Annotated in this window: 55 protein-coding genes, 1 tRNA gene and 1 pseudogene (1 of these 57 running past the window's edge); 48 read left to right on the top strand and 9 right to left on the bottom strand. The window is 43.7% G+C overall.

Annotated elements, in window-relative coordinates:
* Together BGI33_RS05165 and tagK are read right to left on the bottom strand one after the other, a co-directional pair.
* On the bottom strand, positions 1 to 277 hold the 5' end (the start) of the coding sequence (locus BGI33_RS05165; protein WP_218965138.1) for a type VI secretion system accessory protein TagJ. 566 nt of this gene lie to the left of the window's left edge; only the first 277 of its 843 coding nucleotides appear in the window; it begins with the start codon at positions 275 to 277; the stop codon falls past the left edge of the window.
* On the bottom strand, positions 255 to 1,223 hold the full coding sequence (tagK, locus tag BGI33_RS05160) for a type VI secretion system-associated protein TagK (protein WP_100090240.1): 969 nt from the start codon (positions 1,221 to 1,223) through the stop codon (positions 255 to 257). Before tagK ends, BGI33_RS05165 begins: the two co-directional genes overlap by 23 nt.
* 353 nt (positions 1,224 to 1,576) lie before the next feature.
* On the opposite strand from tagK, the gene tssH reads away from it, so the two are divergent.
* The 20 genes from tssH to BGI33_RS05060 all read left to right on the top strand — a co-directional run bounded on the left by tssH (position 1,577) and on the right by BGI33_RS05060 (position 21,040).
* Positions 1,577 to 4,255: a type VI secretion system ATPase TssH gene (gene tssH, locus BGI33_RS05155; protein WP_100090239.1), complete on the top strand. Its 2,679-nt coding sequence runs from the start codon at positions 1,577 to 1,579 to the stop codon at positions 4,253 to 4,255.
* A gap of 47 nt (positions 4,256 to 4,302) precedes the next feature.
* On the top strand, positions 4,303 to 4,854 hold the full coding sequence (gene tssB / locus BGI33_RS05150) for a type VI secretion system contractile sheath small subunit (protein ID WP_100090238.1): 552 nt from the start codon (positions 4,303 to 4,305) through the stop codon (positions 4,852 to 4,854).
* Between the two features lie 45 nt (positions 4,855 to 4,899).
* The gene (tssC, locus tag BGI33_RS05145; RefSeq protein ID WP_100090237.1) at positions 4,900 to 6,411 is read left to right on the top strand and encodes a type VI secretion system contractile sheath large subunit; all 1,512 of its coding nucleotides are present in this window, start codon (positions 4,900 to 4,902) and stop codon (positions 6,409 to 6,411) included.
* A gap of 63 nt (positions 6,412 to 6,474) precedes the next feature.
* A complete protein-coding gene (locus BGI33_RS05140; protein WP_100090236.1) occupies positions 6,475 to 6,873 on the top strand; it encodes a BPSL0067 family protein in 399 nt (132 codons plus the stop codon).
* Positions 6,874 to 6,877: 4 nt separating this feature from the next.
* Entirely contained in the window at positions 6,878 to 7,327 is a 450-nt protein-coding gene (locus BGI33_RS05135; protein WP_100090235.1) for an STY0301 family protein, read from the top strand.
* A gap of 39 nt (positions 7,328 to 7,366) precedes the next feature.
* Positions 7,367 to 7,822, top strand: coding sequence for an STY0301 family protein (locus tag BGI33_RS05130; protein ID WP_100090234.1), 456 nt, complete (start codon positions 7,367 to 7,369; stop codon positions 7,820 to 7,822).
* 96 nt (positions 7,823 to 7,918) lie between these two features.
* Positions 7,919 to 8,404 (top strand): Hcp family type VI secretion system effector, encoded by a 486-nt coding sequence (locus BGI33_RS05125; protein WP_100090233.1) that lies wholly within the window; start codon positions 7,919 to 7,921, stop codon positions 8,402 to 8,404.
* Positions 8,405 to 8,556: 152 nt separating this feature from the next.
* On the top strand, positions 8,557 to 9,093 hold the full coding sequence (tssJ, locus tag BGI33_RS05120) for a type VI secretion system lipoprotein TssJ (protein WP_143557135.1): 537 nt from the start codon (positions 8,557 to 8,559) through the stop codon (positions 9,091 to 9,093).
* A 19-nt stretch (positions 9,094 to 9,112) separates the two neighbouring features.
* Positions 9,113 to 10,459 (top strand): type VI secretion system baseplate subunit TssK, encoded by a 1,347-nt coding sequence (tssK, locus tag BGI33_RS05115; RefSeq protein WP_100090231.1) that lies wholly within the window; start codon positions 9,113 to 9,115, stop codon positions 10,457 to 10,459.
* Positions 10,456 to 11,802, top strand: a complete 1,347-nt coding sequence (gene tssL / locus BGI33_RS05110; protein WP_218965137.1) for a type VI secretion system protein TssL, long form — start codon at positions 10,456 to 10,458, stop codon at positions 11,800 to 11,802. Before tssK ends, tssL begins: the two co-directional genes overlap by 4 nt.
* 122 nt (positions 11,803 to 11,924) lie before the next feature.
* A complete protein-coding gene (locus tag BGI33_RS05105) occupies positions 11,925 to 12,449 on the top strand; it encodes a hypothetical protein (RefSeq protein WP_100090230.1) in 525 nt (174 codons plus the stop codon).
* Between the two features lie 125 nt (positions 12,450 to 12,574).
* Positions 12,575 to 16,504 carry a type VI secretion system membrane subunit TssM gene (tssM, locus tag BGI33_RS05100; RefSeq protein ID WP_100090229.1) on the top strand — a complete coding sequence of 1,310 codons (3,930 nt, stop codon included), beginning with the start codon at positions 12,575 to 12,577 and terminating at the stop codon, positions 16,502 to 16,504.
* The gene (gene tagF / locus BGI33_RS05095) at positions 16,501 to 17,259 is read left to right on the top strand and encodes a type VI secretion system-associated protein TagF (RefSeq protein ID WP_100090228.1); all 759 of its coding nucleotides are present in this window, start codon (positions 16,501 to 16,503) and stop codon (positions 17,257 to 17,259) included. Before tssM ends, tagF begins: the two co-directional genes overlap by 4 nt.
* Positions 17,252 to 17,929: a hypothetical protein gene (locus BGI33_RS05090; protein ID WP_100090227.1), complete on the top strand. Its 678-nt coding sequence runs from the start codon at positions 17,252 to 17,254 to the stop codon at positions 17,927 to 17,929. The genes tagF and BGI33_RS05090 overlap by 8 nt, the downstream gene beginning before the upstream one ends.
* Positions 17,926 to 18,216, top strand: a complete 291-nt coding sequence (locus tag BGI33_RS05085) for a hypothetical protein (protein ID WP_100090226.1) — start codon at positions 17,926 to 17,928, stop codon at positions 18,214 to 18,216. The genes BGI33_RS05090 and BGI33_RS05085 overlap by 4 nt, the downstream gene beginning before the upstream one ends.
* A 321-nt stretch (positions 18,217 to 18,537) precedes the next feature.
* Positions 18,538 to 19,104: a hypothetical protein gene (locus BGI33_RS05080; RefSeq protein WP_143557134.1), complete on the top strand. Its 567-nt coding sequence runs from the start codon at positions 18,538 to 18,540 to the stop codon at positions 19,102 to 19,104.
* Positions 19,101 to 19,562 (top strand): putative T6SS immunity periplasmic lipoprotein, encoded by a 462-nt coding sequence (locus tag BGI33_RS05075; protein ID WP_100090224.1) that lies wholly within the window; start codon positions 19,101 to 19,103, stop codon positions 19,560 to 19,562. The genes BGI33_RS05080 and BGI33_RS05075 overlap by 4 nt, the downstream gene beginning before the upstream one ends.
* A gap of 19 nt (positions 19,563 to 19,581) precedes the next feature.
* Entirely contained in the window at positions 19,582 to 20,043 is a 462-nt protein-coding gene (locus tag BGI33_RS05070) for a putative T6SS immunity periplasmic lipoprotein (protein ID WP_100090223.1), read from the top strand.
* Between the two features lie 19 nt (positions 20,044 to 20,062).
* Positions 20,063 to 20,542, top strand: coding sequence for a putative T6SS immunity periplasmic lipoprotein (locus tag BGI33_RS05065; protein ID WP_100090222.1), 480 nt, complete (start codon positions 20,063 to 20,065; stop codon positions 20,540 to 20,542).
* 18 nt (positions 20,543 to 20,560) lie between these two features.
* The gene (locus BGI33_RS05060; RefSeq protein WP_100090221.1) at positions 20,561 to 21,040 is read left to right on the top strand and encodes a putative T6SS immunity periplasmic lipoprotein; all 480 of its coding nucleotides are present in this window, start codon (positions 20,561 to 20,563) and stop codon (positions 21,038 to 21,040) included.
* Between the two features lie 294 nt (positions 21,041 to 21,334).
* Here the strand turns inward: BGI33_RS05060 and BGI33_RS05050 are convergent, their stop codons facing one another.
* Complete coding sequence (locus tag BGI33_RS05050) at positions 21,335 to 21,676, bottom strand: winged helix-turn-helix transcriptional regulator (protein ID WP_100090219.1); 342 nt, start codon at positions 21,674 to 21,676, stop codon at positions 21,335 to 21,337.
* A gap of 133 nt (positions 21,677 to 21,809) precedes the next feature.
* On the opposite strand from BGI33_RS05050, the gene BGI33_RS13410 reads away from it, so the two are divergent.
* The 3 genes from BGI33_RS13410 (at position 21,810) to BGI33_RS05040 (ending at position 25,159) form a co-directional block, all read left to right on the top strand.
* Positions 21,810 to 21,947: a hypothetical protein gene (locus BGI33_RS13410; protein ID WP_218965136.1), complete on the top strand. Its 138-nt coding sequence runs from the start codon at positions 21,810 to 21,812 to the stop codon at positions 21,945 to 21,947.
* A gap of 143 nt (positions 21,948 to 22,090) precedes the next feature.
* Complete coding sequence (locus tag BGI33_RS14160) at positions 22,091 to 22,273, top strand: SDR family oxidoreductase (protein WP_218965139.1); 183 nt, start codon at positions 22,091 to 22,093, stop codon at positions 22,271 to 22,273.
* Positions 22,274 to 22,609: 336 nt separating this feature from the next.
* Positions 22,610 to 25,159 carry an autotransporter outer membrane beta-barrel domain-containing protein gene (locus tag BGI33_RS05040; protein ID WP_100090218.1) on the top strand — a complete coding sequence of 850 codons (2,550 nt, stop codon included), beginning with the start codon at positions 22,610 to 22,612 and terminating at the stop codon, positions 25,157 to 25,159.
* A 547-nt stretch (positions 25,160 to 25,706) separates the two neighbouring features.
* Here the strand turns inward: BGI33_RS05040 and thrB are convergent.
* Positions 25,707 to 26,627: a homoserine kinase gene (gene thrB, locus BGI33_RS05035; protein WP_100090217.1), complete on the bottom strand. Its 921-nt coding sequence runs from the start codon at positions 26,625 to 26,627 to the stop codon at positions 25,707 to 25,709.
* Between the two features lie 274 nt (positions 26,628 to 26,901).
* Here thrB and BGI33_RS05030 point away from each other — a divergent pair, with 274 nt between their 5' ends.
* Positions 26,902 to 28,290 carry an L-cystine transporter gene (locus BGI33_RS05030; protein ID WP_100090246.1) on the top strand — a complete coding sequence of 463 codons (1,389 nt, stop codon included), beginning with the start codon at positions 26,902 to 26,904 and terminating at the stop codon, positions 28,288 to 28,290.
* A gap of 213 nt (positions 28,291 to 28,503) precedes the next feature.
* On the opposite strand, the gene asd is transcribed toward BGI33_RS05030, so the two are convergent.
* Entirely contained in the window at positions 28,504 to 29,619 is a 1,116-nt protein-coding gene (gene asd, locus BGI33_RS05025) for an aspartate-semialdehyde dehydrogenase (RefSeq protein WP_100090216.1), read from the bottom strand.
* 239 nt (positions 29,620 to 29,858) lie between these two features.
* On the opposite strand from asd, the gene murJ reads away from it, so the two are divergent.
* Positions 29,859 to 31,397, top strand: coding sequence for a murein biosynthesis integral membrane protein MurJ (gene murJ / locus BGI33_RS05020; RefSeq protein ID WP_100090215.1), 1,539 nt, complete (start codon positions 29,859 to 29,861; stop codon positions 31,395 to 31,397).
* Between the two features lie 40 nt (positions 31,398 to 31,437).
* On the opposite strand, the gene BGI33_RS05015 is transcribed toward murJ, so the two are convergent.
* The gene (locus tag BGI33_RS05015; RefSeq protein WP_100090214.1) at positions 31,438 to 31,746 is read right to left on the bottom strand and encodes a chorismate mutase; all 309 of its coding nucleotides are present in this window, start codon (positions 31,744 to 31,746) and stop codon (positions 31,438 to 31,440) included.
* Positions 31,747 to 32,173: 427 nt separating this feature from the next.
* Here BGI33_RS05015 and BGI33_RS05010 point away from each other — a divergent pair, with 427 nt between their 5' ends.
* The 15 genes from BGI33_RS05010 (at position 32,174) to proB (ending at position 47,714) form a co-directional block, all read left to right on the top strand.
* The gene (locus BGI33_RS05010; protein ID WP_100090213.1) at positions 32,174 to 32,530 is read left to right on the top strand and encodes an NADH-quinone oxidoreductase subunit A; all 357 of its coding nucleotides are present in this window, start codon (positions 32,174 to 32,176) and stop codon (positions 32,528 to 32,530) included.
* Positions 32,521 to 33,000: a NuoB/complex I 20 kDa subunit family protein gene (locus BGI33_RS05005; protein WP_037407271.1), complete on the top strand. Its 480-nt coding sequence runs from the start codon at positions 32,521 to 32,523 to the stop codon at positions 32,998 to 33,000. The genes BGI33_RS05010 and BGI33_RS05005 overlap by 10 nt, the downstream gene beginning before the upstream one ends.
* A gap of 13 nt (positions 33,001 to 33,013) precedes the next feature.
* On the top strand, positions 33,014 to 33,601 hold the full coding sequence (locus BGI33_RS05000; protein WP_100090245.1) for an NADH-quinone oxidoreductase subunit C: 588 nt from the start codon (positions 33,014 to 33,016) through the stop codon (positions 33,599 to 33,601).
* The gene (locus tag BGI33_RS04995; protein ID WP_100090212.1) at positions 33,594 to 34,847 is read left to right on the top strand and encodes an NADH-quinone oxidoreductase subunit D; all 1,254 of its coding nucleotides are present in this window, start codon (positions 33,594 to 33,596) and stop codon (positions 34,845 to 34,847) included. The genes BGI33_RS05000 and BGI33_RS04995 overlap by 8 nt, the downstream gene beginning before the upstream one ends.
* A complete protein-coding gene (nuoE, locus tag BGI33_RS04990) occupies positions 34,847 to 35,320 on the top strand; it encodes an NADH-quinone oxidoreductase subunit NuoE (protein ID WP_100090211.1) in 474 nt (157 codons plus the stop codon). Before BGI33_RS04995 ends, nuoE begins: the two co-directional genes overlap by 1 nt.
* Entirely contained in the window at positions 35,320 to 36,615 is a 1,296-nt protein-coding gene (nuoF, locus tag BGI33_RS04985) for an NADH-quinone oxidoreductase subunit NuoF (protein ID WP_100090210.1), read from the top strand. Before nuoE ends, nuoF begins: the two co-directional genes overlap by 1 nt.
* 32 nt (positions 36,616 to 36,647) lie before the next feature.
* Positions 36,648 to 38,900 (top strand): NADH-quinone oxidoreductase subunit NuoG, encoded by a 2,253-nt coding sequence (gene nuoG / locus BGI33_RS04980; protein ID WP_100090209.1) that lies wholly within the window; start codon positions 36,648 to 36,650, stop codon positions 38,898 to 38,900.
* A 2-nt stretch (positions 38,901 to 38,902) separates the two neighbouring features.
* Entirely contained in the window at positions 38,903 to 39,952 is a 1,050-nt protein-coding gene (nuoH, locus tag BGI33_RS04975) for an NADH-quinone oxidoreductase subunit NuoH (protein WP_037407263.1), read from the top strand.
* Between the two features lie 18 nt (positions 39,953 to 39,970).
* Positions 39,971 to 40,450: an NADH-quinone oxidoreductase subunit NuoI gene (gene nuoI / locus BGI33_RS04970; RefSeq protein ID WP_100090208.1), complete on the top strand. Its 480-nt coding sequence runs from the start codon at positions 39,971 to 39,973 to the stop codon at positions 40,448 to 40,450.
* Positions 40,451 to 40,459: 9 nt separating this feature from the next.
* Positions 40,460 to 41,113 (top strand): NADH-quinone oxidoreductase subunit J, encoded by a 654-nt coding sequence (locus tag BGI33_RS04965; RefSeq protein ID WP_100090207.1) that lies wholly within the window; start codon positions 40,460 to 40,462, stop codon positions 41,111 to 41,113.
* On the top strand, positions 41,110 to 41,415 hold the full coding sequence (gene nuoK / locus BGI33_RS04960; RefSeq protein ID WP_100090206.1) for an NADH-quinone oxidoreductase subunit NuoK: 306 nt from the start codon (positions 41,110 to 41,112) through the stop codon (positions 41,413 to 41,415). The genes BGI33_RS04965 and nuoK overlap by 4 nt, the downstream gene beginning before the upstream one ends.
* A 25-nt stretch (positions 41,416 to 41,440) precedes the next feature.
* Positions 41,441 to 43,465: an NADH-quinone oxidoreductase subunit L gene (gene nuoL, locus BGI33_RS04955; protein ID WP_100090205.1), complete on the top strand. Its 2,025-nt coding sequence runs from the start codon at positions 41,441 to 41,443 to the stop codon at positions 43,463 to 43,465.
* Positions 43,466 to 43,502: 37 nt separating this feature from the next.
* Complete coding sequence (locus tag BGI33_RS04950) at positions 43,503 to 44,996, top strand: NADH-quinone oxidoreductase subunit M (protein WP_100090204.1); 1,494 nt, start codon at positions 43,503 to 43,505, stop codon at positions 44,994 to 44,996.
* A gap of 10 nt (positions 44,997 to 45,006) precedes the next feature.
* On the top strand, positions 45,007 to 46,449 hold the full coding sequence (gene nuoN / locus BGI33_RS04945; RefSeq protein ID WP_100090203.1) for an NADH-quinone oxidoreductase subunit NuoN: 1,443 nt from the start codon (positions 45,007 to 45,009) through the stop codon (positions 46,447 to 46,449).
* Positions 46,450 to 46,580: 131 nt separating this feature from the next.
* Positions 46,581 to 47,714 (top strand): glutamate 5-kinase, encoded by a 1,134-nt coding sequence (proB, locus tag BGI33_RS04940; protein ID WP_100090202.1) that lies wholly within the window; start codon positions 46,581 to 46,583, stop codon positions 47,712 to 47,714.
* Between the two features lie 290 nt (positions 47,715 to 48,004).
* Here the strand turns inward: proB and BGI33_RS13720 are convergent.
* A pseudogene (locus BGI33_RS13720) lies at positions 48,005 to 48,161 on the bottom strand (transposase); the annotation flags it as partial.
* A gap of 1,099 nt (positions 48,162 to 49,260) precedes the next feature.
* On the opposite strand from BGI33_RS13720, the gene phoB reads away from it, so the two are divergent.
* From phoB to BGI33_RS04910, 8 genes are all read left to right on the top strand, one after another.
* Positions 49,261 to 49,947 carry a phosphate regulon transcriptional regulator PhoB gene (phoB, locus tag BGI33_RS04930; RefSeq protein WP_100090244.1) on the top strand — a complete coding sequence of 229 codons (687 nt, stop codon included), beginning with the start codon at positions 49,261 to 49,263 and terminating at the stop codon, positions 49,945 to 49,947.
* Positions 49,948 to 49,993: 46 nt separating this feature from the next.
* Positions 49,994 to 51,349, top strand: coding sequence for a phosphate regulon sensor histidine kinase PhoR (gene phoR / locus BGI33_RS04925; RefSeq protein ID WP_100090201.1), 1,356 nt, complete (start codon positions 49,994 to 49,996; stop codon positions 51,347 to 51,349).
* Between the two features lie 13 nt (positions 51,350 to 51,362).
* Positions 51,363 to 51,438: transfer RNA gene (locus BGI33_RS04920), tRNA-Lys, on the top strand.
* Positions 51,439 to 51,758: 320 nt separating this feature from the next.
* Positions 51,759 to 51,977: a transposase gene (locus BGI33_RS14155; RefSeq protein WP_373885218.1), complete on the top strand. Its 219-nt coding sequence runs from the start codon at positions 51,759 to 51,761 to the stop codon at positions 51,975 to 51,977.
* 67 nt (positions 51,978 to 52,044) lie between these two features.
* Positions 52,045 to 52,386 (top strand): IS3 family transposase, encoded by a 342-nt coding sequence (locus BGI33_RS14150; protein WP_373885216.1) that lies wholly within the window; start codon positions 52,045 to 52,047, stop codon positions 52,384 to 52,386.
* Positions 52,383 to 52,541: a hypothetical protein gene (locus BGI33_RS14145; RefSeq protein ID WP_373885215.1), complete on the top strand. Its 159-nt coding sequence runs from the start codon at positions 52,383 to 52,385 to the stop codon at positions 52,539 to 52,541. Before BGI33_RS14150 ends, BGI33_RS14145 begins: the two co-directional genes overlap by 4 nt.
* A gap of 8 nt (positions 52,542 to 52,549) precedes the next feature.
* A complete protein-coding gene (locus tag BGI33_RS14140; RefSeq protein ID WP_100113218.1) occupies positions 52,550 to 52,837 on the top strand; it encodes an integrase core domain-containing protein in 288 nt (95 codons plus the stop codon).
* A gap of 171 nt (positions 52,838 to 53,008) precedes the next feature.
* Positions 53,009 to 55,495, top strand: a complete 2,487-nt coding sequence (locus tag BGI33_RS04910; RefSeq protein ID WP_100090200.1) for an autotransporter outer membrane beta-barrel domain-containing protein — start codon at positions 53,009 to 53,011, stop codon at positions 55,493 to 55,495.
* Positions 55,496 to 55,541: 46 nt separating this feature from the next.
* Here BGI33_RS04910 and pgl read toward each other — a convergent pair whose 3' ends face one another.
* Entirely contained in the window at positions 55,542 to 56,237 is a 696-nt protein-coding gene (gene pgl / locus BGI33_RS04905; protein WP_100090199.1) for a 6-phosphogluconolactonase, read from the bottom strand.
* Between the two features lie 282 nt (positions 56,238 to 56,519).
* Positions 56,520 to 57,671: autotransporter outer membrane beta-barrel domain-containing protein (locus tag BGI33_RS04900; protein ID WP_144235366.1), on the bottom strand; the 1,152-nt coding region annotated here is incomplete at its 5' end.

Genomic DNA, 57,671 nt, shown 5'->3' with positions numbered 1-57,671 from the left:
CCTGTCGATACAACTCGCAGGTAATCAAACCCCTATAGGCATGTGCCTGTTGTTCAAATCCGGATTGCATCTGTGCACATGTCTGTAATTGTTTCAGTGCTCGCTGCCAGTCTCCCTGCAAGCACAGCAATTGAAACAATAACCAGCGTTGGGCAGGATCTGTTGGAGTAAGTTTAATTTGTTGCTCAGTTTCCTGCATGACAGCAGTTAGTGATCGATTGGCCATCCATTGTTGAAGCGTTAATGAGTGTTCATCACTGCGATTGGGAATTATCATCAGCAGAATCCTTTTGGTGAATATTGGGAGATTGTGACATGCGGTAATGACTGTCTACACTAACGGCATGATGTTCTTTTCTGGTTAGCGTGGGCGGCATATGAGTATGACTGTTTTGCTGTTGCCAGCCCGGCGCAAACAAATGCAAGATTTCTGGAGGTTCTTCAGTATGGAATAGTTCTGCTTCTCTCAGGCTATCCAATCCATTAAAAATATCATCAATATGTAATGGTCCAGAGACCATGTCCTGTAATGTCATCAGTGGATCAATATTGCCAGAAAGATCGGCAAGACTGACAGGGGAAGCAGAGTTGGATATATCATTTTGCAGTAGTCTTTTCTGCCAGACATGGTCATTGCCAGATAGTTGTGGCGTGTCCAGTGCCTGACGATATTCCTGTAATAACTCCAGAAAAATTGCGTCGGCTGGAGACTCTTCCATTAATGAAGCTGTTGTTTTTGGCTCAGTTCTTTCCAGCATTTCATATAGTAGGCTGGGCATGACCAGATCAAAGGGATTTTCTTCTTGCTGCACTGATTGCATATTCGGATCAAACCAGGTCAGTTCCAATGGGGTTATCTCTTCAAAATCCTTGAAATTTTTGACTGTTTCTGATGGATATTCTGAAGCAGCCTGTTCTCTGGGGTTAACTTGCCAGATCGATAATCCCCATTCAAGAATATCGCCTTCATGCAGATGACACCAGTGATTTGATGCAAGTGTGACACCATTCACTCTGCAAAGTACGTCCGCGGACTGGTTGAGTAGTTGCCAACCCTGTGCTGAGGGTTGAATGCACAGTGCCAAACCTTCTGTGGGAGGCGTTTCTATATGGATGTTATAAATTGCAGTTTTCAAAAAAAATGCAAAGTCATTCAATTCATAAATTTTGCCAACCTTGATTCCTCGGCAGTAGTCGAGGCGTAATAGCAGCGTACTGTTCATAACGCTTTCCGAGCAATTTCATTTTTACCCCTGCTTTTGCCAGAGGTTATGGGTTCACTTTTCATTACATTAACAATTAAAATAAATAGATTTAGAAAATTTTTATATTAATTGTTTGTAATTACGCGTTGTTTATGTGTAAATACGTTAAATATAGCACACACACTATTGACATATATACATTAATTATCATTGTTTTGAGGTTTTTAATCAAGAATTATTCTTGCATCCTAAATTTAAGCATGATAAATTTTAAAAGAATTTAATATTTTTTTAAAAATGTTTATAATGTAAACAAAATTTATTTTGAGTTGTTAGATTCATAAATAACCAAAGAATGCTGGAAAACTGGTATGGATATTTCTCGCCAAACACTGTTTGGTAAACTGAATACAACACTTTTTCGCTCTATCGAGTCAGCTACAACTTTCTGCAAACTGCGTGGAAATCCCTATGTTGAGCTAGTGCATTGGGTGCATCAGCTTTTGCAATTAAATGATGGGGATGTAATGCGTGTAATACGGCATTTTGACGTTGACCTCGCACAGGTTGAGCAGGATATCTCTCGTAATTTGCTCCTACTACCAGCAGGAGCAAGTTCAATTAGTGACTTTTCCCACCATATTGATCAGGTCATTGAACGTGCTTGGATTCATGCCACACTGACATTCAATGACTGCAAAATCCGTGGAGCATGGCTACTTGCAGCTTTGGTTATGACACCGGATTTGCGTCGTGTACTGACTGGTATTTCTGCTGCGTTTGCCAAAATTCCTCAGGAAAACCTGGCTGAATTGTTACCGGAACTGATTTCCGGGTCGCCAGAGTCGCAAGATGGTCCCTATGATAATTCAGGCTATGCACCGGCAACGCCGGGTGAAGCGAGTCAGTCGCTTGTTGTTAATGGGCAAGATAGTAAATCTGCTCTGGCGCGGTATTGTACTGACCTGACGGAACAGGCAAAACAGGGGCGGATCGACCCAGTGATCGGTCGTGAGCATGAAATACGAACCATGACTGATATTTTGCTGCGCCGCCGGCAGAACAACCCTTTGCTGACTGGCGAAGCAGGGGTTGGTAAAACTGCTGTCGTAGAAGGATTTGCACTGGCAATTGCACAGGGTGAAGTGCCACCTAGTCTGGCTGAAGTTCGCCTGCTGGCTTTAGATGTCGGTGCATTATTGGCTGGTGCCAGTATGAAGGGTGAATTTGAGTCACGACTAAAATCAGTGCTGGAGGAAGCAACACACTCAGCCCAACCGGTTATTCTGTTTGTTGATGAAGTCCACACTTTGGTGGGAGCTGGTGGTGCCTCTGGTACTGGTGATGCAGCCAATTTGCTGAAGCCCGCTCTGGCTAGGGGTACATTGCGTACTATCGGTGCTACTACCTGGAGCGAATACAAACGGCACATTGAAAAAGACCCAGCATTGACTCGTCGTTTTCAGGTACTTCAGGTTGCCGAGCCAGAAGAGGCAGCAGCCATTAACATGGTACGTGGTCTGGTTTCAACGTTTGAAACTCATCATGGTGTAATCGTACTGGATGAAGCAGTACGTGCTGCGGTTAAACTGTCTCATCGTTATATTCCTTCCCGCCAGCTACCCGACAAGGCCATTAGCCTGTTGGATACCGCCTGTGCCCGGGTTGGTCTGTCTCTGCATACACCACCCAACGGTGTGCAATATCTGCGACAGCAGTTAAAAGCAGCACAGACAGAACTGGAGCTGTTAAGTAAACAGCAACGTATTGGCGTGTATGCGGGGGATCTAAATAGCGTTGAGATACGCATCGCTGCATTATCTGCCGAACTGGAAACAGAAGAAGCACGCTGGCAACAGGAACTTGAAGCAGTTGAGAAATTGATTGCTGCTCGGGCGCGCTGTCAAAACAGCGACGATATGGATGCTGTGGCACACCTATCTGAACTTGAGTCAGCTTTGCGCATGTTACAAGGCGATGTGCCTGTGGTTTTTCCAGAGGTTAGCGATAGCGTGGTAGCGGCTATTGTATCGGACTGGACTGGTATTCCAGTTGGCCGAATGGTCAAAGACGAGGTGGGAGCAGTTCTGAATCTGTCAAATAATCTGGCGCAACGGGTGATTGGTCAGGATAAGGCACTGATCCAGATTGGAGAACGCATCCAGACAGCACGTTGTGGATTAACTGATCCTAATAAACCTGTTGGTGTTTTTTTACTCGTGGGACCTTCAGGTGTTGGCAAAACAGAAACTGCGCTGGCACTGGCTGAAGCCATGTATGGTGGCGAGCAGAATCTGATTACGATCAACATGAGTGAATTTCAGGAAGCACACACCGTGTCTACCTTAAAAGGAGCGCCCCCTGGTTATGTTGGCTATGGCGAAGGTGGTGTTCTGACCGAGGCTGTGCGTCGTCGACCCTACAGCGTGGTATTGCTGGACGAGATTGAAAAAGCGCATCACGATGTCCATGAAATTTTCTATCAGGTCTTTGACAAAGGAATGATGGAAGACGGTGAAGGTTTGAATATTGACTTTAAGAACACCGTTATCCTGATGACCAGTAATGTGGGTTCGGATCTGGTTTCCCAACTATATGATGATCCGGCTCTTGCTCCTGACTGGTCTACTCTGAAAGAGGTACTGACACCAGAGTTACGCAAGCATTTTCCAGCTGCTTTTATTGGAAGGTTGACGGTTATTCCCTACATTCCATTGGCAGATGAAGCACTGAGCAGTATTGCACGCCTGCATCTGGATCGTATTGTGCAACGAATGCAGGAGCAGCACGGTATTGCATTGCACTACGACGAAGCACTGGTAAATCACATCGTTCAGCACTGTCCGATGCATGAAACTGGCGCTCGTTTACTGATTGGCTATATCGATCAGCACATCTTGCCAGCGCTGTCGCGTTATTGGTTGCAGGCATTAACCGAAAAAAGTGCTTTGGAATGCATCGATATCAGTCTTGACCCAACCCGTACTGAAGATCCCATTGTTTTTCAGATGCGATTAGCTGACGAAACATCAACAACGCAGCAGACTTAATGGCCGGTTCAGCCCGGTATTGATTGACAATAGTAAAGGAAGTAGACATGGCGGTATTTAACAACAGCGCCCAGAAATTTATTCAGCGCAATCGCGCGCCAAGGGTGCAAATCGAGTACGACGTTGAAATCTATGGTTCCGAGAAAAAAATTGAGCTGCCATTTGTAATGGCTGTACTGGCAGACTTGTCCGGTAAACCGGCAGAAGACCTGCCACCAGTTGCTGAGCGCAAATTCTTAACCATTGATATTGACAATTTTGATGAGCGGATGAAAGCCATCCAGCCACGCGTAGCATTCGCTGTACCAAACACCCTGTCGGGTGAAGGGCAGCTTATGGTGGATATCACATTTGAAAGTATGGAAGATTTCTCACCGGCACGAGTGGCACAAAAAGTTGATGCGCTTAAACAATTGCTGGATGCACGAACACAACTGGCCAACCTGCAAACTTATATGGATGGTAAATCCGGTGCCGAGAATCTGGTTAACCGGTTATTGCAGGATCCAAGTTTGCTACAGGCTCTGGCTAAAGCACCCAAGCCTCAGCCTACGGTTGAAGATGACACCGCAGCATCTACATCAACTGATACCGAATAATAACCCGCGTTCAAAGTATTTGTACGTATTGATTGAGGAGTATTCATGGCTACACAGTCCCAACAACAATCAGATGTCGCACTGGCAGAACGCCCGGTGGCACAATCCGAATTCAGCAATTTGCTAACCAAAGAATTCAAACCCAAGACTGATCAGGCTGCCAAAGCTGTTGAACAGGCAGTCAAGACATTAGCCGAGCAGGCACTATCGCATTCAGTGACCATCAGTGATGATGCTTACAAGAGTATTGAGGCCATCATCGCCGAGATTGATCACAAACTGTCAGAACAGATTAATCTGATTCTGCATCATGAGTCTTTCCAGCAACTGGAATCATCATGGCGTGGTTTATTTCATCTGGTGTCCAATACCGAAGTAGATGAGCATTTGAAAATCCGTTTCATGAATCTGTCTAAAAATGATTTACGGCGCAGCATGAAGCGCTTCAAAGGTATAGCATGGGATCAAAGCCCATTGTTTAAGCAGATTTATGAAGAAGAATACGGTCAGCTTGGTGGCGAACCCTATGGCTGTATGATTGCCGATTACTATTTTGACCATACCCCACCAGATGTTGATTTGCTTGGTTCCGTTGCTAAAGTAGCAGCTGCTTCGCACATGCCCTTTATTGCGGGCGCATCGCCATCAGTGCTACAAATGGATTCATGGCAGGAATTGGCCAATCCGCGCGACCTAACCAAAATCGTCACCCAGAATCTGGAATATGCACCATGGAATTCTTTGCGTGCCAGCGAAGATTCCCGTTACCTTGGTCTGGCCATGCCGCGATTCCTTGCTCGCTTACCGTATGGCATTAAGACCAATCCGGTAGATGAATTTGATTTTGAGGAAGATACTGACGGTTCCGATCACCGCAAATATGTGTGGAGCAATGCCGCATACGCAATGGGTGTCAACATTAATCGTTCATTCAAATCTTTTGGTTGGTGCACCATGATCCGTGGTGTTGAATCCGGCGGTGCTGTTGATAACCTCCCATGTCATACATTCCCGACTGATGATGGTGGTGTGGACATGAAATGCCCGACAGAAATCGCCATTTCAGACCGTCGAGAAGCAGAACTGTCAAAGAATGGTTTTATTCCGCTGATTCATCGCAAGAATACTGATTACGCTGCCTTTATCGGCGCGCAATCACTGCAAAAACCGCAGGAATACTACGATCCAGATGCCACCGCCAATGCCAACCTGTCTGCCCGATTGCCATACCTGTTTGCGTGCTCACGCTTTGCCCATTTCCTGAAGTGCATCGTGCGCGACAAAATCGGCTCGTTCAAAGAGCGCGAGGATATGCAGCGTTGGTTGAATGAGTGGATCATGAATTATGTTGATGCTGATCCAGTGAATTCCTCACAGGAAACCAAAGCACGTCGTCCACTGGCTGCTGCTGAGGTAGTGGTAGAGGAGGTTGAAGGCAATCCAGGGTACTATGATGCCAAATTCTTCTTGCGTCCACATTTCCAGTTGGAAGGGTTAACTGGTTCCTTGCGTTTGGTTACCAAGCTGCCATCTGTGAAGCAGACTACAGCAGAATAACATTTCTATAACTCTGTCAGGGCAAAACAGTGCTTTGCCCTGATAAGGCTCAAAGGAGTAAATATGCCTTTTGTTTATAGTGCAGTTGATAGTTTGAAGAATCATGCATTAGTGGGAACTGGGCAATGTGCTGTACTGGTTCAAACTTATGTAAATGTAGGTTTGACCAAAACATGGAAAGCAGGAGCAAAAGTGCTTGGCAATCCAAATATCCAAAAAGGCACGGCAATTGCCACTTTTGTTAATGGTAAATATCCGACAGGGAGTCAAGATAAGCATGCGGCATTTTATCTTAAACAGGATGCCAATTATGTTTATGTAATGGATCAATGGGCTCATGATAAAAGGAAACCAACTGTTTCAGCTCGTCCACTTAGAAAAAAAGGTGGCATGCAGAGGGATGGAACATATCCAGATGCTAGTAACAATGCTGAGGCTTTCTACATTATTGAAAAGGAATAATGAAATGAAAGGTAGGATATTCAGTAAAATTATGTTGGTTTTATTTTGGCTAGGAATAAAGCAATCTGCTATTGCTTATGAACTTATCTGCCCTGACTCAGTTTTGGTAAAAGCTGCTACACCAGAATTAAAACTAATACCACAAAATTGGGAAGTTTCTGAATACAAGGATTCCTTACTAAGACTAGATGGTGCGGGGATATTTAGTGGAAAGCCTGTTGATTTGGCTCAGCTAAAACCAAAATATATAACCATTAAAGGTAAAAAGCGTTACCCAGCTTGGGATATAGACAGTAAATTTGATCTGGATGGTGTTGGTTACTGGTTTAGTTGTTCTTATAACCGTGATCAAGTGCAACTTACCAGACGCATTGATTCTGCCATGAAAGTTTGCTGGACAGTTTATTCCAAGGATTCACAAGGAGGAATACGTGCAAAACTCGAATGTCAGTAATATTGCTAAACGATAAATAATTCTTTTGCATTGAAGAAAATGAAATTAAAAATCATAACTTTAAGTAAAGATTTATTGCTTTCTATTTTGCTAGGCATAGGCCAGTTTGCAAGTGCTTATGAATTGGTTTGTCCTGAATTGGTGAAGGTAAAAGCTGACACGCCAGAATTGGAAATAGTACCCCAAAATTGGGAGGTTTCTGAGTACAAAGATACCCTATTAAGGCTAGATGGCGCAGGAGTTTATAGTGGAAAACCTGTTGATTTAGCTCAGTTAAAACCAGAACCTACTGTAGTAAAGGGAAAAAAGCATTATCCGGCTTGGGAGGTTGACAGTAAGCTTGATGTAGATGGCGTAGGCTTTTGGCTGAGCTGCTCTTATAACCATAATCAGGTACAGCTTACACGACGCATTGATTCTACGATGAAAGTTTGCTGGACAGTTTATTCCAAAGATTCACAGGGCGGATTACTGGCAAAACTCAAATGTCAGTAATCTAATTTAGAAATAAATAATATTTCCGCGATAGTCGTGTATGACGCTAATGCGGATGATGCAGTACTTTTTTAATAGTAAACAAAAGGAGCCAATATGGCACACGACATTTTTTTAAAAATTGATGGTATTGATGGAGAGTCACCAGATTCTGAACACAAAAATGAAATTCAGGTGTTGAACTGGAACTGGGGTATTACTCAGGAATCCTCCATGCATTCAGGTAGTGGTTTAGGAACTGGTCGTGCAACGGTTCATGATTTGCAGTTCGAGCATTATATCGATCGTGCCAGCCCTAACCTGATGAAATATTGTCTGAGTGGTAAGCATATACCGGAAGCCAAGCTGGTGATGCGTAAGGCTGGTGGAACACCTCTGGAATATTTAAAACTCACATTGAATGATTTGATAGTATCCAGTGTTATGCCTGCTGGTAGCAGCAGTGATGAGCAGAATCCACGTGAAATGGTACGGCTGTCTTTTTCAAAAGTGAAACAGGAATATGTCGTACAAAATCAGCAGGGCGGCAGTGGCGGCACTGTAACTGCTCAGTATGACATTAAGGCCAATAAAGAAGTATAAGGCCATGTGATGTCTCTCGCAGATATTGCACAAGAGGCATGTGTTTACCAAAGGTAATAAGGATCATCAGAGAACTATGCATAGTTCTCTGATGATATTAACTATTTTGTCGGAAGAAAGCTATCTGGCATTACCATGAATGGTGATGAAAGTTGAACAGAACATATCAGCGTAATCGGGAATTATGTCGAATTGCCAGTCTTTTCGTAACCTGCGCTCTTTTAATGGGGATAGTTGGTTGCAGGTCGGTTCAGGATGTCAAGGAACAAACCCGTCTTGATTTGCATATTGAGGCAGCTGACAATGTCAATCCTGATGAAAAAGGTCGTGCTGCACCCATACAGGTACGCATTTACGAATTAAAGAATGATAACGCTTTTACATCAGCAGATTTTTACTCATTGCAGGACAATGATAAAGCAGTACTTGGTAACGATCTGCTTGTAAGTGATGAATTTATCCTGCGACCAGGAGAAGTCAGGATTATTCGTCGTAAAACCAATCCTGAAACCGCTGTTATTGGCGTGCTGGCAGGTTACCGTGGACTAGCGCGTTCACAGTGGCGTGAAACTTATCGTCTTGCCGAAGCACCATATGCCTCATGGTATCGGGAATGGTGGCCACTGAAAAAAGCAAAGCTGGATATAAATATTGGACAGAGGGCCATTGTGGTCACTGAACTGGATTAAAGCAGAGGAATTTCTCTAAATGAGTTGGTACAACCGTGTAGTCTGGAGTGAAGGGCAATTTCTGCTACCGCAGATTTTCCAGCAACAAGAACGTTATCTGGAGCACTTTGCACATTGTCGCAGTGTGCCGTTATCGTCGTTCTTCTGGGGATTTAGCCATTACGATATCGATAACGAAGCATTAAAGCTGGGAAAACTAGTACTGAAAGGCGTCACTGGCGTATTTGCTGACGGTACTCCTTTTGATGCGCCTGAGCATACGCCATTGCCGCCACCGCTGACTATTCAGCCGGAGCACCTCGAACAGCTTATTTATCTGGCTCTGCCGATTCGCACGCCGAATAGCGAAGAAACCAGTTTTGAAGATAATCCCGAGTCATTGGCTCGTTACGCAGTATTTGAGAACGATGTTCGCGATGCAAATTCAATCGGACTCGGAGCAAAAGCAGTACAACTAAGTCATTTGCGTCTGCGGCTAATGCCACAAAAAGCGCTAACTGATGCTTGGATTGGACTGCCGATAGCACGAATTACTACGCTGAATGCAGACGGTGGCGCGGTAATCGACATGACCGTGATTCCACCAGTTACTCAGTATACAGCCAGTACCTTATTGCAAACTTGGCTATCGCAGATCCGTGATCTGACGCATATGCGTGCCGATTCGCTGGCAGATCGGTTAACTGGCAATCAAGGCAAAGGTGCGGAAGCTGCTGAAGTTTCGGATTACCTGCTATTACAAATTCTTAATCGTTATGAGCCCTTGCTGGATCATATGATCAACGTTGTTGCAACCTCGCCAGAATTTATTTATCGCCAGCTGCTCAGCATGGCAGGTGAGCTGTCTACCTTTGTCAGACCACATACCCGGCGCCCAGTAAAACATCTACCTTACCGACATGAGGCACCTTACTACTGTCTGAAACCTGTTGTCGATGATGTGCAGCACTTACTGAATGCCGTTTTGATTCGCAGTGCCCAGCATATTCGTCTGGAAAATGCGGCTTATGGTGTCAAGAATGCCGTAGTTGAACCAACCGAACTGCGTGGCTTTAATGCACTGGTTTTGGCTGTCAAGGCACAAATACCACCAGATATTCTGATTCACCAGTTTTCTGCCCAAACTAAAATTGGTCCTTCTGACCGTTTGCCGGAACTGATCCGCTCCCACCTGCCAGGCATGATATTGCAAGCACTGCCAGTGCCACCACGGCAGATTCCATTCAATGCTGGTTATGTTTATTTCGAATTGTTGCGTGATGGACCTTTATGGGAACACATCGCACATTATGGTGGATTGGCCATGCACATTGCTGGTGAATTTCCCGGCTTGCTGATTGAACTTTGGGGAGTGCGTGATCAATGAGTGAATTTAATACTGCTCTTAATAACTCAGATGTTATGGGACAACGTACACCAGAATCACCAACCTCGGAACCACTGTCACAACAACCAAACGGATATGAGTTTGACCGTCATGCCGAAGCATCATGGTTCGGTGAACAGCAAACAGCAAAATTAGCAGCCAATATTGATGCAGGACCAGACAGCAAGCTACGTTTGGCGGCCATTGAAGCAGCTGATAATCCTTTGTTGGAAGCTGCACAGCCACTGCTACTTACACTGGCAAATATGCCATCTCAACTTGATTCATACGATAATGGAATTGAAAGTCTGCGCGAGCTGCTTATTCGCGAAGTTCACATCTATCAGACTTTGTGTGATCAGGCCAATTTACGGCGCGAGCATGTGCTAGCGGTACGCTATTGCCTGTGCACGGCACTGGATGAAGCTGCTAACAAAACCTCCTGGGGCGGTGGGGGGGCCTGGGCACGAAAAAGTCTGCTGATTGTTTTTCATAATGAAAGCTATGGTGGCGAAAAAATATTTTTATTGATTGGCCGTCTGTCACCGAATCCACAGGAATATGGTGACGTACTGGAAGTAATCTACCGCATTCTTAGTTTGGGTTTCGAGGGGCGTTACAGCGTGCGCCCTGATGGTCGTAAACAACTTGATCTGATTCGTCAGCAATTACTGTCCATCATTAACAGTGGCCGCGATCCAGTTGCCCGCGACCTGTCGCCACACTGGTTAGCTGAGGCTTCAGGCAAATTTCGTCGGCTGCGCGTGGTGCCAGTGTGGATAAGTGCAGCATTTTTCATGTGTTTGCTATTGACGGTTTTTGTATGGTTTAAATTCCAGATTGTTGATACAGATACAAGATTGCAACAACGAATTGCTGCTATTGGTAAAGCTGTGCCACCACCAGCTACTACCAGAGTATTGCGCCTGAAAGCCTTGCTGAAAAATGAAATCGAACGTGGATTAGTGAGTGTCAACGAAAATGCACAGCAAAGTCAGGTGACATTCCTTGGTGATTTTATGTTTGTGCCCGGTAAAAAAACCGTTAATCCTCAAATAATACCTGTGCTGGATAAAGTTGCTAGTGAAATAAACAAAGTTTCCGGTACAGTCACAGTGACGGGACATACTGATAACCAGCCCATTCATACGGCTGAATTCCCTTCTAATCAGGTTCTGTCTGAAAAAAGAGCAGCAGAAGTAGCTGCATTGTTAACAAACAACGGTGTGGCTGAGTCACGGCTGAAGATTGTGGGTCTGGGTGATAGTACACCAGTAGACGATAACAACACAGCAGAAGGCAGAGCAAAGAATCGGAGAGTGGATATTTTAGTCACAGAGTGAAATAGTGGTGAATGAAGATACAGCTGTGTATAAATTAAGTTATATGTCTACTGGCATCGGCTGTGTGTAAAGCGTATTTCATTTATATCATGGCTGATTACCACCATTAGAAAGGCGTAATAATGCGATTGTTGAATAATGTATTGAAGCATCTTTTATGCATTTGGCTTGGTTTAACTGGTGCTATTTGTATAGCATCAGGTATGAATGTGGATGAACGTGCTTTTATTGAATTCATTGAGCAACAATTTTCTGTACAGGCAACTGTCGAGCGCATTCCTGCTGAACAGGTACATACTATTGTCAGTCGTAATCTTGATCGCCGGATGGAGAAATTGATAATCAAAGTAGACGGTATCAATCTACACATCATGCCTGTAAATAATACCGTTACACCAATTCAACTGGCACTACTGGAGCTCAGTTATCTGGATGAAGTAACAGCAGCGCAAGCATTACGACAGCTAGTAAAAAGCCGTTATTTCCAGCATAGCAAAATACTGATACCGTTTTCCGTAGTTCAAGCAGGCCATCAGCTGCTAATTGTATTTACTGAGAACACAGAAAATAGCCGTGCGACAGCAGTTGTTAAAAATTTTCCCACAGAAGTCTGTAGTGAATGCAGATCTAAGTCAGGGAAAACTTAGTATCAGTTCAAGAATATTGTGATGAATAAATAAGCAAATAGCGATAGTAATATTTCACCAGAGGAATCATATCCTCAGAAAACCTTATTAAAAATCCGGCAAGATAGATAGCAAAAGCAAATAACATGCAAAAAATTCTAGATTTTCTTTTTTCACGTCGCATGCTGGCGATTCTTGGTGTCATCGTATTAGCACTGGCCATCTGGTTTGTAGGGCCATTGCTGGCGTTTGGTGGGCTGCATCCGTTTGCATCAGTATCCTCGCGTGTAGTCACCATACTGCTCCTGTTCGCGTTGCTGTTCCTCTGGTTCAAGAAATGGTCGCTATCAGTTATCTGGGTTGCAGCATTGTGTGTACTGATATGGAAAGCTGCACCACTCTTGGCATATGGTCAGGTGCGGCCTTTTGCACCAGCATGGGTTCGCGCCGCACTGATTGGCATTGTTCTATTCTGTTATGCCCTTTATGGCTTGTACCGTCTTTGGCAGGCATTACGCGTAGATGAGCAGCTGTTGCAAAAGATTCTGCGCCCGCGTGGAGACAAGTCTGCCGCTTCAGAGGCTCGTGAAGATCAGCGTGCTGTTACCAGTATTGTAACTCGTGCCATTGAACAGCTGAAACAGTTGCGGATTGGCAAGCCAGGAATCGGCCTGCGCCGGCTCTTTGAGGGTAAGCGCTATTTGTATGAATTGCCTTGGTATATGATTGTTGGCGCGCCAGGTGATGGAAAAACCACAGCACTGCTCAATGCTGGTCTGCAATTTCCTTTAGCAGAACAAATGGGGCAATCGGCTGAGGCAATTGCCGTACCCGGTAAAGGTGGTACTTTGCACTGTGACTGGTGGTTTACCAATGAAGCCGTATTAATTGATACCGCTGGTCGCTATGTCCGCCATGATGATGGCGGTTCAGCAGAAACCACTTCCCGTAATGCCGAGGAGTGGCGCGGCTTCCTTGGTTTGCTACGCAAGTATCGGCCGCGTGCGCCTATCAATGGAGTACTGCTTACAATTAATGTGGCCGATCTGGCCGGTAAATCCGAAGCCGAACGTATTGCCGCCGCCGCCGCATTACGAGCCCGGCTGGGAGAGCTGCGTAGCGAGCTGGGCATTCGTTTTCCGGTATACCTAGTGGTTACCAAAATGGATTTATTGCCGGGCTTTACCGATTACTTTAATTATCTAACCACCGAAGGCCGTGCGCAGATATGGGGTTTTACTCTACCGTATGATCAGAAGCAACAAAAAAACAATCAGGATAAATTACGGTCAAACTGCGAAGACGAGTTGAAATTACTGGCAAAACGACTGGATCAGGGCGTAGATAACCGGTTACAGGAAGAATACGATGTGCAGCGGCGGTGTAATCTTTATGCGCTGTCACAGGAATTTACCGCACTGGCTGAACCATTGCTGGATATTATTGAACGAGTATTTCTTGATTCCAAATTTGATGCTACTCAGTTGCATAATACTCTCCGTGGCGTTTATTTCACCAGTGCAGCTCAGGCTCCAGCCAACGCTACAGCCGATCGTCAGTCACCGCTGCAACGGTTATGGCGGGCTATTAAACGAGATCCGGCGCTCACAGAAAAAAACAGTCTTTATGCGAATACTGTGACACCAACCGGTAATCGCAGCTATTTTCTGCATGATTTGCTGACCAAACTGGTATTTCAGGAGCCGAATCTGGTACAGCCTAACCTGCAATGGGAAATGCGTTATCGAGTAATGCGTTTTGCTGGGCATACCTTGGTGCTGTTTATCTTTCTCTGGCTGGTTCAGGGTATGTACGTCAGCTACGGCAAAAATGGCAATTATCTTTCTGCTATCAATACCAAAACAGCTCAGCTGACTGAAAAAGTTCGCGCTTATTCGCGCAAACCAACCCCTGAAGCCGTGCCGGATATCCTGAATTCTGCCCGAGAACTGGCTGCGTACCCAGGACTTGATCCAGATAACCCGCCAATCAGCTTCCGCTATGGCTTGTATAGCGTGCCGCCAGTTATCAACAGTGCAGCTGCTACTTACGACCAGCTGCTTGACCAGTTATTATTGCCATCTATTGTTCGCGGCGTAGAAAGGACATTAGCCACTGCAATTGCGCAGAAAGATACCAAAGCAACCTATGATGCTTTGCGCGTTTACCTGTTGCTGAATCTGGATACCGAGCATCAGGATAAATTCAATGCTGGCGAAATTCAGACATGGGTGCTGAAAGATTGGGAACAAAACGATGGTACTGCTGCCTTTGGCGGGAGTGCCAGTATCTATGAACACCTTGGTGTACTGTTCGATGGTAGCCGTATTGTACACTCTCCCTTTGCCAAAAATGATGCCTTGATCCGCAGTGCGCGGGAAATGCTCGAAGGCAGCACCAGCACCAAGCGTATCTATGACCGCGCCAAGGTTGCCATGAACGATGAGGCACCAGAGGACTTTACCATTGTCCGCGCAGTTGGTGCAGATGCCGGTTCCATCTTTGTTCGATCCAGTGGCTCACCGCTGGATCGTGGCATCCCCGGTCTGTTTACCGTACAGGGATATCGCCAGTTATTTGATAAGCGCATCTCAGAATTCGTTGCCGCTGCTTATGCTGATGATGAATGGGTTATGGGGCGGGAAACTGCTACTTCTCAAAAAAAAACTGCTGAGCGTGCGCAGCAGTTGGTACAACAGGTTAAAGGAGCAGAAGACCCTTTAATAAAGGAAGTACGGCGCCTGTATCTGACAGAGTACACCACGCGCTGGCAAACTTTTCTGGAAGATATCCATAGCGTAAACAGCACCGGTGCCGACAATAGCCCAAGTTTGGCTTTTGATCTGCAAACCCTGCGCACATTTGCCGCACCGGATTCACCGTTAATGCGATTGTCCAGAGCAGTGGTTGAGCAGACAACACTGGTACCACCACTGGACACAAAAAATAATCAGAAAATTCTGGCAGAACGAGCCGAACAGCGGTTATCGGGCAATGCACGTGAGGCAGTACAAACGGCCAAACTGCTAAAAAATATACGGCCAGAAGAACAACTGGAAAAAACACTGGTTGACAACCGATTTGCTGCATTGCGCGAAGTCGTAACCGGCGTGGCCGATATCCAGAATAGTAATGCTGGCAGCCGACCACAAAAACTGGATAGTGTACTCAGCCTGCTCAATGAGTATTACAACCAGCTGATGATAGCTGACAACGCATTGGCCACCAATACATTACCTCCGAAAATCGATGCAGCCGAAAAATTGCGGCTAGAAGCAGCTAAAATGCCGGCTCCACTGAAAAACATCCTGTTCGACCTCACAACTCAGGGAGCACGTAAATTAAATCTCGCTTCCGGAGAAGTGCTTAGCCGGCAGATGGAAGCCATGATTGGCGGCAATTGTCGTAATGTAATTGATGGCCGTTACCCATTTGTGGCCAGCAGTCAGGAAGTCAGCGCCGACGACTTCAATCGCGTGTTTGCCAGCGGTGGCCTTCTTGACGACTTTTTCAACAAACAGCTTGCTGCACAAGTAGACATAACAACCAATCCATGGCGCTACAAGCAGGCGGAAGGCAGCAACACGCCATTACCCGGCCCGAGTCTGGCACCGTTCCAGCAGGCCAAACAAATCCGTGAAGCATTCTTTCAAGAACAGGGTGCGCGTAAAATGTCGTGGACTATGGATATCAAAGTAGTCGAGCTAGACCCCAATATTACCGACCTCATCATTGATATTGATGGTCAATCACTGCGTTACATGCATGGTCCGGTACGTCCTCTGCATATTACTTGGCCGGGCCCGCGTAATGGTTCAATGGCGGAAATTACCGCCAACCCACGCATTCGGCAGGATAGTTCAACCATCATTACCAGCGGTCCTTGGGCACTGTTCCGGCTACTCAACCAAGGTCGCATCATCAGCAGCATGAGCGACAGTCGTCATCTGGTTGAATTTAAATTTGATGGTCGCCGCGTTGTGCTCGAAGTTTCCTCCAGTGTAGATTTCAATCTGTTCAGTGCCAATAACCCATTGCGTGGCTTTACCTGTCCGGTAGGAGGAGCCACACCATGATAGGAATTTCGCGCATCTCCTCACCTGCAATCTGGGGCAAATTACCCGACCGTGGCGATTATGTTCGTTATCGGATACATGGTCACGAAATCGACGATTGGCGTGTGTGGCTGGATAAACAGACGTGGTTGCAAACCAAAGAAACACCCTCTGCCGAGGACTCACGTGTCTGGCTACGCCTAACGCCGGATTTTGGGCAGGACAGCCCGATACTACATCCCCTGCCATGGAGTTTTGTGTTGTCACCCGGGGTATTGCCATTTTCAGGGCGGCACTGGGTAATCGGCGTAATAAGTCCTTCCACCGACAGTATTGGTCGTTCCTATCCACTGGTGATTTATCAGACAGTTAACCAGCATTGGCTGCAACGCAATCTGGATAAACCATTGGGCTGGCTCTATTGGCTGGCACAATTGATTGCCGGCTATGTGAGACCAACGGGAAACAATAAAAAAGATCTCGCCGGACAACTGGATAAATTGTGGGCAATCCACAGCCCAAAATGGGTAAGCTGGTTTGCCAGCGCACAGATCAGTAATCAAACCGCCTGCCGCGAAATAACTGGCCAGCATCAGCTAGCGGAGAGCGATCTGTGCGGCGTACGTTATCTGCCATGGGCTAATTGGCCGCAGCTAGTGTGGCACTCATCATCATCAGACGGCTGGTTCTGGCAGCAGGACGAATTGGGCGGATTTTTGGACGCCAGATGTATACATTCTGAAAGTGTACTTGGGATAGAAAAAAGTTATGTCTAAAACCAAAATTTGCTCTGGTGATGAGTCAAATAACTCTCCTGTATGGGGTACGATAGATGTAATATATTGGAAGCTTTGGCCTAAGAAAGCTGGTGGGGGGATTCACTATATCCAGTCATTTAAAGATGGATGGGTTAAGCATAACAAAGATTTTATTAAATTAACTGCTGCAAAATACAACCTTCCATCACCATTGTTAGCTGGAGTATGTTGGATTGAGGTAGGCGGTGATCCTAATTTTATTGATAGAGTGGCTTTCGAAGTGAGAGATTTTGACTGGAGTGGTCTTCATTGGATTGATAGGCATCTTACGTTAACAAGTCCTCCAACTAAAACATCATTTGGAGCAGTAAGCATGCAATTAAGAACTGCAGCAGAAACATTGGGATTAGACTCGAATAAAATGGGAGCATCTCAATTAAGAGAGCTGGCAAATTGCTTACAAAAAGATATCTTTAATATTGATATCGTTGGAAAACATTTGCTTCAACTTATCAGGCGAGACGGTTTTCAGTCCGCTTTACCTAATTTATCTCAGGAACAAATAAAAATTGTGGGAGCTCGCTATAATCGAGGCATAGGTTTATCCATTGAGAGAATAAAGAAAAATACATCATATGGTGATTTTATTGTTAAATTCTGGCCAAGATTTGTGAGGTTACTAACGTGAAAAAAATTAATATGGTTATATACCATATAATTTATATTACAGGACTTTTAATATTATTGTGTACTTCTAATAATAGATATGAGTGGATGCAGGAAATGGATAGTACGATAGTTCAATTGCCAGAAGATAGTTCTAGAAATACGGCGATTGGAATGACTATTTTAACTTTGATATTAGTTGTTATGCAGATAGTTCATTTCAAATTTGCCAGAAACCATCTTGAGAAAGGCACTGTAATTATACTGGCATTGCTTGCAATCATTGTATGGGCGATTAAATTTAGTTAATAATTAAATTTATTTCATTTAAATTTTCTATAAAAAAGACCTCGCCGAACAACTGGATAAATTATGGGCAATCCACAGCCCAAAATGGGGTGGCTGGTTTGCCAGCGCACAGGTCAGTAATCAGACTGTATACCGCGAATTAACTGGCCAGCATCAGCTAGCGGAGAGCGATCTGCGCGGCGTACGTTATCTGCCATGGGCTAATTGGCCACAGCTAGTGTGGCAATCGTTATCAGCAGACGGCTGGTTCTGGCAGCAGGATGAATTAGGTGGATTTTTGGACGCCAGATGTTTGGGCTCGGAAGTTTGGAGGGAATAAAATTGACAACTAAAAAAGGAGAATCCCGATTACTGACACCGGGAGAAATTACCATGGTGACATCGCTATTTAAAACAGCGATAACGGTGACTTCAGTAAGGGTTTACAATGATACCTGTCTGCCTTTTCAGAGTAAGTTTGGATATGCCGTTACTCCAAGAGGTGCAATATATTGGCCGGAAGGTGCGTTTAAAGAAGATTATTCAATAGAAGAAATTTGGCGTATCCATTGGTTTATGCATGAAATGACCCATGTCTGGCAATATCAGATGGGAATGTGTGTTATATGTAAAGGTGCTTTTAGTTGGATGGCACCGTATGAATATAAACTGACGCCCGGAAAATTATTATCTGATTACGGTATGGAACAACAGGCTGCAATTATTGCCGATTATTATGTTTTGGAAAAATATGGGTTAAATGCATGGTATAGCCAAGCAAAAGAGGAGAATAAAGATATGCAATTTAAATATGATGAGGTTAAGTTGCTTTATTGGCTTGATATTTACAGGCAATGTTTATACTTATTTTTAGAGAATCCAAGTGATAAGAAAGCATTATTTAAATGAAACAGAGATTAAGTCACTGGCAACTGATGGTTTTTCTATTACCTTTGGTAACAGGCTGTTATTTTCATCGTCCGATGGTTTATAAACCGGATACTGTCTTAAAAAAAGATGGGCAGCCCTGTATCAGTATACCGATGAGTGAAACACGGTTTCATAGTAATAGACAGTTTGAAATTATAATGATTGAAGTGGTGCAGGAAGGCATTCGACCCAATTGGGTGAAATATTATTACAATTTGCCTCAGAAATATTATATTCAGGCCCAAGAATGCCTGCATTTTGATTACTATTTCCAAAATAATGTTTTCTACACTATCGATTTTGTATCTACTGTTAACGGAAGCAAGAAAGTAAGAAATTGGGAACAGAAAACATGGGCGAGAGAGTTCCGTATAAAAAAAGATACTGATGGTACAGTGAAATTGTTATTAGACTTAGATGCCAGAGAAGATAAGTAAATAAAAAGGCATTATTAGGATGAAACAAAGATTAAGTCTATGGCTATTGATAAATCTCCAGTTACTGGTCATAACAGGCTGTTATTTTCATCGTCCGATGGTTTATAAACCGGATATTGTTTTAAAAAAAGATGGCCAGCCATGTATCAATATACCGGTGAGTGAAACACGGTTTCATAGTAATAGACAGTTTGATATCTTGATGGGAGAAATAGTTCAGGAAGGAGTAGGTACACTCTGGCGGAAAATGTATTTTAATATTCAAAACATTAATTTACCAATTAAGTATTATGTTCAGGCAGGAGAGTGTCTGCATTTTGAATATCTCTTCCAAGAAAATATTACCTATTCAATCGATTTTGTATCAACAGTCAGAGGAAACGATGAACAAAAAACATGGGCGAGAGAGTTCCGTATAAAAAAAGATACTGATGGTACAGTGAAATTGTTATTAGACTTAGATGCCAGAGAAGATAAGTAAATAAAAAGGCATTATTCGGATGAAACAAAGATTAAGTCTATGGCTCTTGATAAATATCCAGTTACTGGTCATAACAGGCTGTTATTTTCATCGTCCAATGGTTTATAGACCGGATATTGTTTTAAAAAAAGATGGCCAGCCATGTATCAGCATACCACGAAGCGAGGTTAGCTTTTTTAATAAAAATAAGCAATTTGATATTATTACAGCAGATGTATTTCAGTTAGGTATCGGAACACTTTGGGAGAAACAGTATTATGATATTCAAAATTTAGGCTTGGCAAGTAAGTATCATGTTCAGGTGGGCGAGTGCTTGCGATTTGAATACCGTTTTCAAGAAAATATTACTTATTCGATAGGTTTTGTAACAACGGTGAGAGGAAACGATGAAACAAAAAACTGGACGAAAAAGACATGGGATAGAGAATTCCGTATAAAAAAGGATACTAACGGTACAGTGCAATTGTTACTAGATTTAGATGCCAGAGAAGATAAGTAAATAAAAGGCGTTATTCGGATGAAACAAAGATTAATTCTATGGCTCTTAATAAATTTCCAGTTACTGGCCATAACAGGCTGTTATTTTCATCGTCCGATGGTTTATAAACCGGATATTGTTTTAAAAAAAGATGGCCAGCCATGTATCAGTATACCACGAAGCGAGGTTAGCTTTTTTAATAAGAATAAGCAGTTTGATATTATAACGACAGAAATATTTCAGGAAGGTGTCGGGCAACTCAGGGTGAAGGATTATTTTGATCCGTTGAATTTTGGTTCACCGAAAAAATATTACGTTCAAATTGGAGAGTGTCTGAATTTTGATTATCCTTTTCAAAACAATATTATCTATTCAATCAATTTTGAATCAACTATTAGAGGAAACGATGAATCTAAAAAAATGACTCAGAAAACATGGGCGAGAGAGTTCCGTATAAAAAAAGATACTGATGGTACGGTTAAATTGTTGTTAGATTTAAATGCCAGAGAAGATAAGTAAATAAGAAGGCATTATTCGGATGAAACAAAGATTAAGTCTATGGCTATTGATAAATTTCCAGTTACTGGCCATAACAGGTTTCTATTTGCTCATAAAGCTGGTAACGTTATGAAAAGTAAAAAGTTAGATGCTTGTCTGAATGATGACAAGGGTCATGAATGTGTCACTAATAAATTAATATATCATGTGAAGATAATTCAGGAGATATATCCCCTGATAAATTTATGGAAGTAATTATTATTAAATTAAAAAGTGATATCACGTGATTTAATGATTTGCATGTAAGTCAGTTAATTAGAGCAACTCTTTTTCATGTTGTTCCATCCAGTGGGCTATTGAATTTAGGGCTGGTTTTAAAGTTTTACCGAGTTCTGTTATCTGGTATTCCACTTTTGGTGGTACTTCGGGATATAGTTTTCTGCTAATTAATCCTTTTTGTTCAAATAGCCTTAGTTGTTTGGTTAATTCTTTTTGTGTAATTGGCGAAATTGCACGTTTTAGCTCACCAAAACGGATAGGTTTATTCGTGATGATTAAACGGTAGAGGATGGGAATAGCCCATTTTCCTGAAATTAGGTTGATGAATTTAACCATAGGGCAGTTAAAATTTTTATCTATATCTTTTTCATTATGCATAATTATTTTCCAAGAGTATCTATTTGGTACCTACTTTCATAAGTAAACTAGTTAAATTATACTGAGTTTAATTTTGAAAGGGGAAATATGAAAAGGTTAGAAGGCAAATATGTACTCATTACGGACGCAAGTAATGGGAGGGCTGGTAACGGCCAGAGAATTTATAGCCGCAGGTGCTGATGTAGCCGTAATCGGTAGAAATAAAAACAGGCTGTTAGAAGCTAAAAAAGGATTAGGTGGAAATGTATTAATATTTCAAAGTGATGCCTGACTTTGAAGAACGGAAGTATCTGGCCGAAAAATTAACTGAAATCTGTTCCAGATTAGATGCGGTGTATATCAATACTGGCTAATCCCAGTGCAGTTATTTTGAGTGGTACGGTAAGTACTAAAATCGGCCTGCCATAAAGCAGTATTTATGCATCGAGTAAAGCAGTTCTCTGTTCGTTAGTCAGAACACTGTCAGGAGAACGGATATTCAGAAATATTCGTTTCAATTGTTTAGTACCAGATCCAACCGATACCCCAGCGCATATGAATTTGAATACCATTAATTCAGATGCAGTAAAAAATTTACAGAATAAATTAAGAACTTAGTACTACTAGGGCATTTGGGTAAACCGATTGAGATAATCAAAGCCGCTATTTTCTGGCTGCGGATGAATCATCTTTTCTGCTGGGATCAAAAATACTTATTAATGGTGGTGTGGGCGATATTTAACAATAAATATTAATCAGTTAGCTAATACATAGGGGGTGGCGATGGCCGAGAAAAATATCAGCGTAAATCGAAAGATATTTTGCATAAAAATATTATAAATATAGGCATGTATTTGATTATATGATGTTTTTTAAGTTATTATTTTTACATAATTATAAGATTGATGTAAATTTTTTGAGAAATTTAATGGTATTTTGTTTTTGATTGATTCAATGAAAAAAGTAAATTCAGATATTTTATTATTTAAAATTTCAGTGGGAACGTTATCTATAATCCCTTTATTCGCTAATGCCACAATGACTATCGATGATTCTAATATAGGAAATTATACCAACACGGGTATTACGGCTAATGATGACAATGTTGAGATAAAAACCACTTCTGCTACGGCACCACACATTGATATGAATAGTCGCGGTATTGCGATTAGTGCAAAAAATGGCAAGGTGTTAACCATCGGTGAGACGGGTAGTACTGATAAATTTATTATTCGGAATAATGCAGCTGGTAATTATAATTCTGTTTATGGTTTGCATATAATATCAGCTAATGTTATTGCCAATAGTGAACTCGACGTAAGTTTGAAAGATGGTTCAGGTATTTATATTGCAAGTAAAGGAAGCGGTTTATTTCAAAAAAAGGTCTCTATAACTGGTATAGAAAATGGCCAGTTTATCGGTATTCGCACTTACAATAATTCGGCAGCATCCTCATCAACAGGTACATTTAATAAAGAAGTAAAAATTACTGCTTCTGGCCAAGATAGTTATGGTATTTATTCTCAAAGGAATAATAAGCCTAATGCGTTAGGTTCTAAATTAACTTTTAAGGATAAAGTTACTATTAAGATGTCTGGCAGTAATAACGCTCATGGTATTGTCTTTGACCAAATCCCATTTAAAAACGGCAATCCTGAGCCTGATGGTGGCAGCGTTATTTATTTAGAGAATGGGGTTAATCTTACCACTGATCATGGTACGTCAATTAGTATGCAGCAAGTAGATGGCAAATTAGAGATTAACAGTGGCTTGAATGAAAACCGGATAATTTCTGAGGACAATCAACATTATAATGCAATAGAAGCACTTGCTGGAAAGGTGGACATTGCTGGCAAATCTAATATCAAAGGTGATGTTTATTCATCTGCCAGCAAGTTAATTGAAGGTAGCGACGACATTACTAAAGGGGTCATTAATTTTAAGCTTGCTAATGGCTCAACGTTATTAACCTCTATGGAAAATAATGTGCTATCTAATTCAAAAGATAAAGGTGAGATTAATCTGGCCATTTCCGGTCATGATAGCCAGTGGAAAATGACCGACAGTTCAAGTATTGATTCATTAATCCTTGGCGATAATGCCAAAGTGAGTTTTGGTTATGCCTATGCGGCTCCTAGTTTGCCCGCCTCTCTTGATGGCACAAATGCAATGACATTGAGCTCTGGTTCTTTAGCGGGTAATGGTATTTTTGAAATGCGAACTGCAATTGGTAAAACTTTTGCGCATGACTTGCTTAAAATAACAGGATCGCAACAAGCAGCAGGTAATCATAAAATTGCCATTATTGATAATAAAACCGGTGTGGCCACAGTGACGGGTAATGAAAAACTCACACTGGTTGAAACAGAAGGCGGTGGGGCTAATTTTGGTTTGTCTGCGCCATCTTTTGATATTGGTGCCTATCAGTTTAATACGTTAACCAAAGTCAGTAATAATCGTGGTGCCGGCACTGAAGATTGGGTATTGTCAGGGTCTGCAGCTTCTAATGACAACGACAATAACAATACAAATGATAATGGCGGCCAAAACAAACCAGTTTCCCCAAAACCACAATTAACGCATACCGCGCAAAACGCAGCCAGTATTCTTAACTCAAATTATTTGATGAGCTATGTTGAAACACAGACGTTATTGCAACGAATTGGACAAATCCGCACAAATAATACATCTCATGGTGCAGCGTGGGGGCGTATCTATACAGGTAAATTAAGCTCGTTTAATGACGAACGTTTATCTGACTTCGACATGAATTACTATGGTTTGCAGTTTGGTATTGATCGAAAACTGGGTCACAATAACGAAGATATTTATTACGGTATTATGGGTGGTCTAAGTAAAGGCGATGTGAATCATAATGTTGGTGATGGCAATACTAAAAGTTATTCTGTAGCACTTTATGCCACCTTGCAAAGCCAAAACGGTTTTTATATGGATGGCTTAGTGAAGTATATGTATATGTCTAACAAATTCAATAGTCTAACTGGCGGGGGCTATAGTGTTAAAGGTCATGGTAATACTGAAGGCTTTTCAATTGGAACTGAAATTGGCAAACGTGTTCAGCTATCTTCAGCAAGACAAAATGCACAAGGATGGTATTTAGAGCCCCAAGCTCAGGTTACTTTTTCTCATCAGAATGGTGCCACAATTAATGCAACCAATGGTTTAACAACTAAATTAGGCAGTTATAATTCATTGATTGCACGCGCAAATATTATTCTAGGTTACACAATACAAAATAATGAAAATCCAGTAGATATTTATTTTAAAACCGGCTATTTGAAAGAATTTGGTGGTGAAACGTCTTACACATTTAATCATGCTGCAAGAGAGAAATATGATTTTGGTGGTAACTGGTGGGATAACGGTATTGGTATCAATATACAGTTAAATCAAAGGCATAATTTTTATGGTGACGTGGTTTATTCTCTGGGTAATAAGTTTGATCGAAAACAAGTAAATGTGGGATACCGTTTTGATTTTTAATCACAAATATTGTTTACTTGTTGTAAAGGGAACGATTTTTGGTAAAAGCTATTAGGAATGAAATTGAATTTTTAAATTTTTCTTTGGTTTCATGATTGTAGTGAGTGATAGTGAATTTTATCACTCATTTTTTCTTTAAAAATTTTGCCTTATTAAATTAAGCCACAAATAGCTGTTTATTGATATAAAACACCAGTGTGAAGTAGTGGCTGTGCTTATCGGCCTGCCTGTGATTAGTGATATAAATTAAGTTGTAAGAAATGGGAAACACTTTTGCAGTGCTTAAACTGAACATTGCTGGCGGACGCGCTAGGTTTATATTAAGAAATGGAATGATTAAATTAATTTGCTTGGCAATGAGGCAACTATTGCTTAATGACACCATTTTAAATGTACATTTAATGCTATTATCATTATGATAGTTAAATTTTTGCTTGCATTGGCATATGTTGATACAAATGTAGGTGGAAATTAAAACAGACTTGAACCGTCTCAATATATCCTACTGGTTGCTGAGGCAGTACACAGGCAATTTGAATTGCGCTTATTAAGTCCTTAGGCTCAGCAATAAATCGCGGAAAACGTTTGGATCCTTGATAAAGGTAATTTCTCCTACTTGCGGGAAATGATAATCAAGCAGGCGGGAAACCCAGAACCGGATGCAGGCTGCCCGCTGTGCAATCGGAAAGTAATCCCGTTCGGCAGCAGTTAGCGGTCGTATACTTTCATAGCCGTGCATAAATGCCTGTTGCAGGTTGTGGTCGAGATGGTTGTCTGCCCGCCGTGCCCAATCGTTAACGGCAATGGCCAAGTCATACATGAAGTTGCCGTTACATGCATAGTAGAAATCAATAAAGCCAGCTACCTGTTCGCCATCCAGTAACACATTATCGCGGAATAAATCGGCATGGATGATGCCGGCAGGTAAATCGGTACGCTCATTTTCATCAAAAAAAGCAATTTCTGCCTGTAACAGCCGCTCGTCTTCCGCATCCAGAAATGATGATAATCGGCTACTGGCTTCGTGCCACCAAGTGGTATAGCGCGGATTATTCATTGTTAACGGGAAATCGGTTCCGGCCAGATGCATTTTGGCCAGCATGGCACCGGTATTGAAACATTGCTGTTCGGAAGGACTACTGGTATCGCTACCAGACAGACAGGTCACCAGACAGGCGGGTTTGCCTACCAGTGTGCTGTCCAAGCGGCCGTCGATTCGTGCGATCGGAGCAGGGCAGGCCACACCATTGGCACTCAGATGTTGGGTTAAATCCAGAAAGTAGGGCAGTTCAGCCTGAGTCATGGCCTCAAATACCGTCAGTACATAACGCCCTTGTGTAGTGGTAACAAAATAATTGCTGTTGGTAATGCCCTGGGCGATACCTTGCAAACTAATAAGCCGACCCAAGTGATAATCGCGCAGAAAGCTGCGCATTTCATCATCGCTAACGCTGGTATAGACAGACATGGACGTGACCAATCAAACAAGTTATAGACGGTATAGAAATCTGAAACAGGATATTTGTTCTGTGTCACCAGAACAAGTGCATGATAACAAAAAAATGTTGTTATCAGGCAGATGTATTGAGCTAAATTATGTTACTTAATATTTAGTTTGCATATAACAAAAAAGCATAAGTGAATGCATAAGGGCTATTTCACAAGCTGGCGGCTTTTGCGTATCCTTGACTGGCACTATGTATCAAATGCTGGCCGATGTGCTGCTGGCGCAGGAGTATAAAATGAATTTATCTTTGCTCGCGAACACAGTTGTGTTCGCGTTGTTGTTATGGGTGCTGAGCCGTACGCATGCCACTGAGTGGAGTTTATCCAGAAAAGTATTACTGGGTATGATTCTGGGTATTGTATTTGGTTTGGGGCTGCAATTCGTTTACGGCACATCCAGTCCGGTGATTGATACTTCTGTACAGTGGTTTGATGTTGTTGGTAATGGCTATGTACGGCTGTTACAGATGGTAGTAATGCCGCTGGTGTTTGTTTCAATTCTCAGTGCTGTGGCTCGGCTACATAATGCAACCCAGCTAGGCAAGATCAGTCTGATGACGATAGGGGTATTACTGTTTACTACGGCTATTGCTGCGCTGATTGGTACGCTGCTGACCAGTCTGTTTGGACTGACTGCCAGCGGGCTGATTCAGGGCGAGGCTGAAACAGCGCGCTTCAATGCAATTCAGACGAATTATGTGGGCAAGGTGGCCGATTTATCGGTACCACAATTGTTGCTGTCATTTATCCCGAAGAATCCTTTTGCTGATTTAACCGGAGCCAATCCAACTTCTATTATTAGTGTGGTGATTTTTGCTGCTTTTCTGGGTATGGCAGCTTTGAAGTTGCTAAAGGATGATGCACCTAAGGGTAAACGAGTGTTGTTGGCGATTGATACGTTACAAAGTTGGGTGATGAAGCTGGTGCGGGTAGTGATGCTGTTAACACCTTATGGTGTACTGGCTTTAATGACCAAAGTAGTAGCAGCTTCTAATATGCAGGATATTGTCAAGCTGGGTGGTTTTGTACTGGTATCGTATCTGGCGCTGGCACTGATGTTTGTAGTGCATGGTCTGTTGCTGGGGATATTTGGTATCAATCCGGGTAAATATTTTCAGAAAGTATGGCCGGTACTGACCTTTGCCTTTACCAGTCGTTCCAGTGCAGCTTCTATCCCACTTAATGTTGAGGCGCAGACGCAGCGTTTAGGTGTGCCAAAATCTATTGCCGGTTTTGCTGCTTCCTTTGGTGCGACCATTGGTCAGAATGGCTGTGCCGGTCTGTATCCGGCTATGCTGGCAACTATGATTGCGCCGACTGTGGGTATTAATCCTCTGGATCCATGGTGGATTGTGACACTGGTGGGGATGGTAACCATTAGCTCTGTAGGTGTGGCTGGTGTCGGTGGTGGTGCTACATTTGCTGCGCTGATTGTACTACCGGCAATGGGCTTGCCAATTACTCTGGTAGCTTTGCTGATTTCCGTGGAACCATTGATTGATATGGGGCGTACGGCATTGAATGTCAGCGGTGCCATGACTGCGGGTACTTTAACCAGCCAGTGGCTGCATCAAACTGATAAAGCAATACTCAATAGCAAAGAACATAGTGAGCTGGTGCAGTAACCGTTTTGTGTTAAAGTAGAAACTGCCATAGTTTGCAGCCAGTCTGAAACAGTAGACTGGCTGATTTTTTTGGACAGAGTGCTGGGATAACCTGAGCTGATTGCAGTTATGGCACAGACAGTAAAACAGGACAGTTAAATGCCAAGCTGTCCTGTTGCAATCAAAAGTGATTGAGGCTGGGCTTCGGCCGTATTGGCTTCGCCCAGTTGATGGTTATCTGCTTTGCAAAACAATCTGCAACATGCGGCGGATGGGTTCAGCAGCACCCCATAAAAGCTGGTCACCTACGGTAAAGGCACTGATGTATTCGCCACCCATACCCATCTTGCGGATACGGCCTACTGGTACAGTTAATGTGCCTGTTACTGCCGCTGGTGTGAGCTCGTGCATGGAGGCAGTTTTTTCATTAGGCACCACTTTTACCCAGTCATTGGCGGCCGCCAGAATTTTTTCAATTTCAGCGACTGATAAATCCTGTTTCAGTTTCACGGTCAATGCCTGACTGTGGCAACGCATTGCCCCCACGCGCACGCACAATCCATCAATAACAATCGGGTGTGCACTGCGGCCTAAAATCTTATTGGTTTCTACCGCACCTTTCCACTCTTCCTTGGACTGGCCATTACCCAGATCAGCATCAATCCATGGAATCAGGCTACCCGCCAGTGGGACGCCAAACTGTGCCTGTGGATAGGCATCGCTGCGCAAAAAGTCAGCTACCTTGCGGTCGATGGCCAGAATGGCACTGGCCGGGTTAGACAATTCAGTGCTGACCTGTGCTTCAATCGCACCCATGGCACTAATCAGCTCGCGCATATTTTGTGCGCCCGCACCGGATGCTGCCTGATAAGTCATGCTGGTGGCCCATTCCACTAAATCCTGCTCAAACAAGCCGCCCAGCGCCATCAGCATCAGTGATACGGTACAGTTGCCGCCAACAAAATCCCTGATTCCATTTGCCAGTGCTGCATCGATAACCGGACGGTTTACCGGGTCGAGGACGATGACTGCTTTATCGCTCATGCGCAGGGTGGATGCGGCGTCAATCCAGTAACCTTGCCAGCCCTGTTCACGTAAAGGCTGGTGTACTGCTTTGGTGTAGTCGCCACCCTGACAGGTAACAATAATATCCATTTTTGCCAGAGCATCCAGATTATGCGCATCCAGCAGAGTTTTTGCTGTCTGACCAAAATCCGGTGCTGCTGCACCGGCTGCCGATGTCGTGAAAAAATACGCATCTGCAATGCTTTGAAAATCATTTTCTTCCTGCATGCGCTGCATTAATACCGAACCCACCATACCGCGCCAGCCAACAAAACCTACTTTCACAGGGTGCTCCTTAAATCATTTTAATTTAATCAAAATCTCTGCTTCCAGAAATACATCCAGTCTTTTAACCATAATCAGAACCATTTGTAAACTGTTAATTATTGTCTGGATACATTCCTGGTCGCACAGCATATATTTTGCCGGGCTAATAAAGTGATTTAACGTGGTTAGTCCACTGTATAGAATCGGCTCACATTCCAGTGTACACTTTCGCCTTTGTTTTTCAATTGGCGTTACCGATGAATTTACTGCGTACTTTGGCTAAAGTCAGCAGCATGACAATGTTGTCACGTGTGTTGGGTTTCATTCGCGACACCATCATTGCCCGCAGCTTTGGTGCAGGTATGGCTACTGATGCTTTTTTTGTGGCATTTAAACTGCCAAATCTGCTGCGGCGTATTTTTGCGGAAGGTGCGTTTTCACAGGCTTTTGTGCCGATACTGGCAGAATATCGGGAAACACGTTCACCAGAGGCTACCCGGGCATTTGTACAGCACGTGGCCGGCCTGCTTTCATTTGTACTGATTATTGTTACTGCCATTGGTATTCTGGCAGCGCCGGTAGTGATTTATATTTCTGCACCCGGTTTTCAGCAGGATGCAGATAAATTTTCTCTATCAGTGCAGCTATTACGTATTACTTTTCCCTATATTTTTCTGATTTCGCTATCTTCACTGGTTGGCAGCGTACTCAATACCTATCATCAGTTTATTGTTCCAGCTTTTACACCTACCTTTCTGAATATCTCTTTTATTCTGTTTGCCTTATGGCTGGCGCCTTATTTTCATCCGCCTATTCTGGCTCTGGCATGGGCAGTATTCGTAGGTGGGTTGTTGCAGTTGCTGTATCAGCTACCTTATTTATTCCGGCTGGGTTTTCTTACCATGCCCAAGCTAAAATTTAAGGACAAGGCCGTTAATCGGGTATTAAAGCAAATGGCACCGGCCATTTTAGGTGTTTCAGTGGCTCAGATATCTCTGGTAATTAACACCATTTTTGCTTCCTATCTGCAATCAGGTTCAGTATCGTGGATGTATTATGCTGACCGGCTGATGGAATTGCCGACAGGTGTACTCGGCGTAGCTCTGGGCACCATTCTTTTGCCTACTCTGTCCAAACACTCGGCTACCAATGATATTGCCAGTTTTTCTGCCTTGCTGGACTGGGGTTTGCGTTTGTGCATGCTGCTTACCTTGCCTGCGGCCGTGGGCATGGCCGTATTATCATTTCCGCTGGTCGCCACTTTGTTTATGTACCGGCAATTCAATGAATATGATGCACTGATGACGCAAGGCGCACTGGTGGCTTATTCTGTGGGACTGATTGGCCTGATTCTGATTAAAGTACTCGCTCCGGGCTTTTATGCCCGCCAGAACATCAAAACACCAGTAAAAATCGCTATTTTTACTTTATGCATGACGCAGCTGATGAACCTGCTGTTTGTCTGGAAACTACATCATGTCGGCCTGGCTCTGGCCATCAGTTTGGGTGCCTGTATTAATGCGGCACTGCTGTTTACCTTGTTACGGCGGCAGAAACTGTATACACCCAGTCCGGGCTGGGGGCGTTTTCTGGTGCGTCTGATTCTGGCTCTGATTATTATGGGTACTGGCCTATGGGTATTACAGCAATGTCTACCGTTCAACTGGCATAGTAATGGCTTGGCAAAAGTTGGCCAGTTAAGTGCTTTGATTATTGCCGGTATTGTTCTTTACTTTGGTGCTTTGTTTGCATTGGGATTCCGTATACGTGATTTTCGGCGCGCTGAAGCAGAATAGGCGTGCAAGAGATTGGCTGAGTGGAAGTAAATAATTTTAATTATTTGCGTTCAAACTCTTTTAATTCTTCGGCAATAAAATATTTAACCAAATCGGCGTATAATGTTTTAATTACTTCTCCATTCAACCCCAACTCATCAGCCCACTGTTTGCGCTTTTCCAGCATGCTGTTAAAACGCTCTGTGGCCTGAACATCTGTAGTATTTTTTTTGAATTTACTGGCTGTCTTTACATAGTTAAAACGGACAGAAAGTAACTGAATCACAGTATAATCAATATGATCTATTTCTCTTCGAATGTCGCTTATATCGTGACACTCAGCAGGCGAGTGAACTGGATGGTATTGCATTTTTGATACCTTTTTGTTTTCAAGTGGTTACATTATATTGCTGTTAATAAATATTTTTTGTTAAAATTTGTAATATTAACAAACGCTATTTTATGACTAATAAAGTTTATGAAAGTTAACTTGATAAGCAAGCTTTGTTATTTCATTTATTTAATATGCATTTTATAAAGTGATATATAGCTTTGAAAATTGTAACCGGCAGGAATTAATAGAAAAATTTTATGACGTGTTTTTATTATTTTACCTGAGGAGAAAAAAGAGAAATCAAAAGTAATATTTTAAATAATGCTAATGATAATTATTATCAATATCTTATTGAAAATATTATTTTTTTATTACTGATTAATGTAATACGCGCTTTTAATAACGTTCGAAATTAGTTACAATACATCAATTTTACCAATATTTGCATAAGGTCGGCGCAATTATGCTGGCGAATTATTTCCCCATCTTAATATTCGTACTGGTTGGCTTTGCCGCCGGTGTTCTGTTTATTTCTCTTGGCCTGTTACTCGGACCGAATCGTCCATACAAAATGAAACAGGAGCCGTTTGAGTGCGGTTTCGAAGCTTTTGAAAATGCACGCATGAAATTCGACGTGCGTTACTATCTGGTAGCCATTTTATTCATCCTGTTTGACCTTGAGGTAGCTTTCATGGTGCCTTGGGCTGTTGTGTTCAAAGAACTGGGCGCATACGGTTTCTGGTCAATGATGGTGTTTTTGTTGATTCTGGTTATCGGCTTTGTTTATGAATGGAAAAAAGGCGCTCTGGAATGGGAATAGAAGGCGTTTTAAAAAAAGGATTTGTCACAACTACTGCCGATACCGTACTTAATTATGTGCGTACCGGTTCATTGTGGCCAGCTACTTTCGGTCTGGCTTGCTGTGCCGTAGAGATGATGCAGGCCGGTGCTGCCCGCTATGACCTTGACCGTTTTGGTATTATTTTTCGCCCGTCACCACGCCAGTCTGACCTGATGATTGTGGCCGGTACCCTGTGCAACAAAATGGCTCCCGCATTGCGCCGTGTTTACGACCAGATGGCCGAGCCGCGCTGGGTATTGTCTATGGGCTCCTGTGCCAATGGTGGCGGCTATTACCATTACTCCTATTCTGTGGTGCGTGGCTGCGACCGCATTGTGCCGGTTGATGTCTATGTACCCGGCTGTCCGCCCACCGCAGAGGCACTGGTTTACGGCCTGTTGCAGTTGCAGCTGAAAATTAAACGTACCGCCACGATTGCGCGTGTATGAAAGTGAGGAAAATATGGCAGATATAGCAACACTGAAAGCCGTGTGTGAAACCACTTTCGGCGCTGAGATACGTTACTGTCTTGACCGTGGTGAACTAACACTGGATTGTGATGCGGCTGATTATCATCAGCTTATGCAAACCCTGCGTGACCATGATGAACTGAAATTTGAAACGCTGATTGACCTGTGTGGTGTTGATTACCAGAGCTACAAAGATGAACCGTGGCAAGGTAAGCGCTTTGCCGTTGTCAGCCATCTGTTGTCTGTAACCAATAACTGGCGTGTCCGTGTCCGTGTCTGGGCTGAAGCCGAAGACTTTCCCACCGTCGATTCTGTAGTCGATATCTATAACGGAGCCAACTGGTATGAACGTGAAGCGTTTGACATGTTTGGCATTCTGTTTAACAACCATCCCGACCTGCGTCGTATTCTTACTGACTACGGCTTTGTTGGTCATCCGTTTCGCAAAGATTTTCCCGTTTCCGGCTATGTTGAAATGCGCTATGACGAGGCCGAAGGCCGCGTTATTTATCAGCCGGTAACGATTGAACCGCGTGAAATTACCCCGCGCGTGGTGAGAGAGGAGCAGTACGGTGTCTAAGTTACGCAATTACACCATTAACTTCGGGCCGCAGCATCCGGCTGCACATGGCGTATTGCGCCTGATTCTGGAAATGGATGGTGAAAACATCGTTCGTGCTGACCCGCATATCGGCCTGTTACATCGTGGTACGGAAAAATTGGCGGAAACACGGACTTATTTGCAGGCATTGCCGTATATGGATCGTCTGGATTATGTATCCATGATGTGTAATGAACAGGCTTACTGCCTGTCGGTTGAACGCCTGCTTAATATCGAAGTACCCATTCGTGCCCAGTATATCCGCGTGATGTTTGCTGAGATTACCCGAATTCTTAATCATTTGATGGGTATAGGTTCGCATGCACTGGATATCGGTGCCATGACGGTATTTCTTTACGCATTCCGCGAGCGTGAAGACCTGATGGATATCTACGAGGCGGTGTCAGGTGCACGCATGCATGCTGCCTATTTCCGTCCCGGTGGTGTATACCGAGACTTGCCGGATTTCATGCCGAAATATGAATCCAGCAAATACCGCAATGCCAAAGTGCTGCAAAAACTCAATGCCAGCCGTGAAGGCACACTGTTGGACTTTATTGAAGACTTTACCAACCGTTTCCCTGCCTGTGTGGATGAATATGAAAATCTGCTCACCGACAATCGTATCTGGAAACAGCGTACTGTTGGTATAGGCGTGGTTTCACCAGAACGCGCCCTGCAAAAAGGTTTTACCGGCGTCATGCTGCGTGGTTCCGGTATTGAATGGGATATACGCAAAAAACAGCCTTACGATGCCTATGCTAATGTAGATTTTGATATACCGGTGGGTCTCAATGGCGACTGTTATGACCGTTATCTGTGCCGTATTCATGAGATGCGTCAGGCCAATCGCATTATCCGCCAGTGTGTGGACTGGTTGAAAGCCAACCCAGGCCCGGTGATTATTGACGACCATACCGTGGCACCGCCACCCCGTACCGCCATGAAAGACGGGATGGAAGAACTGATTCACCACTTCAAACTGTTTACTGAAGGTATGCATGTGCCAGAAGGTGAAGTTTATGTGCCTACTGAACATCCTAAAGGTGAATTTGGTGTCTATCTGATTTCCGATGGTGCCAATAAACCTTACCGGATGAAAATCCGTGCTCCGGGTTTTGCCCATTTGCAGGGCATGGACGAAATGGCGCGCGGCCACATGCTGGCGGATGTGGTTGCCATTATTGGTACACAGGATATTGTATTCGGGGAGGTGGATAGATAATGTTGTCCGCTGATAGCTTAAAACAGATTGATACAGAACTGGCAAAATACCCGGCCGACCAGCGCCGCAGTGCCATTATGTCTGCCTTGCGAATTGCGCAGACGGAGCTGGGCTGGTTGCAGCCTGAAACTATTGAAGAGGTAGCTGATTATATTGGCATTCCACCAGCGCAGGCGTTGGAAGTGGCTACTTTTTATAATATGTACAACCTCAAGCCAGTTGGTAAATACAAACTAACCGTATGTACCAATCTGCCCTGTGCCCTGCGTGGTGGCGTGAATGCTGGTGAGTATCTGCAAAAACGTCTCGGTATCCGCTATGGTGAAACTACTGCTGATGGTAAATACACCTTGGTAGAAGGCGAGTGCATGGGTGCCTGTGGCGATGCGCCGGTGATGTTAGTGAATAATCATAAAATGTGTAGCTTTATGAGCGAAGAGGCCATTGAAGCGAAACTGGCGGAGTTGAACTGATGGCAATGTACCAGAATGGCGTGATTTTCGATCAGGTTGATACTTCTGACCCCAATTGCTGGACGCTGGAAGCTTATATAGCACGTGGTGGCTATCAGGCATTGAAAAAAATCATCAATGAAAAAATGCCACCAGATGATGTTATTGCCGAGCTTAAAACTTCAGGCCTGCGTGGTCGCGGTGGTGCCGGCTTTCCCACCGGGCTGAAATGGAGCTTTATGCCGCGTTCATTTCCGGGCACCAAATATGTTGTCTGCAATACCGATGAAGGTGAGCCGGGCACATTCAAGGATCGCGATATCATTGATTACAATCCGCATGCGCTGATTGAAGGCATGATTATCGGTGGCTATGCCATGGGTGCGGCTGCTGGCTATAACTATATTCATGGTGAAATCTTTGAAAGCTATCTGCGTTTTGAAGCTGCTCTGCAACAAGCACGTGCAGCTGGCTTTCTGGGACAGAATATTCTGGGTAGCGATTTCAGTTTTGAGCTGCATGCCCATCATGGCTATGGTGCTTATATCTGTGGCGAAGAAACTGCGCTGCTGGAATCTCTTGAAGGCAAGAAAGGCCAGCCACGCTTCAAACCACCTTTTCCGGCTTCATATGGTTTATACGGCAAGCCTACCACTGTCAATAACACCGAAACCTTTTCCTCAGTGCCGTTCATTATTCGTGATGGCGGCCAGCAATTTGCCGATAAGGGTATTCCCAATAATGGCGGAACCAAACTCTTTTCCGTATCCGGCCATGTCGAGCGTCCGGGTAACTACGAAGTTCCGTTAGGTACACCGTTCAAAGATTTGCTGGAAATGTGCGGTGGCATGCGTAATGGCAAAAAACTCAAAGCGGTGATTCCGGGTGGTTCTTCTGCACCGGTATTGCCGGCTGACATCATGATGGAACTGACCATGGATTATGATGCCATTGCCAAGGCTGGCTCGATGCTGGGTTCTGGTGCGGTAATCGTAATGGATGAAGATGTCTGCATGGTAAAAGCGCTGGAGCGGCTGAGCTATTTCTATTTTGAAGAATCATGCGGCCAATGTACGCCCTGCCGTGAAGGAACTGGCTGGCTGTATCGCATTATTCACCGTATTGCCTCTGGTAAAGGTCGGCCGGAGGATCTGGATTTGCTGGAATCGATTGGCAGCAATATGTCTGGACGCACCATCTGTGCATTGGCAGACGCTGCCGTGATGCCGATACAGGGCTTTATGAAGCATTTCCGTTCCGAGTTTGAGCACTATATCGAACACGGCAAACCCATGAAAGAACATCGCTGGTGCTAAGGCACTATCTGCTTAATTAGGATTGCGAACCTATGTTACAAATTCAAATTGACGGTAAACAACTCTCTGTCGAGCAGGGTAGTACGGTGATGGAAGCCGCCCATCAGGCCGGTACCTTTATTCCGCATTTTTGCTATCACAAAAAATTGTCTATCGCCGCTAACTGTCGCATGTGTCTGGTTGAGGTGGAAAAATCACGCAAACCGTTACCTGCCTGTGCTACACCGGTTACCGATGGCATGGTAGTTAAAACCGGCTCCGCTCTGACTAAAGATGCCCAGAAAGGGGTAATGGAGTTTTTACTGATTAACCACCCGCTGGATTGTCCGATCTGTGATCAGGGCGGTGAATGTCTGTTGCAGGATTTGTCAATGGGCTATGGTAAAAGCGCCAGCCGTTATACCGAAGCCAAACATGCTGTAGTCGGCAAGGAAATGGGGCCACTGGTGTCTGCTGCGGAAATGAGCCGCTGTATACACTGTACCCGCTGTATTCGCTTTACCGAAGAAATTGCCGGCAAACAGGAATTGGCAATGAAAAATCGTGGCGAAAATTCCGAAATTACCCCATTTGCCGGTAAAACACTGGAAACTGAGCTATCTGGTAATGTAATTGATTTGTGTCCGGTTGGTGCCTTAACCAGCAAACCATTTCGCTATGACAGTCGTTCATGGGAGCTAAGCCGGCGTAAATCCATATCCGCTCATGATGCCTTGGGCAGCAATCTGATTGTTCAGACTAAAGACCATACCGTGCGTCGTGTGCTGCCACTAGAAAATGAAGCCATCAATGAATGCTGGCTTAGTGACCGCGACCGTTTTGCCTATGCAGGGCTGTATCAGCAGCGCTTAACTCAGCCACAAATCAAACAGGATAACCAGTGGCATACTGTCGACTGGCAAACCGCACTGGATTATGTGGCCAAAGGCTTGCATGGTGTTAGCCATGACTTCGGTGCCGATGGGGTTGGTATATGGGTTAATCCGGCCAATACTATTGAAGAAATGCATCTGGCGCGTAAACTGGCTGATGGTCTTGGTGTCACTGCTGTAGACAGCCGCCTGCGTTCGCAGGATGGCCGTTTGGCTGCCGCTGCTGAAGGCGCCCAATGGCTGGGGCAGAGCATCGAACAACTGGCAGCAAACGAAGTGATTCTAGTAGTCGGTGCACGTTTGCGGCAGGAACAGCCACTACTCACAGCCCGTATTCGTCAGGCGGCCAAAAACGGTACCAAAGTAGCTATTCTGGCCGCTGCTGATGAAGAACTGTTTATGCCTTTGCTGGCACAAGTGAGCCTGCATCCGTATCAGTGGATTGACTGGCTGAGTGATGCACTTAACAGCGAAGTAGGGCAGGCGTTATTACAGGCGCAAAAAGCCAGCATTATTCTCGGTGCTGATGTACTGAACCATCCGGATGCCGCTGCTGTTTATGCTGCGGCACAGGACTTGGCTGTGGCTACCGATAGCATTCTCGGGGTATTGCCACAGGCTGCTAATAGTATTGGTGCCGAAGTGCTTGGTGTGGCTGCCAGAAAAGCTGAACACACCATTGCTGCACAGATTGCGCAGCCAAAACAGGCAGTGATGTTGCTTAATGTCGAGCCAGATATGGATGTCGCCAATGGTGCTGCGGCTCTTGCCGCGCTAAAACAGGCGCAGACAGTGATGGCATTCAGCGCGTACGACAGTGAAGTATTGCGTGAAGTGGCCGATGTCATGCTGCCAATTACCCCGTTTACCGAAACATCCGGCAGCTTTATCAGCATGGAAGGTCGTTTGCAGTCCTTCCATGGCGTGGTACGAGCCTATGGTGAAGCAAGACCATTATGGAAAGTATTGCGTGTACTGGGCAACGTGCTTGAACTGCCGGGTTTTGAATATGAAAACACCCAGCAAATTCTGACTGATGCACTTGCCAAAGATCAGTTACCGGCCTTATTGAATAACCATATTCAACCGGTTGCTAGCACTGATCCGGATATCAGTCTGGTACGTGTTGGCGGAGTGAGTCTGTATGCTACTGATGGCATTGTGCGTCGTTCTGCACCCTTGCAAAACACGGTACATGCCGTAGTGCCCATCGCGCGGATTCATAGTGCTACGCTGAATGCACTGGGGCTGGCTGATGGTGATGCTGCACTGGCCAAACAGGGAAATAGTACCGTGGCCGTTACCGTGGCTGCTGACGACACCCTGCCGGAAAACGTACTGTTGTTGCCGTTACATCAGAGTAACTGGCAATTGGGTGCTTTATTGACCACTGTTGAATTGAGTAAAGGATAATCATGCAAGCGTGGTTTCAACAATTACTGGGTAACGACTTCGGCTTACTGGTGTCTGTCATCGTCAAAATAGTCATCATTATGTTGCCGCTGATTCTTACCGTGGCTTACCTGACTTATTTTGAGCGTAAAGTTATCGGTTATATGCAGCTGCGTGTCGGCCCAAACGTAACCGGCCCTTATGGTTTAATTCAGCCATTCGCTGATGTATTAAAACTATTATTTAAAGAAGTCACCCGCCCATCACAGGCAAATAAGGCATTGTTCTATATCGGGCCAATGATGTCACTGATGCCAGCATTTGCTGCCTGGGCAGTGATTCCGTTCAGTGAAAGCTGGTTTCTAACCAGAATCAATGCCGGTTTGCTCTATATCCTGATGATTACCTCTCTGTCTGTATATGGTGTCATCATTGCCGGCTGGGCTTCCAACTCTAAATATGCCTTTCTGGGCGCCATGCGTGCTTCGGCACAAACCATATCCTATGAAATAGCGATGGGTTTTGCCTTGATTGGGGTGATAATGGTATCCGGCAGCATGGATTTTCACGATATTGTGATGGCACAAGCCAAAGGTTATGCCGGTGGTTCGGTTTTTTCATGGAACTGGTTACCTTTGTTCCCATTATTTGTGGTGTATCTGATTTCCGCAGTGGCCGAAACCAATCGTGCTCCGTTTGATGTGGCCGAAGGTGAGTCGGAAATTGTTGCTGGTTTTCATGTTGAGTATTCTGGTTTTGCTTTCGCCTTATTTTTCCTGGCCGAATATATATTCATGATTCTGGTAGCTGCCCTGACTGCACTGTTGTTCTTTGGTGGCTGGTTATCACCTTTCCCGCAAAGCTGGGGCTTCATTGGGACACCAAGCGTACTGTGGATGTTCCTGAAAATGGCGCTGGTGTTGTACTTTTACCTGTGGATACGGGCAACTTTCCCGCGCTACCGCTACGATCAGATTATGCGTCTGGGCTGGAAAGTACTGATTCCGGTAACCATCGTCGCAGTGATTGTATTGGGTTTATGGATGATTTCACCCCTGTCTTTATGGCGTTAAACAGGGAGAGGCACTGATATGGCAAATATAATTAAAACTTTTCTGATGACCGAGTTGCTTTCGGGCATGAAAGTAACCTTAAAGAACTTTTTCGCACGTAAAGAAACCATTTATTTCCCTGAAGAAAAAACCCCACAATCGGTTCGGTTTCGTGGTCTGCATGCGCAGCGGCGCTATCCCAATGGCGAAGAACGCTGTATTGCCTGCAAACTGTGTGAAGCTGTGTGTCCGGCGATGGCGATTAATATCGAGTCGGAAAAGCGCGAGGACGGTACACGGCGAACAACCCGTTATGATATCGATCTAACTAAATGTATCTTCTGCGGTTTCTGTGAAGAAGCCTGTCCAGTAGACGCCATTGTAGAAACACAGATTTTCGAATATCACGGTGAAAAACGCGGAGATCTGTATTTCACTAAACCCATGTTGCTGGCAATTGGCGATCGCTATGAAAAGGATATCGCCAAATGCAAAGCCGCAGATGCACCGTATCGCTAAGGGGTAGTCATGAATTTACCATTAATACTGTTTTATGTATTTGCCGCGGTTATTCTGCTTGGCGCAATAAATACAGTGATTGCCAAAAATCCGGTACATGCAGTTTTGTTTCTGGTGCTGACATTCTGTGCCAGTGCCATGATGTGGATTCTGATGCAGGCCGAATTTCTGGGCATTGTGCTGGTAGTGGTCTATGTAGGAGCAGTAATGGTACTGTTCCTGTTTGTCATCATGATGCTCAATATTGATATTGAACAGATGCGCGCCGGATTTTGGCGCCATGCACCTATTGCCGCACTGGTAGGTATTCTCACCGCCGCACTGCTGATTGTGATTCTGGTGAATCCGCAGCTGGATCTAGCACATCTGGGAACAGATAAGCCGTTGCCGGCCGATTATAGTAATGTACGCGACTTAGGTATGCAGATTTACACTACCTATCTGTTACCGTTCGAACTGGCTGCCATATTACTGGTGCTGGGGATGGTAGCAGCCATTGCACTGGTACACCGACAAACGCATAATCCACGCCGTACCAATCCGGCCGAACAGGTTAAAGTACAGGCAAAAGACCGCTTCCGTATGGTGAAAATGCAACCTGAAGTAACTACACCAGTAACCGAAACCAGTGAAGAAGTGACAGAAGGGGAGAAAAAAGCATGATTACCTTAACCCATTATCTGGTTCTCAGCGCGATATTATTTGCCATTTCTGCCATGGGTATTTTTATGAACCGCAAAAACGTACTTGTGCTGCTGATGTCAATCGAATTAATGCTGCTGGCGGTGAACTTTAATTTCGTGGCTTTTTCCCGTTATCTCGGTGACACAGCTGGACAGATTTTTGTCTTTTTTATTCTGACAGTCGCTGCGGCAGAATCTGCTATTGGTCTGGCGATTATGGTGCTGATTTTCCGTAACCGTCAGAGCATCAACGTACAGGATCTGAATAGCCTCAAAGGCTAACGGGTGAGAGGAACAAGAGAAAATTATGTCTATTTATCTGATTATTGCTTTGGCTCCGCTCATCGGTTCACTGCTGGCCGGCTTGTGTGGCAAGCTGATTGGTCGTAGGGGAGCACATAGCGTTACCATTGCTGGTGTGGCCATTTCTGCAGCGTTGTCTGCCTGGGTGCTTTATGGCTTTATGAACGGCACCCGCCAGCCTTTTGATGAAAATGTTTATACCTGGCTGACCATGGGCGGACTGGACTTTTCAGTTGGCTTCCTGATTGATACCCTTACCGCCACCATGCTGGTGATTGTCACCAGTGTGTCACTGATGGTGCATATCTACACCATTGGTTACATGAGTGATGATGATGGGTATCAGCGCTTCTTCAGCTATATCTCCCTGTTTACCTTTTCCATGCTGATGCTGGTAATGAGTAATAACTTTATCCAGCTATTCTTTGGCTGGGAAGCAGTGGGGCTGGTATCTTATCTGCTGATTGGTTTTTACTTCAAACGTGATAGTGCCATTTTTGCCAACCTGAAAGCATTTCTGGTTAACCGCGTTGGGGACTTTGGCTTTGTGTTGGGGATTGGCTTGATACTGGCCTATTTTGGCGGCAGCCTGCGCTATGTTGATGTGTTCCAGCATATTGATCAAGTGAAAAATGCCACCATCGAACTGATTCCTGGTCATCCGTGGTCACTGATTACCGTTACCTGTATTCTGCTGTTCGTAGGGGCGATGGGTAAATCTGCACAGTTTCCATTGCATGTGTGGCTGCCGGATTCAATGGAAGGTCCGACTCCGATTTCTGCGCTGATTCACGCCGCTACCATGGTGACAGCCGGTATTTTCATGGTGTCACGTATGTCACCGCTATATGAACTGTCTGATACCGCACTGGGTGTGATTATGGTATCTGGTACCATTACCGCGCTGTTTATGGGTTTTCTGGGCATGATTCAGAACGATATCAAGCGTGTGATTGCCTATTCCACCCTGTCACAACTTGGTTACATGACCGTAGCACTCGGTGCTTCAGCCTATAATATTGCCGTCTTCCATGTAATGACCCATGCTTTCTTCAAAGCCCTGTTATTCCTTGCGGCCGGTAGTGTGATTATGGGCATGCACCATGATCAGGATATGCGTCATATGGGCGGCTTGCGCAAGTATATGCCGGTAACGTGGATTTGCATGCTGATTGGTTCCCTGTCGCTGATTGGTACACCATTCTTCTCTGGCTTCTATTCCAAGGATTCCATTATCGATGCAGTAAAAGCGTCAAACCTGCCTTTCAGCAGTATTGCCTATGTCGCACTGGTAGCCAGTGTGTTTGTGACCGCTTTCTACTCATTCCGCCTGTATTTTATGGTTTTTCACGGCGAAGAAAAATGGCGTAAAGCCGGGCATGGCGAGCATCATCATGGCGAAGAGCACCATGGTCTGCGCCCACAGGATAATCCACATGAAAGCCCGCTGGTGGTAACTATTCCGCTGATTCTGCTAGCTATTCCTTCAGTATTTGTCGGCATGTGGGCCATCAAACCGATGCTGTTTAGTGATTTCTACCAGCATGTGATATTCATTAACAGTGCGGCACATCCGGCGCTGGCCTCTGTAGAAGAGGAATATCACGGCATCTTTGCCATGGCCTTACATAGCCTAACTACTCCTGTGTTATGGCTGGTGATTGCCGGGGTAGTACTGGCGTGGTTCTTCTACATGAAAAAACCACAGATTCCGACCAGAATCGTGGCGTCTATCCGTCCGGTTTATACCCTGCTGGATAACAAATACTATCTGGATGCGCTTTACTATAACGTTTTTGCCAAAGGCAGCCGCCTGCTGGGAACGTTGTTCTGGAAAGTAGGCGACGTTTTCATCATTGATAAATTAATCGTTAACGGTACTGCACGCGTGGTTGCTACTGTTGCAGCACTGGTACGACGGATTCAGACCGGCTACATCTATACCTATGCAACCGCAATGGTGGTTGGTGTGTTCGTGCTGGTAGCGTGGACTTTCTGGCCGTTGCTGAAAACGATGTTCGGCGGTTAATTGAAGGCATTCAACTTGGTATCTTTAGGCTATAAATATGTACGATAACTTACTCAGTTTGGCGATTTGGCTGCCTGTAGCGGCCGGCATCGTAGTGCTGGCGACCGGTTCAGACAGGCATGCTGGTATAGCCAGAGTGCTGGCCTTAATCGGTGCGCTGGTTTCTTTTTTAATCACCTTACCGCTGTTTTTCAAATTTGACCGTTTAAATGGTGGCTTCCAATTCACAGAATTTCATTTCTGGATTGAAAGTCTCAACATCAACTATGCATTAGGTGTTGATGGCCTGTCTGTCCTGTTTGTGATTCTGAACAGCTTCACAACCTTACTGGTGGTGATGGCTGGCTGGCAGGTTATTCAGAAGCGGCCGGCACAGTATATGGCTGCTTTCCTGATTATGTCGGGATTGATTAATGGCGCGTTTGCGGCCATGGATGCCATTCTGTTCTACGTGTTCTTTGAAGGCATGCTGATTCCGATGTATCTGATTATCGGTATCTGGGGTGGCCCAAGACGCGTATACGCATCCATCAAGTTTTTCCTGTATACCCTGATGGGGTCGCTGCTGATGCTGGTAGGGTTTGTGTACCTGTCTATGCAGACTGGCGGTTTCTCAATTGAAGCATGGCACAACATCAAACACATTGCCATGACTGCGCAGATTTTGCTGTTTATCGGCTTTTTCCTGTCTTTTGCGGTGAAAGTGCCGATGTGGCCAGTACACACATGGCTACCGGATGCGCACGTAGAAGCACCTACTGGCGGTTCAATGGTACTTGCTGCCATTACCCTGAAGATCGGTGGTTATGGCTTCCTGCGTTTTATTCTGCCTATCCTGCCGGATGCTGCACGTTATTTTGCGCCGGTAATGATTGTACTGAGTCTGGTAGCGGTGATTTATATTGGTATGGTAGCGCTGATACAGACAGATATGAAAAAACTGGTGGCTTATTCTTCCATTAGTCACATGGGTTTTGTCACCTTAGGCTTCTTCCTGTTTACAGGCGGGTATTTGAATGACTGGGCTTTTAAAGGTGCCATCATGCAGATGGTGTCACACGGTTTTGTTTCGGCTGCCATGTTCATGAGTATTGGCGTAATGTATGACCGCATGCATACCCGTGATATTTCTGCTTACGGTGGTGTGGTAAACAGTATGCCGGTATTTGCCTCTTTCATGCTGCTGTTTGCCATGGCCAACGCCGGCTTGCCCGGTACTTCCGGTTTTGTGGGCGAATTCATGGTAATTGTCGGCGCAGTAAAAACCAATTTCTGGATTGGTGCTCTGGCAGCGTTAACCCTGATTTATGGTGCAGCCTATACCCTGTGGATGTTTAAACGAGTTATTTTTGGCACCATCAAAAACCCCGAAGTTGAGCAATTAAAAGATGTGAATAAACGCGAACTGCTTATTCTGGTGATTCTGGCTATAGCGGTACTCGGTTTTGGTTTGTATCCCGAACCATTTATCGCCGTTGTCCATCAGGCAGCAAATGATTTAATTGTCCAAGCGGCACAAAGCAAACTGTAAGGAAATGTGAATGAACTGGACAGATTTAACAATATTTCCCGCTGTACCGGAACTGGTGCTGACTGTAGTGCTGTTTACAGTGCTGCTGGTGGATTTATGGCTCAATGACAGACAACGCTGGATAACCTGTACCCTGTCAATTATCGGATTGATATTAACGGCAGTAGTACAGTGTCTGGTTTGGACGGAACAGCCACAATATGCTTTCCATGATATGTTTGTATTGGATGGCATGGCGCAGTTAGCCAAGTTATGTATGTATGTTCTGGTTATTGCCCTGTTTATTTACAGCCAGACTTATCTGCGTGCCAAAAATATCTATCAGGGCGAATTTTATACACTTACCCTGTTTGCCTTACTGGGTATGAATATCATGGTTTCAGCATGCCATTTCCTTACCCTGTATGTAGGGCTGGAATTGCTGTCACTGGCACTGTATGCCCTGATTGCCCTGCAACGCGACAATGGCCGTGCGGCTGAAGCAGCGCTGAAGTATTTTGTGCTCGGCGCGCTGGCTTCTGGTTTGCTGCTATATGGTATTTCACTGATTTATGGCGCAACGGGTACTTTGCAGTTACAGCAAGTGCTGGCTGCCAGTGAAGGCAGTGCCAATCCGTGGTTATTAAAGCTGGGCGTAGTATTTATAGTAGCCGGCATTGTATTTAAACTGGGCGGCGTGCCTTTCCATATGTGGGTGCCAGATGTGTATCAAGGTTCGCCTACTGCTGTCACCGCACTAGTAGGTACAGCACCGAAAATTGCCGCAACAGTATTTGCTTTCCGCATTCTGGTCTATGGCTTGCTCACTCAATGGGAAAGCTGGCGTGAATTACTGTTGATATTGGGTATTGCTTCATTGTTGGTGGGTAATCTGGCTGCCATTATGCAAACCAATATCAAGCGTATGCTTGGCTTCTCAACAGTAGCGCATATGGGCTTTATTCTGCTGGCGTTGCTGGCTGGAGAAACTGGTTGTACCGCAGCCATGTATTACGCTATCACCTATGCTTTAATGGCTTCTGTAGCGTTTGCCATCCTGATGCTGTTGTCCGGCAGAGATGTTGAATGTCAGAATATCAGCGATCTGGCTGGCCTGAACCAGAAAAATGCCTGGTATGCATTTTTAATGCTGCTGGCGATGTTTTCCATGGCCGGTATTCCGCCGTTGATGGGCTTTTATGCCAAACTGGCGGTTATCAAGGCATTACTCGCCAGTGGTTATCTGTGGGTTTCTGTGTATGCAGTAGTAATGTCACTTATCGGTGCTTTCTATTATCTGCGTGTGGTTAAAGCCATGTATTTTGATACACCCGATTCCGTTGCAGAGCCTGTTTTTAACATGACCTTTCTGGGCAAGCTGGTTTTATCCGTTAACGGTTTGCTGTTACTGCTATGGGGTATTTTGCCAGATGGTGTGATGGCCTGGTGCGTACAGGCATTGCTGCATAGTTAAATCACTTTGCTTTTTTCCAACAGCAGCCTTAATGGCTGCTGTTTTTGTAACTGCTAAACCCACTTATCAAAGGTCATAACCACAGGTAAAATAGCTAATTAAATCGTTGAAATAACAACTGCATGGTAAACATGGATAATTCAGAATTTGATATTCGCCAAACTGAATGTGTGGTGGTAAAAGTAGGTTCCAGCCTTGTTACCAATGGCGGACATGGGGTAGACCAGAATATTTTGAATAACTGGGCTCAGCAGATTGCACAATTGCGGTCTCGTGGTATTCAGGTAGTACTGGTTTCCAGTGGTGCGATTGCAGAAGGAATGAAACGGTTGGGCTGGCAGGTACGCCCCAAAGCGATTAACGAATTACAGGCGGCGGCGGCTGTAGGACAGATGGGGCTGGCACAGGCATATGAAATAGCATTTGAGTCACTGCGTATCCAGACAGCTCAGATTTTACTCACTCACGATGATTTAAGTCATCGTACCCGCTATTTGAATGCTCGCAGTACGATTCGTACCCTGCTGGAGCAGGGGGTGGTACCGATTATTAATGAAAATGATTCCGTTACCATTGATGAAATCAAGCTCGGTGATAATGATACTCTGGGGGCACTGGTAACGAATCTGATTGAAGCCGATATACTCATTATCCTGACAGATCAGGATGGATTGTATGACCGCGACCCGCGCCAGCATATCAATGCCAGATTTATTCATAAAATTGCAGCCAACCATCCGGGTCTGGAAAGTATGGCCGGTGGTGCAGGTAGCAGTGTGGGTACGGGGGGAATGTATACCAAAGTACTGGCTGCGAGACGGGCTGCTTTGAGTGGTGCGGCAACCTGTATTGCCAATGGACATGCCGATAATGTGCTTTTGCATTTGCTTAATGGTAACAAGGTCGGTACATTATTTACACCAGATGATAACCGGCTGAATGCGCGTCAGCAGTGGTTATTAGGGCAGTTACAACTGGTGGGTAAATTGACTATTGATGGTGGTGCAGTTCAAGCACTTACAATGCATAATTCTAGTTTATTATCAATAGGTTGTATTGATGTTGCTGGTCGTTTTGATCGTGGTGCGTTAGTTTCTGTATGTAATCAGACTGGTACCGAAATTGCTCGTGGTCTGATTAATTATAATGACAGAGAAATATCACGATTATTGCACCAGCCCTCATATATGATTGAAGATATTTTGGGTTATGTAGCTGAGGAAGAAGTAATGCATCGTGATAATATGGTTTTATGCCGTTTGTAGTTGTTACTCTTGCCGTTAATAATATTCTAATATGTTATGAATATAATACAATAACTCATTTTTTTATAAATAGACATTTAAAAACAGCTTTATACGAAAGGTATGAAGCCGTTTTATGCACTTGCCGAATTAGTGTCATATTTAAGAGACATATACTCTTCAGTATCATGGGTAACTTGAACAGACCCTAATAACTGATACAGTTTTGTAATAGGAGTTTGATAAACAAGCACAACAAAAAAGAGCAAAATATGTATTCAGCAATAAGCTTTAAATATTAAATCCTTTTATCCATCCACACAAACAATTAAAATATCTTCTACCCCTCGGTTTTAAGCTCCGTTAGCATGGATAGCCAAAACTTAGCTCGTTCATTTCTGCCATCCATAACCCCAATAGCTCTTTTTGACCATCAAGAATAATGGCTAATGACAGTATAACTATTTTAGGACGTAGTTACGAACAGAGTTGAATGGTTTGGTCAATATATTTAATAATTATGCAAGAAATGAATAAGAAAAACTTTAAATTAGCGATAAAAGCCTAAGCAAAAGTTTTTTACTTAACTGTTTGCTTACTCTATCTAAATCTAAGCAAATTTTTTACTAGATAGCGGTTATCGACTAAATAAATGTTTTTTGTTTAGTCGATAACCGTACTAATTCATGCTTTGATATAACCAATTAATTAGCAAACTAAACAAAAAACTATACATTTTGTTTAGTTTGCTAATTATAAACAAATCAAACCAACCTAATAGTCCCATGCTTTCTGCAATAGAATTAGTTTTCTCAACACTTGCAAGTAAAACAGAGAAATAATGATAAAAAACAAGGCTACTATGCGATTTAATTTATGCACCACTATACACTTGAAATAAACATAGATACGCCATATAAACGCTTGAAATCGACATTGCACAACAGTTTAAATAATGTTTAAGAATTATTTATAATTTGCCCAAAATATTCCAAAAATTGCGCAATTTTCGTGCAAATAGGTTCAAAAGCTGAATTTCAAATTTTTGCCCTTTTCTCCTTCCAAAACTCCTATATTTCAACCTTTTTTATGTGAGGCAGAAAAGTTTAAAAGAAAGCACTGCCCTACAAATTTGTTAATTTAGTATGGAATCATTAATTAATTCAGGTATAAGGATAAAAGATTGATGGCATTTTCAAAAAATAATTATATTTGATTAGTTATATCGTTTTGAATAATTTATCTTTCAATAACAAAAATTTATGCCAAAAATTTTACTCAAATCAGCCTTTATTTAATGCAAATCAAATAAAAATATTATTTAGAGTTGCACTTTAAAACAGAATTAGATGATTATTTCAGCTCTTTATTATAGTTTTGATTTATGCTGAAAAAGTAAGCGGTAGCAATTTATAAAACAATCAGGCTAGTGTGAACGAAAATACAGCTAGTCATACGGATTAAATTTTATAATTATGCCTTTGCTAATATATGGATGATTGGTTTTACTCTTTTGAATCTTTATATTAATCTGTCACAGTTGTTGATCTGGTTTAGGGTAATGATTATGACGATGGTCAATATATTGGTGGTGGAAGATGAGGATGCAATTTCCACTCTGATTCAATTTACTTTAGAGCAAGCCGGTTTTACGGTACAAAGTATATCCAGTGTAGAAGAGGCATTGCCGCTATTGCAGTCGCAGTTACCTGATGTGGTTTTGTTAGACTGGATGTTGCCAGGGGTTTCTGGTTTACAGTTTATAAAGTATTTGCGTGATACAAACAGGACTCGTGATTTACCGATTATTCTGTTGACGGCACGAGGTGAAGAAACAGACAAGGAGCAGGGGCTGAATCTGGGTGCTGACGATTATATTACTAAACCTTTTTCACCACGAGAGTTGATTGCGCGTATTAATGCACTCCTGCGCCGACGTGCTCCGCAAAAAACCAGTACACCACTGCATATTCATGATCTGGAACTAAATCCACAGCAGCAGCGGGTGCAGGTAAACGGGAAAATTATCGCTTTTGGGCCAAGCGAATTCAAATTATTACATTTTTTTATGGCTCATCCCGATCGGATATATACCCGTAGCCAACTTCTGGACCTGGTGTGGGGTGATCATGTGTTTATTGAGGAACGCACGGTAGATGTTCATATTCGCCGCTTAAGACGCGGGCTTGAAACAGTTGGTTATGAACACCTAATACAGACAGTACGTGGTAGTGGTTACCGTTTTTCCCTGTAATCAGCAATAATAACTAAATTCATATTCGGCTGGAATATGCAACCTTATGTCTGAACTGCGTCATCATTTGTATTTAATACTGGCTACCCTGATAGCAGTAGTAGTACTGTCACTGCTCATAGGTGGCGTGCAGTTAATGCTGGTAGGTCTGTGTTGTTTGCTTTTTTTGTGGTTGGTAGGCTACTGGTATCATTTAATCAAACTGGTGCGCTGGCTGGAGCGGCCAAAGCTACGCAATGTGCCACATGGCATTGGTATCTGGAAGAATATTTTCAATACGCTGATGTTACAGGCTAAAAGTCGCAAAAAGCGCAAACAGAAATTGGGCGTGGCCTTACTGCGTTTTAACCGCATTGCCGAGACTATACCGGAAGGCGTACTGATTTTGGGGCTGGATGGACGCATTCAGTGGCTGAACCATGTGGCTGCCACGCATTTTAATCTGAATCCAGAGCGTGACAGTAATGGAATACTGGTTGAATTGATTGGAAATGTCCATTTTCAGCAATTCCTGAGTGAACAGGCACCGGAGTCAGGGGATATGAAGCTTACTATTGATAATAGCGGTAGTGGATTACCCCGAATATTAAATATTATTCGCACGCCGTTTGACGAACAGGCAACTCTGATTATTACTCAGGATATTACTGCTGCTGAACAGCTAAATGCTACCCGCACTGCTTTTGTGGCCAATGTTTCACATGAGCTGCGGACACCATTGACTGTTATCAATGGTTTTTTGGAAACATTGACCGATATGCCGGAACTACCTCAGGAGCAGCGCCAGTCATTTATTGCCCTGATGAGTAAAGAAGGCGCACGCATGCGTAATCTGCTGGCCGATCTGCTGACCTTATCCCGTCTGGAAAACCAAACCGATATCTCTATACACAGACAGCCAGTATATCTGACTGCTCTGGCAGAACAGGTAGTGCATGAAGCCAGAATTCTGTCCGCAGGTAAACATTCCTTTGTCTGTGAGCTGGCTACAGACATCTGGGTAAATGGTATTCAGCAGGATTTGTATAATGCTTTCAGCAATCTGTTGTTTAATGCTGTACGCTATACGCCGCCAAAGGGAACTATTGCCATCCGATTAAGAAGTGAACAGTGTCAGCATGATTCCTGGCAGGCAATTTTTCAGGTTAGTGATACCGGTGCGGGTATTGCTGCTGAACACATTCCGCACCTGACGGAGCGTTTTTATCGGGTGGATTCCGGCCGCTCACGCCAGAGCGGTGGTACTGGTCTCGGTCTGGCGATTGTCAAACATGCACTGGCTGAACACAGTGGTAAATTACAGATTAAAAGTGTGGTTGGCAGTGGCAGTACTTTTAGCGCCATATTGCCTCAGATGAAAAACAACGACAAAGGGCTTGACAGCCGCGCCACTCATGTCTAAAATGCGCGCTCTCGGGTCGTTAGCTCAGTCGGTAGAGCAGCGGACTTTTAATCCGTTGGTCGAGCGTTCGAATCGCTCACGACCCACCAATTCTCTTCTATGTATTTCAAAATTTTACGCATTCTCTCTACTGTAACCACTTTCTCCTCTGGTTTGTCTGCTGTGACAGAATTGTGATAAGTCTCTGTCATAATGTTATTAATCAATGTTATTAATCTTAGTTGCATATTTAACTAAGTTGTTCTGAAACCAAATGTGCAAATTTTTATACCACCTCTAAAGATTTCCAGCTTCCCGTTTTTTTAGTGCATAAAGTGATACCACGTTCTGTACTAACTGTAAGCACCTCCTAAAATAGTACAACTCCAAAGTAGAAAATTCTCTTTATTAACCCACAGAGGATTTAATCATGAAAAAAATGACTGAACATCAAATCGTATCTATTTTAAAAGAAGCTGAAGCCGGTATTCCTGTTAAAGAACTTTGCCGTAAATATGGCATCGGCAACTCGACTTTTTATAAATGGCGGCAAAAATACGGTGGTATGGAAACCTCCGATATCAAACGTTTAAGGAACTGGAAGCTGAAAACCGTAAGCTTAAGCAAATGTTTGCCGAGCTCAGTTTAAAATCTCAGCTTCAGGAGGAAATCATAAAAAAGCTCTAGTGCATACTAAGGTACGTAAAGCTTGGGCTGTGCAATTACAAGAAAGTCATCCTGTTGCTATTGCCATGAGCTGCGCAATTGTTGGCTTAAGCCGCTGTGCTTACTATTATCAACCTAAATTACCGGATGACTCGGTGATTGTGTCAGTACTCAGTGCTATCACTGACAGGCATTTACGCTGGGGCTTTCCCAAGTGTTTTAATCGTATCAGAAAGCTCGGCTATAAATGGAATCATAAACGTGTTTACCGGGTGTATTGTGAGTTAAAGCTTAATCTCAGGGTAAAGCGTAAACAACACATTCCTCCACGAAGCCCAGAAGGCTATCAGTACCCAATAAACAAGGTGAGTGCTGGTCAATGGATTTTATGAGTGATAGTAGTCGAAATCAATGGTGTTTTAGAACTTTCAATGTGATAAATGACTTTAATCGTGAGACGTTAGGCATTGATATTGCGATTAGTTTACCAGCAGGTAAATTACCTGTTATCTGGATAAGCTGGCCGAATATTATGGTTGTCCACTAAAAATATGAGTGGATAATGAACCGGAATTTACCGGAAAAACATTCATCGACTGGGCAAAGTCACATGGTATAACCATAGATTACATCAAACCCGGCAGCCCATATCAAAATGGCTTTATTGAACGATTTAACCGTTCGTACCGTACAGAGGTACTGGATTTATATCTTTTTAATAATCTGGAACAGGCAAGGAAGGTAACCGAAGAATGGCTAACAATTTATAACACTGAAAGACCTCATGAAGCACTAAATAATATGACGCCGATTGAGTATAAAACACTAAAACAAGTAGCATGATTTTCTACGTCAGTTTTGTACTAACTATGGGATATTTACAGTTATTATTCGCAGCTTAAGATGCCAAAAAAATATTTATCATTATCAAGCTGTGTAGAAATATTTAATTTAACATTAATTAACAAGTTGTGCTAATATGATTTACTGTATATCTATTAAGGTTAATTAGTGATGAAATCAGTTTATCCTCCATTGAAACTTAAAGCTTTAATGCTGGTGGTGCTAGGATGTTTGTCGGCTTATAGTATGGCTGATACTATTTGCCCTGCTTTGGATTCGTGTGAAGTTAATCCAGATGTGAATAATGGTAATAAGGTCATTGTTGCATCTGGGAAATATCGAAATGGAATACCCACTGTAGAGGAATTCAAGAGTTTATTCGAGGACGATGATATCCCGGGAGATACTGGTGTCCAAAGTTTTACAGTGTTTAATGTTTATGATTTGCCCGGTTCTACTAAACCGCCACGGGTGGAATTTTCTCCGAATACTGAAATTACGGTAGATACATCGTATCTAAATAATGTTGCGTATGGGCCATTCAGACAGGATGTAGAACATACAGGCGTAAGTTTTCACACAGAGAAAGCAGATGCACAGTTTGTGATACCTAAGAATGTTCATTTTAGCTTGCAAGGTCAGCCGAAAGAATTTAATGAGGGTATTATAGGAGTGGATCTTAATGGCGGTAATCTGAATTCTCAGGCAGATTTTACTATTACTGCACCTAATTCACTTGCATATTACATTTCACTTGGTGTGGCCGATATTCATGATTCTGTTATAAATTTAAGTAAGAATGCTGATTATTCATCTGCGATCCGTGTCGAAAGTATGGAGGAAGATCAGGATACTATAGTTAATATAAATAACATGAAAATACAAGGAAATGGGTATGGGAATGTCGGTATTGATGTGGCAAATCACAATCTGGAAAATCACAGTATTGCCAATGTTACCAATACGGAAATAAATTTTACCAACCCATTCAGCGCTGGTTTTTTTCTGAATAATGGGAGTGCAGTTAATATTGATGGCAGTACCATAAATTCCGGTATTGGTATCATGTTAGCTACTAATCAGGAAGTAGCTGCTCCACACGTCTTTAATATTAAAAATAGCAGTTTGATTGGGCAGGATGCTTTATTGGGTATTAATGACCATCGCACTTATATAGAAGGTGCTGAGGATGATGATGCAATAGGTGATGAAACAGTTGCGGCGCAACAACCACTTACTTTAACTGCAGATAACTCGCAATTGGCTGGGCGCATTTATATTGATCAGAATCCAAAGCTGGCACCAAAAGTAACGTTTAATCTGAAGAATGGTTCTTCCTGGCTGATTAATGGTAATAGTGAGCTGGATGAGCTGAATATTCACGATTCCAGTATTTCTTTTAGTAAAGGTGGCCAATTCAAGACGTTGACGATTCATGGTGATCTGAGCGGTAGTAATGGTTTGTTTAATCTGAATACCAGTCTGGCTGATCGGCAGGCGGATAAGATTGTGATTGAAGGTAAGGTACATGGTGAGCATAAGATCAGTGTATCTGATAGCCGTAAACGACCAAAAACACCGAATGGTCAGGTAACGCTGGTTGAATCCAAGGGTGGTGGTGATGGTTCGTTCACTATGGTGCAGGATTATGTAGATGCGGGTAAATACCGTTATTTCTTCCATCAGGAAGATGATAATAAATGGGTTTTGAGCAATGATAAGGGCGCAGCGTCTTCTGGTGGCGGTCATCATGGTTCTGATTATGAAATCAGTGATTTTGCCAATTCGCTGATCAGTATGCGTCAGGCTGCCAATCAGTTTGTGTATCAACTACAGGAACCGCTGAATGCGCGTCTTGCTAGTCTGAAATCGCAGTCTCGGGGTAATAATAATCTGTGGCTGGACAGTAATTATGCTAATGATCATTTTGATAGTACGGGCACCAGTGATGGTCTAGCTACGGCAGGCTTCAAGCAGAAGTCTTACAGTCTGCAATTAGGTTATGATCATGTTCTGCCATTGGGTGATGGTGATAAGAATCAGACGTATCTGGGTGCTTTTGTGGGACAAGGGCATTCAAGTGTGGACTTTAATGGCAATTATAAAGATGGTAATCTGAAGGCGATAACTACTGGTATTTATGTTGGCTGGCAAAATGCTGGCGGTTGGTTCGCAGATGCGGCTTACCGATACAGCCATCTGAAAACGTCTGCCAGTAAGATGGATAATTCTACATGGCATGCGAATAGTCTGAATGCTCAGTTGGGCAAAGATTTCAATCTGGCTGATAAGTGGGTGGTTACGCCGAAGCTCGGGATGACGGTTGGCCGGTTATCTGGTGATGAGTATACCAACAGTACTACTTTTTATCGCAGTAAGCTGGGAGCCGCAGTTAAAACTTCATTTGCTTTGAATAAGATAAGTTTGAATCCTTATGTAGGTGCATATTGGATGCATGATAAAAGTGGGCTGGGTCATGCTGTTGTTGATGATGAAAATCTGCGTATTGCAGGTGCTGGTAACAGTGGTTTGTATGAAGCTGGTCTGGGGGTAGATTTTGATCACAATAATCATGCTGACTTTAAGCTTAATTATGCCAATGGTCAGAAAACCGAACAGAAATTCGGAGTTAATCTGAATTACCGTTATTCGTGGTAAAAGGGAGTTTGATTTTAGATATTGCGCCAGCTTTGCTGGCGCATTTTTATTGTGCCAGATAAATCTGTATTTTTGGTTGCTGCTGTAATACAGCTCGGATGGGCATTTGGTCTGTATCGTTGCCAGCTAATGCCTGCTGAAATACCTGTTGCTGTTTTTTTCCTACTAGCTGGAGATATAGATGATGGCTATTGAGAATAACCGGCAGGGTTAATGAAATACGCTTATGTGGGGCAGTGAGAGGCTGCATATCAATAACCATTCTGTTGGAATGCATATCCAGTCCTTTGCTGAGGTTTTCTGCATGGGGGAACAGTGATGCTGTGTGGCCATCTTCACCCATTCCTAATACCAGTACGTCTATTGGTAAGGGCAGGGCTTGCTGTAATCGGGTATGGATTTCATCGATACTGTCACCGGGAGCATCGGCTATGGTTTTAAGGCTGATGAAATGTGCATTTTTGGCTTGATTCTGTAATAAATGCGTACGCATTAAACGCTCATTGCTGTCTTCATGCTCTTTGTCTACCCAACGCTCATCTACTAAGGTGATATAGATTTTTTCCCAAGGTAGAGGTGTGCGGCTTAATATCTGGAGCAGCTCTATAACAATAGGTCCGCCGGAAAGTGCCAGTGATGCTTGAGAGCGCTGGACAATTGCTTGTTGTAGGTTATTGCTGATGGCAGTAGCAAGAGCTGTGTTCATTGCTGTGCGTGTTGGGTATTCATGCGGCTGATACATGATTATTTCCTCCGTTTGTTTCAATGTATTTTTACGCAGAAGATGGCAAGCTGTAATGATGACTTCTATTCGGTATTTTCTGTTTGTGATTTAAAATTTGCTTTGAAGTATTTAAGTTGGTTCAATTATTCTCATGTATTGAGTTAATATGCTTTTAATAGGGTAATTGTTGTTAAATAATTCAATATATTTGATATCTTAGCTGTCTGAATGAATAGGTAAAGGTCAAATCCATCAAAATGGATTTGACCTTGATGATGTTGTATTTGGTTATTTGCTTGGTTACCAGTTAACTTTCAATCCTAGAGAACCGCTTATCGGTGTTTTTACTCGCGCATTACCGCCATTGGACCAAGTATGGCCGATTTCGCTGTACATTTTTATTCTCTCATTAATATTGTAAGTGGCACCTATAGCCAGTTCTGTGCTGGTATGCGAAGCACCGGAATGCAATGTTGTTGCTGCAACATTGGTGTTGTAGGTGGTTCGATCTGCTCCATCAGGCGAATAGAATAAGTTAACGCGGGCATAGGGATGCAGGATACCTTTGTTAAGTTGGTAGCTGCCTTGCATGCGTCCACCTAATCTGAACAGCCATGCATTATTATGATTGTGGCTGACGCTGGTGCGGCCGCTGATATCAGTGTCGTTTAAATCTAGCCACTGATGCACTATTTGTACTTGTGGTTCTATTTCCCAGTTGCTGTTGCTAAGGGTAAATGGTTTACCTGTTTCGATTGATGCGGTGAAACCATGGCCTTTCTGGGTGCTATTGTTATTACCATTGGGTTTGATGTCGACATGATGGTGTGCGCCTTGCAGGACGATATCAAGATAGGCACCGTTAGCATAAACATAATTACTATAGGCTCCGAGGAAGTAGGATTTTGATGTGTTTTTGCCTACTTTGCCATATATGCCGCTGGCAAAGCCATCAACATTCATATCACTATAGATATAACCTAAATAACCACCTATCCGCCAGCCTTGATTGTTCCAGATGTCACTACCAAGTTGCACGCCGGCATAGTTGCCGGTGGAGTGGACATCAGGAATACCGTCTTGTCGAATATCGGTTCGACCAGAAATGATGCGTCCCCAGCTCATGCGTTCATCTGGTGTTGGTGTGGTGCCAATCCTTTGATGCATATTGCCCAGCATGATGATATCAGTTTGCCGGAGTTGGGCAGCAACAGCAGCATACAGAGGAACTTCTTTTCGGTAAGTAGGTTTTAGTTTTGATGAATTATTACCTTTTTCTGGTTGGGTTGGGTTATTCGGGTCGCTCGGGTTATTCGGGTTATTCGGGTTATTCGGGTTATTCGGGTTATTCGGGTTATTCGGGTTATTCGGGTTATTCGGGTTATTCGGGTTATTCGGGTTATTCGGGTTATTCGGGTTATTCGGGTTATTCGGGTTATTCGGGTTATTCGG

Origin of the sequence: Snodgrassella alvi, from assembly GCF_002777425.1 — a bacterium.
Lineage (GTDB): Bacteria > Pseudomonadota > Gammaproteobacteria > Burkholderiales > Neisseriaceae > Snodgrassella > Snodgrassella alvi_B.
This window is presented reverse-complemented; position numbering and strand designations above follow the sequence as displayed.

Bases quoted from the DNA above. Each gene is read 5' to 3' on its own strand.
- nuoE (WP_100090211.1), top strand. From the start codon at position 34,847: ATGTTGTCCGCTGATAGCTTAAAACAGATTGATACAGAACTGGCAAAA.
- tagF (WP_100090228.1), top strand. From the start codon at position 16,501: ATGATAGGAATTTCGCGCATCTCCTCACCTGCAATCTGGGGCAAATTA.
- BGI33_RS05140 (WP_100090236.1), top strand. From the start codon at position 6,475: ATGCCTTTTGTTTATAGTGCAGTTGATAGTTTGAAGAATCATGCATTA.
- nuoL (WP_100090205.1), top strand. From the start codon at position 41,441: ATGTCTATTTATCTGATTATTGCTTTGGCTCCGCTCATCGGTTCACTG.
- BGI33_RS04965 (WP_100090207.1), top strand. From the start codon at position 40,460: ATGAATTTACCATTAATACTGTTTTATGTATTTGCCGCGGTTATTCTG.
- BGI33_RS05005 (WP_037407271.1), top strand. From the start codon at position 32,521: ATGGGAATAGAAGGCGTTTTAAAAAAAGGATTTGTCACAACTACTGCC.
- BGI33_RS13410 (WP_218965136.1), top strand. From the start codon at position 21,810: ATGGGAGGGCTGGTAACGGCCAGAGAATTTATAGCCGCAGGTGCTGAT.
- BGI33_RS05070 (WP_100090223.1), top strand. From the start codon at position 19,582: ATGAAACAAAGATTAAGTCTATGGCTATTGATAAATCTCCAGTTACTG.
- nuoI (WP_100090208.1), top strand. From the start codon at position 39,971: ATGGCAAATATAATTAAAACTTTTCTGATGACCGAGTTGCTTTCGGGC.
- BGI33_RS14145 (WP_373885215.1), top strand. From the start codon at position 52,383: ATGAGTGATAGTAGTCGAAATCAATGGTGTTTTAGAACTTTCAATGTG.
- BGI33_RS05090 (WP_100090227.1), top strand. From the start codon at position 17,252: ATGTCTAAAACCAAAATTTGCTCTGGTGATGAGTCAAATAACTCTCCT.
- BGI33_RS05010 (WP_100090213.1), top strand. From the start codon at position 32,174: ATGCTGGCGAATTATTTCCCCATCTTAATATTCGTACTGGTTGGCTTT.
- phoB (WP_100090244.1), top strand. From the start codon at position 49,261: ATGACGATGGTCAATATATTGGTGGTGGAAGATGAGGATGCAATTTCC.
- BGI33_RS05135 (WP_100090235.1), top strand. From the start codon at position 6,878: ATGAAAGGTAGGATATTCAGTAAAATTATGTTGGTTTTATTTTGGCTA.
- BGI33_RS05000 (WP_100090245.1), top strand. From the start codon at position 33,014: ATGGCAGATATAGCAACACTGAAAGCCGTGTGTGAAACCACTTTCGGC.
- BGI33_RS05105 (WP_100090230.1), top strand. From the start codon at position 11,925: ATGCGATTGTTGAATAATGTATTGAAGCATCTTTTATGCATTTGGCTT.
- thrB (WP_100090217.1), bottom strand. From the start codon at position 26,627: ATGTCTGTCTATACCAGCGTTAGCGATGATGAAATGCGCAGCTTTCTG.
- nuoH (WP_037407263.1), top strand. From the start codon at position 38,903: ATGCAAGCGTGGTTTCAACAATTACTGGGTAACGACTTCGGCTTACTG.
- proB (WP_100090202.1), top strand. From the start codon at position 46,581: ATGGATAATTCAGAATTTGATATTCGCCAAACTGAATGTGTGGTGGTA.
- phoR (WP_100090201.1), top strand. From the start codon at position 49,994: ATGTCTGAACTGCGTCATCATTTGTATTTAATACTGGCTACCCTGATA.
- BGI33_RS05130 (WP_100090234.1), top strand. From the start codon at position 7,367: ATGAAATTAAAAATCATAACTTTAAGTAAAGATTTATTGCTTTCTATT.
- BGI33_RS14155 (WP_373885218.1), top strand. From the start codon at position 51,759: ATGAAAAAAATGACTGAACATCAAATCGTATCTATTTTAAAAGAAGCT.
- BGI33_RS05125 (WP_100090233.1), top strand. From the start codon at position 7,919: ATGGCACACGACATTTTTTTAAAAATTGATGGTATTGATGGAGAGTCA.
- BGI33_RS05015 (WP_100090214.1), bottom strand. From the start codon at position 31,746: ATGCAATACCATCCAGTTCACTCGCCTGCTGAGTGTCACGATATAAGC.
- tagK (WP_100090240.1), bottom strand. From the start codon at position 1,223: ATGAACAGTACGCTGCTATTACGCCTCGACTACTGCCGAGGAATCAAG.
- BGI33_RS05040 (WP_100090218.1), top strand. From the start codon at position 22,610: ATGAAAAAAGTAAATTCAGATATTTTATTATTTAAAATTTCAGTGGGA.
- BGI33_RS04950 (WP_100090204.1), top strand. From the start codon at position 43,503: ATGTACGATAACTTACTCAGTTTGGCGATTTGGCTGCCTGTAGCGGCC.
- BGI33_RS05065 (WP_100090222.1), top strand. From the start codon at position 20,063: ATGAAACAAAGATTAAGTCTATGGCTCTTGATAAATATCCAGTTACTG.
- nuoF (WP_100090210.1), top strand. From the start codon at position 35,320: ATGGCAATGTACCAGAATGGCGTGATTTTCGATCAGGTTGATACTTCT.
- tssH (WP_100090239.1), top strand. From the start codon at position 1,577: ATGGATATTTCTCGCCAAACACTGTTTGGTAAACTGAATACAACACTT.
- murJ (WP_100090215.1), top strand. From the start codon at position 29,859: ATGAATTTACTGCGTACTTTGGCTAAAGTCAGCAGCATGACAATGTTG.
- BGI33_RS05030 (WP_100090246.1), top strand. From the start codon at position 26,902: ATGAATTTATCTTTGCTCGCGAACACAGTTGTGTTCGCGTTGTTGTTA.
- tssK (WP_100090231.1), top strand. From the start codon at position 9,113: ATGAGTTGGTACAACCGTGTAGTCTGGAGTGAAGGGCAATTTCTGCTA.
- BGI33_RS05060 (WP_100090221.1), top strand. From the start codon at position 20,561: ATGAAACAAAGATTAATTCTATGGCTCTTAATAAATTTCCAGTTACTG.
- BGI33_RS04910 (WP_100090200.1), top strand. From the start codon at position 53,009: ATGAAATCAGTTTATCCTCCATTGAAACTTAAAGCTTTAATGCTGGTG.
- pgl (WP_100090199.1), bottom strand. From the start codon at position 56,237: ATGTATCAGCCGCATGAATACCCAACACGCACAGCAATGAACACAGCT.
- tssC (WP_100090237.1), top strand. From the start codon at position 4,900: ATGGCTACACAGTCCCAACAACAATCAGATGTCGCACTGGCAGAACGC.
- tssM (WP_100090229.1), top strand. From the start codon at position 12,575: ATGCAAAAAATTCTAGATTTTCTTTTTTCACGTCGCATGCTGGCGATT.
- nuoG (WP_100090209.1), top strand. From the start codon at position 36,648: ATGTTACAAATTCAAATTGACGGTAAACAACTCTCTGTCGAGCAGGGT.
- nuoK (WP_100090206.1), top strand. From the start codon at position 41,110: ATGATTACCTTAACCCATTATCTGGTTCTCAGCGCGATATTATTTGCC.
- BGI33_RS05075 (WP_100090224.1), top strand. From the start codon at position 19,101: ATGAAACAGAGATTAAGTCACTGGCAACTGATGGTTTTTCTATTACCT.
- nuoN (WP_100090203.1), top strand. From the start codon at position 45,007: ATGAACTGGACAGATTTAACAATATTTCCCGCTGTACCGGAACTGGTG.
- tssL (WP_218965137.1), top strand. From the start codon at position 10,456: ATGAGTGAATTTAATACTGCTCTTAATAACTCAGATGTTATGGGACAA.
- tssB (WP_100090238.1), top strand. From the start codon at position 4,303: ATGGCGGTATTTAACAACAGCGCCCAGAAATTTATTCAGCGCAATCGC.
- BGI33_RS05050 (WP_100090219.1), bottom strand. From the start codon at position 21,676: ATGCATAATGAAAAAGATATAGATAAAAATTTTAACTGCCCTATGGTT.